65 protein-coding genes and 1 tRNA gene (1 of these 66 cut by a window edge) are annotated in these 57235 nt (G+C 44.8%); 58 read left to right on the top strand and 8 right to left on the bottom strand.

From position 1 onward, the window contains the following. Nucleotides 1-69: 69 nt before the first annotated feature. Nucleotides 70-1800, top strand: a complete 1731-nt coding sequence (locus SATMO3_RS19090) for a TIGR03960 family B12-binding radical SAM protein (RefSeq protein ID WP_371371322.1) — start codon at nucleotides 70-72, stop codon at nucleotides 1798-1800. 300 nt (nucleotides 1801-2100) lie between these two features. Here the strand turns inward: SATMO3_RS19090 and SATMO3_RS19085 are convergent, their stop codons facing one another. The 5 genes from SATMO3_RS19085 to SATMO3_RS19065 form a co-directional block, all read right to left on the bottom strand. Beyond that, on the bottom strand, nucleotides 2101-2769 hold the full coding sequence (locus SATMO3_RS19085) for a phenylalanine--tRNA ligase beta subunit-related protein (RefSeq protein ID WP_371371321.1): 669 nt from the start codon (nucleotides 2767-2769) through the stop codon (nucleotides 2101-2103). 235 nt (nucleotides 2770-3004) lie between these two features. Further along, nucleotides 3005-3196, bottom strand: coding sequence for a DUF4177 domain-containing protein (locus tag SATMO3_RS19080; protein WP_371371320.1), 192 nt, complete (start codon nucleotides 3194-3196; stop codon nucleotides 3005-3007). Between the two features lie 82 nt (nucleotides 3197-3278). Next, nucleotides 3279-3518, bottom strand: a complete 240-nt coding sequence (locus SATMO3_RS19075; RefSeq protein ID WP_371371319.1) for a hypothetical protein — start codon at nucleotides 3516-3518, stop codon at nucleotides 3279-3281. A 32-nt stretch (nucleotides 3519-3550) separates the two neighbouring features. Continuing rightward, a complete protein-coding gene (locus tag SATMO3_RS19070) occupies nucleotides 3551-4024 on the bottom strand; it encodes a DUF523 domain-containing protein (protein ID WP_371371318.1) in 474 nt (157 codons plus the stop codon). 293 nt (nucleotides 4025-4317) lie between these two features. Next, nucleotides 4318-4394, bottom strand: a tRNA-Pro gene (locus SATMO3_RS19065). A 154-nt stretch (nucleotides 4395-4548) separates the two neighbouring features. Between SATMO3_RS19065 and SATMO3_RS19060 the strand changes: the two genes are divergently transcribed. The 4 genes from SATMO3_RS19060 (at nucleotide 4549) to SATMO3_RS19045 (ending at nucleotide 7013) form a co-directional block, all read left to right on the top strand. After that, nucleotides 4549-5259, top strand: coding sequence for a C40 family peptidase (locus SATMO3_RS19060; protein ID WP_371371317.1), 711 nt, complete (start codon nucleotides 4549-4551; stop codon nucleotides 5257-5259). A gap of 132 nt (nucleotides 5260-5391) precedes the next feature. After that, nucleotides 5392-6003 carry a 16S rRNA (guanine(966)-N(2))-methyltransferase RsmD gene (gene rsmD, locus SATMO3_RS19055; protein ID WP_371381755.1) on the top strand — a complete coding sequence of 204 codons (612 nt, stop codon included), beginning with the start codon at nucleotides 5392-5394 and terminating at the stop codon, nucleotides 6001-6003. A 36-nt stretch (nucleotides 6004-6039) separates the two neighbouring features. After that, a complete protein-coding gene (coaD, locus tag SATMO3_RS19050) occupies nucleotides 6040-6525 on the top strand; it encodes a pantetheine-phosphate adenylyltransferase (protein ID WP_371371316.1) in 486 nt (161 codons plus the stop codon). Between the two features lie 29 nt (nucleotides 6526-6554). Then, nucleotides 6555-7013 (top strand): ATPase, encoded by a 459-nt coding sequence (locus SATMO3_RS19045; RefSeq protein ID WP_371371315.1) that lies wholly within the window; start codon nucleotides 6555-6557, stop codon nucleotides 7011-7013. A 15-nt stretch (nucleotides 7014-7028) separates the two neighbouring features. Here the strand turns inward: SATMO3_RS19045 and ylbJ are convergent, their stop codons facing one another. Further along, complete coding sequence (ylbJ, locus tag SATMO3_RS19040; protein ID WP_371371314.1) at nucleotides 7029-8279, bottom strand: sporulation integral membrane protein YlbJ; 1251 nt, start codon at nucleotides 8277-8279, stop codon at nucleotides 7029-7031. Between the two features lie 119 nt (nucleotides 8280-8398). Here ylbJ and SATMO3_RS19035 point away from each other — a divergent pair, with 119 nt between their 5' ends. After that, nucleotides 8399-9223 (top strand): patatin-like phospholipase family protein, encoded by an 825-nt coding sequence (locus SATMO3_RS19035; protein ID WP_371371313.1) that lies wholly within the window; start codon nucleotides 8399-8401, stop codon nucleotides 9221-9223. Here SATMO3_RS19035 and SATMO3_RS19030 read toward each other — a convergent pair. After that, nucleotides 9159-10415 (bottom strand): nucleotidyltransferase, encoded by a 1257-nt coding sequence (locus SATMO3_RS19030; RefSeq protein WP_371371312.1) that lies wholly within the window; start codon nucleotides 10413-10415, stop codon nucleotides 9159-9161. The genes SATMO3_RS19035 and SATMO3_RS19030 overlap by 65 nt on opposite strands. A gap of 182 nt (nucleotides 10416-10597) precedes the next feature. Here SATMO3_RS19030 and SATMO3_RS19025 point away from each other — a divergent pair, with 182 nt between their 5' ends. The 34 genes from SATMO3_RS19025 to SATMO3_RS18860 all read left to right on the top strand — a co-directional run bounded on the left by SATMO3_RS19025 (nucleotide 10598) and on the right by SATMO3_RS18860 (nucleotide 38931). Further along, nucleotides 10598-11800 (top strand): acetate/propionate family kinase, encoded by a 1203-nt coding sequence (locus SATMO3_RS19025; protein WP_371371311.1) that lies wholly within the window; start codon nucleotides 10598-10600, stop codon nucleotides 11798-11800. Between the two features lie 106 nt (nucleotides 11801-11906). Beyond that, entirely contained in the window at nucleotides 11907-12425 is a 519-nt protein-coding gene (locus SATMO3_RS19020; RefSeq protein WP_371371310.1) for a DUF177 domain-containing protein, read from the top strand. Between the two features lie 40 nt (nucleotides 12426-12465). Then, nucleotides 12466-12642, top strand: coding sequence for a 50S ribosomal protein L32 (gene rpmF, locus SATMO3_RS19015; RefSeq protein ID WP_371371309.1), 177 nt, complete (start codon nucleotides 12466-12468; stop codon nucleotides 12640-12642). Nucleotides 12643-12778: 136 nt separating this feature from the next. After that, complete coding sequence (fapR, locus tag SATMO3_RS19010; protein ID WP_371371308.1) at nucleotides 12779-13348, top strand: transcription factor FapR; 570 nt, start codon at nucleotides 12779-12781, stop codon at nucleotides 13346-13348. A gap of 54 nt (nucleotides 13349-13402) precedes the next feature. Further along, on the top strand, nucleotides 13403-14428 hold the full coding sequence (gene plsX / locus SATMO3_RS19005; protein WP_371371307.1) for a phosphate acyltransferase PlsX: 1026 nt from the start codon (nucleotides 13403-13405) through the stop codon (nucleotides 14426-14428). Then, nucleotides 14421-15434, top strand: coding sequence for a beta-ketoacyl-ACP synthase III (locus SATMO3_RS19000; RefSeq protein ID WP_371371306.1), 1014 nt, complete (start codon nucleotides 14421-14423; stop codon nucleotides 15432-15434). The genes plsX and SATMO3_RS19000 overlap by 8 nt, the downstream gene beginning before the upstream one ends. Nucleotides 15435-15486: 52 nt before the next feature. Continuing rightward, nucleotides 15487-16368: an enoyl-[acyl-carrier-protein] reductase FabK gene (gene fabK / locus SATMO3_RS18995; RefSeq protein ID WP_371371305.1), complete on the top strand. Its 882-nt coding sequence runs from the start codon at nucleotides 15487-15489 to the stop codon at nucleotides 16366-16368. A 32-nt stretch (nucleotides 16369-16400) separates the two neighbouring features. Next, complete coding sequence (gene fabD / locus SATMO3_RS18990; RefSeq protein WP_371371304.1) at nucleotides 16401-17345, top strand: ACP S-malonyltransferase; 945 nt, start codon at nucleotides 16401-16403, stop codon at nucleotides 17343-17345. Between the two features lies 1 nt (nucleotide 17346). Beyond that, nucleotides 17347-18090: a 3-oxoacyl-[acyl-carrier-protein] reductase gene (fabG, locus tag SATMO3_RS18985; RefSeq protein WP_371371303.1), complete on the top strand. Its 744-nt coding sequence runs from the start codon at nucleotides 17347-17349 to the stop codon at nucleotides 18088-18090. 53 nt (nucleotides 18091-18143) lie between these two features. After that, entirely contained in the window at nucleotides 18144-18380 is a 237-nt protein-coding gene (locus SATMO3_RS18980; RefSeq protein WP_371371302.1) for an acyl carrier protein, read from the top strand. 138 nt (nucleotides 18381-18518) lie between these two features. Beyond that, nucleotides 18519-19466 (top strand): NAD(P)H-dependent flavin oxidoreductase, encoded by a 948-nt coding sequence (locus SATMO3_RS18975; protein WP_371371301.1) that lies wholly within the window; start codon nucleotides 18519-18521, stop codon nucleotides 19464-19466. 14 nt (nucleotides 19467-19480) lie between these two features. Next, on the top strand, nucleotides 19481-20722 hold the full coding sequence (gene fabF / locus SATMO3_RS18970; protein ID WP_371371300.1) for a beta-ketoacyl-ACP synthase II: 1242 nt from the start codon (nucleotides 19481-19483) through the stop codon (nucleotides 20720-20722). 3 nt (nucleotides 20723-20725) lie between these two features. Continuing rightward, complete coding sequence (rnc, locus tag SATMO3_RS18965; protein WP_371371299.1) at nucleotides 20726-21460, top strand: ribonuclease III; 735 nt, start codon at nucleotides 20726-20728, stop codon at nucleotides 21458-21460. Nucleotides 21461-21508: 48 nt separating this feature from the next. Continuing rightward, nucleotides 21509-22567, top strand: a complete 1059-nt coding sequence (locus tag SATMO3_RS18960; protein ID WP_371371298.1) for an elongator complex protein 3 — start codon at nucleotides 21509-21511, stop codon at nucleotides 22565-22567. Nucleotides 22568-22651: 84 nt separating this feature from the next. Further along, complete coding sequence (locus tag SATMO3_RS18955) at nucleotides 22652-22912, top strand: stage V sporulation protein S (RefSeq protein WP_371371297.1); 261 nt, start codon at nucleotides 22652-22654, stop codon at nucleotides 22910-22912. A 270-nt stretch (nucleotides 22913-23182) separates the two neighbouring features. Then, nucleotides 23183-26740 carry a chromosome segregation protein SMC gene (gene smc, locus SATMO3_RS18950; RefSeq protein WP_371371296.1) on the top strand — a complete coding sequence of 1186 codons (3558 nt, stop codon included), beginning with the start codon at nucleotides 23183-23185 and terminating at the stop codon, nucleotides 26738-26740. A gap of 25 nt (nucleotides 26741-26765) precedes the next feature. Next, nucleotides 26766-27683: a signal recognition particle-docking protein FtsY gene (gene ftsY, locus SATMO3_RS18945; RefSeq protein ID WP_371371295.1), complete on the top strand. Its 918-nt coding sequence runs from the start codon at nucleotides 26766-26768 to the stop codon at nucleotides 27681-27683. Between the two features lie 81 nt (nucleotides 27684-27764). Next, entirely contained in the window at nucleotides 27765-28133 is a 369-nt protein-coding gene (ylxM, locus tag SATMO3_RS18940; protein WP_371371294.1) for a YlxM family DNA-binding protein, read from the top strand. 5 nt (nucleotides 28134-28138) lie between these two features. Further along, on the top strand, nucleotides 28139-29479 hold the full coding sequence (ffh, locus tag SATMO3_RS18935) for a signal recognition particle protein (RefSeq protein WP_371371293.1): 1341 nt from the start codon (nucleotides 28139-28141) through the stop codon (nucleotides 29477-29479). Nucleotides 29480-29524: 45 nt separating this feature from the next. Then, nucleotides 29525-29797, top strand: a complete 273-nt coding sequence (gene rpsP, locus SATMO3_RS18930; RefSeq protein ID WP_371371292.1) for a 30S ribosomal protein S16 — start codon at nucleotides 29525-29527, stop codon at nucleotides 29795-29797. 30 nt (nucleotides 29798-29827) lie between these two features. Then, nucleotides 29828-30055 carry a KH domain-containing protein gene (locus tag SATMO3_RS18925; protein WP_371371291.1) on the top strand — a complete coding sequence of 76 codons (228 nt, stop codon included), beginning with the start codon at nucleotides 29828-29830 and terminating at the stop codon, nucleotides 30053-30055. 38 nt (nucleotides 30056-30093) lie between these two features. Then, entirely contained in the window at nucleotides 30094-30510 is a 417-nt protein-coding gene (locus SATMO3_RS18920; protein WP_371371290.1) for a YlqD family protein, read from the top strand. Then, nucleotides 30494-31015, top strand: coding sequence for a ribosome maturation factor RimM (gene rimM, locus SATMO3_RS18915; RefSeq protein ID WP_371371289.1), 522 nt, complete (start codon nucleotides 30494-30496; stop codon nucleotides 31013-31015). Before SATMO3_RS18920 ends, rimM begins: the two co-directional genes overlap by 17 nt. An 11-nt stretch (nucleotides 31016-31026) precedes the next feature. Beyond that, nucleotides 31027-31773 (top strand): tRNA (guanosine(37)-N1)-methyltransferase TrmD, encoded by a 747-nt coding sequence (gene trmD / locus SATMO3_RS18910; protein ID WP_371371288.1) that lies wholly within the window; start codon nucleotides 31027-31029, stop codon nucleotides 31771-31773. A 2-nt stretch (nucleotides 31774-31775) separates the two neighbouring features. Continuing rightward, nucleotides 31776-32351 (top strand): RNA methyltransferase, encoded by a 576-nt coding sequence (locus SATMO3_RS18905; RefSeq protein WP_371371287.1) that lies wholly within the window; start codon nucleotides 31776-31778, stop codon nucleotides 32349-32351. 132 nt (nucleotides 32352-32483) lie between these two features. Then, nucleotides 32484-32825 (top strand): 50S ribosomal protein L19, encoded by a 342-nt coding sequence (gene rplS / locus SATMO3_RS18900; RefSeq protein ID WP_084575455.1) that lies wholly within the window; start codon nucleotides 32484-32486, stop codon nucleotides 32823-32825. An 84-nt stretch (nucleotides 32826-32909) separates the two neighbouring features. After that, nucleotides 32910-33437: a signal peptidase I gene (gene lepB / locus SATMO3_RS18895; RefSeq protein WP_371371286.1), complete on the top strand. Its 528-nt coding sequence runs from the start codon at nucleotides 32910-32912 to the stop codon at nucleotides 33435-33437. 43 nt (nucleotides 33438-33480) lie between these two features. Further along, complete coding sequence (ylqF, locus tag SATMO3_RS18890; RefSeq protein WP_371371285.1) at nucleotides 33481-34341, top strand: ribosome biogenesis GTPase YlqF; 861 nt, start codon at nucleotides 33481-33483, stop codon at nucleotides 34339-34341. Nucleotides 34342-34476: 135 nt separating this feature from the next. Further along, nucleotides 34477-35256: a ribonuclease HII gene (locus SATMO3_RS18885; protein ID WP_371371284.1), complete on the top strand. Its 780-nt coding sequence runs from the start codon at nucleotides 34477-34479 to the stop codon at nucleotides 35254-35256. Nucleotides 35257-35295: 39 nt separating this feature from the next. Then, nucleotides 35296-35586 (top strand): EscU/YscU/HrcU family type III secretion system export apparatus switch protein, encoded by a 291-nt coding sequence (locus tag SATMO3_RS18880; RefSeq protein ID WP_371371283.1) that lies wholly within the window; start codon nucleotides 35296-35298, stop codon nucleotides 35584-35586. 17 nt (nucleotides 35587-35603) lie between these two features. Further along, entirely contained in the window at nucleotides 35604-35960 is a 357-nt protein-coding gene (locus tag SATMO3_RS18875) for a YraN family protein (RefSeq protein WP_371371282.1), read from the top strand. A gap of 20 nt (nucleotides 35961-35980) precedes the next feature. Then, on the top strand, nucleotides 35981-37510 hold the full coding sequence (locus SATMO3_RS18870) for a YifB family Mg chelatase-like AAA ATPase (protein ID WP_371371281.1): 1530 nt from the start codon (nucleotides 35981-35983) through the stop codon (nucleotides 37508-37510). Nucleotides 37511-37593: 83 nt separating this feature from the next. Beyond that, the gene (locus tag SATMO3_RS18865) at nucleotides 37594-38148 is read left to right on the top strand and encodes a LemA family protein (RefSeq protein ID WP_371371280.1); all 555 of its coding nucleotides are present in this window, start codon (nucleotides 37594-37596) and stop codon (nucleotides 38146-38148) included. 21 nt (nucleotides 38149-38169) lie between these two features. Next, nucleotides 38170-38931 carry a YgcG family protein gene (locus SATMO3_RS18860; protein WP_371371279.1) on the top strand — a complete coding sequence of 254 codons (762 nt, stop codon included), beginning with the start codon at nucleotides 38170-38172 and terminating at the stop codon, nucleotides 38929-38931. A 60-nt stretch (nucleotides 38932-38991) separates the two neighbouring features. On the opposite strand, the gene SATMO3_RS18855 is transcribed toward SATMO3_RS18860, so the two are convergent. After that, entirely contained in the window at nucleotides 38992-40044 is a 1053-nt protein-coding gene (locus SATMO3_RS18855; protein ID WP_371371278.1) for a nicotinate phosphoribosyltransferase, read from the bottom strand. Between the two features lie 122 nt (nucleotides 40045-40166). Here SATMO3_RS18855 and folP point away from each other — a divergent pair, with 122 nt between their 5' ends. The 18 genes from folP to fliI all read left to right on the top strand — a co-directional run. After that, nucleotides 40167-41375, top strand: a complete 1209-nt coding sequence (gene folP / locus SATMO3_RS18850) for a dihydropteroate synthase (protein WP_371371277.1) — start codon at nucleotides 40167-40169, stop codon at nucleotides 41373-41375. Between the two features lie 7 nt (nucleotides 41376-41382). Next, nucleotides 41383-41751: a dihydroneopterin aldolase gene (folB, locus tag SATMO3_RS18845; protein ID WP_371371276.1), complete on the top strand. Its 369-nt coding sequence runs from the start codon at nucleotides 41383-41385 to the stop codon at nucleotides 41749-41751. Continuing rightward, on the top strand, nucleotides 41748-42269 hold the full coding sequence (folK, locus tag SATMO3_RS18840; protein ID WP_371371275.1) for a 2-amino-4-hydroxy-6-hydroxymethyldihydropteridine diphosphokinase: 522 nt from the start codon (nucleotides 41748-41750) through the stop codon (nucleotides 42267-42269). Before folB ends, folK begins: the two co-directional genes overlap by 4 nt. Then, nucleotides 42262-43389: a glycosyltransferase gene (locus SATMO3_RS18835; RefSeq protein ID WP_371371274.1), complete on the top strand. Its 1128-nt coding sequence runs from the start codon at nucleotides 42262-42264 to the stop codon at nucleotides 43387-43389. The genes folK and SATMO3_RS18835 overlap by 8 nt, the downstream gene beginning before the upstream one ends. 154 nt (nucleotides 43390-43543) lie before the next feature. After that, nucleotides 43544-44632 carry a DNA-processing protein DprA gene (dprA, locus tag SATMO3_RS18830; RefSeq protein ID WP_371371273.1) on the top strand — a complete coding sequence of 363 codons (1089 nt, stop codon included), beginning with the start codon at nucleotides 43544-43546 and terminating at the stop codon, nucleotides 44630-44632. After that, on the top strand, nucleotides 44629-46821 hold the full coding sequence (gene topA, locus SATMO3_RS18825; RefSeq protein WP_371371272.1) for a type I DNA topoisomerase: 2193 nt from the start codon (nucleotides 44629-44631) through the stop codon (nucleotides 46819-46821). The genes dprA and topA overlap by 4 nt, the downstream gene beginning before the upstream one ends. Next, on the top strand, nucleotides 46814-48109 hold the full coding sequence (gene trmFO, locus SATMO3_RS18820; RefSeq protein WP_371371271.1) for a methylenetetrahydrofolate--tRNA-(uracil(54)-C(5))-methyltransferase (FADH(2)-oxidizing) TrmFO: 1296 nt from the start codon (nucleotides 46814-46816) through the stop codon (nucleotides 48107-48109). Before topA ends, trmFO begins: the two co-directional genes overlap by 8 nt. 102 nt (nucleotides 48110-48211) lie before the next feature. Continuing rightward, nucleotides 48212-49156, top strand: a complete 945-nt coding sequence (gene xerC / locus SATMO3_RS18815; RefSeq protein WP_371371270.1) for a tyrosine recombinase XerC — start codon at nucleotides 48212-48214, stop codon at nucleotides 49154-49156. Between the two features lie 21 nt (nucleotides 49157-49177). Beyond that, nucleotides 49178-49708 carry an ATP-dependent protease subunit HslV gene (gene hslV / locus SATMO3_RS18810; protein ID WP_371371269.1) on the top strand — a complete coding sequence of 177 codons (531 nt, stop codon included), beginning with the start codon at nucleotides 49178-49180 and terminating at the stop codon, nucleotides 49706-49708. An 11-nt stretch (nucleotides 49709-49719) separates the two neighbouring features. Continuing rightward, entirely contained in the window at nucleotides 49720-51120 is a 1401-nt protein-coding gene (gene hslU, locus SATMO3_RS18805) for an ATP-dependent protease ATPase subunit HslU (protein ID WP_371371268.1), read from the top strand. A 34-nt stretch (nucleotides 51121-51154) separates the two neighbouring features. Beyond that, nucleotides 51155-51931: a GTP-sensing pleiotropic transcriptional regulator CodY gene (gene codY / locus SATMO3_RS18800; protein ID WP_371371267.1), complete on the top strand. Its 777-nt coding sequence runs from the start codon at nucleotides 51155-51157 to the stop codon at nucleotides 51929-51931. A 185-nt stretch (nucleotides 51932-52116) separates the two neighbouring features. Continuing rightward, entirely contained in the window at nucleotides 52117-52530 is a 414-nt protein-coding gene (flgB, locus tag SATMO3_RS18795) for a flagellar basal body rod protein FlgB (protein WP_371371266.1), read from the top strand. 2 nt (nucleotides 52531-52532) lie between these two features. Further along, on the top strand, nucleotides 52533-52967 hold the full coding sequence (gene flgC / locus SATMO3_RS18790; protein ID WP_371371265.1) for a flagellar basal body rod protein FlgC: 435 nt from the start codon (nucleotides 52533-52535) through the stop codon (nucleotides 52965-52967). A gap of 10 nt (nucleotides 52968-52977) precedes the next feature. Next, on the top strand, nucleotides 52978-53280 hold the full coding sequence (fliE, locus tag SATMO3_RS18785) for a flagellar hook-basal body complex protein FliE (protein WP_371371264.1): 303 nt from the start codon (nucleotides 52978-52980) through the stop codon (nucleotides 53278-53280). A 94-nt stretch (nucleotides 53281-53374) separates the two neighbouring features. Continuing rightward, nucleotides 53375-54931 carry a flagellar basal-body MS-ring/collar protein FliF gene (fliF, locus tag SATMO3_RS18780; RefSeq protein WP_371371263.1) on the top strand — a complete coding sequence of 519 codons (1557 nt, stop codon included), beginning with the start codon at nucleotides 53375-53377 and terminating at the stop codon, nucleotides 54929-54931. A gap of 16 nt (nucleotides 54932-54947) precedes the next feature. Further along, nucleotides 54948-55958: a flagellar motor switch protein FliG gene (gene fliG, locus SATMO3_RS18775; protein WP_371381754.1), complete on the top strand. Its 1011-nt coding sequence runs from the start codon at nucleotides 54948-54950 to the stop codon at nucleotides 55956-55958. After that, nucleotides 55951-56718, top strand: coding sequence for a FliH/SctL family protein (locus SATMO3_RS18770; protein WP_371371262.1), 768 nt, complete (start codon nucleotides 55951-55953; stop codon nucleotides 56716-56718). Before fliG ends, SATMO3_RS18770 begins: the two co-directional genes overlap by 8 nt. After that, nucleotides 56715-57235, top strand: partial view of a flagellar protein export ATPase FliI gene (gene fliI / locus SATMO3_RS18765; RefSeq protein WP_371371261.1) — the start only. It continues 796 nt past the right edge of the window; only the first 521 of its 1317 coding nucleotides appear in the window; the start codon lies at nucleotides 56715-56717; its stop codon lies off the right edge, out of view. The genes SATMO3_RS18770 and fliI overlap by 4 nt, the downstream gene beginning before the upstream one ends.

Here is a 57235-nt window from a genome sequence, read left to right as displayed (position 1 = left end):
AACATACTACTGTAATATAGACAAGCGGTATGTTACTGAAGACAACACCATAGGTGGAAGTGATGCAAAATGTCATGGCAACTGAAAGAGCGCCTAAAAAAAATAATAGCCACTGAACAGGGAACACTGTCCTTCGCGCCGGGATCCCGGCAGCCAATGGCGCTAGTGTATCCGAATACGTATCATGTCGGAATGTCGAATCTGGGAATGCATATTATTTATGAACAGATAAACAGCCGGGGGGATACTGCTTGTGAGCGACTGTTCCTACCCGATAAAAAGATATTTGACGAATATATACGAACCAATACACCTTTACTAAGTTTGGAAAACCAAATGCCACTCTATGAATTTCCGCTTATTGCCTTTGCTGTGTCGTTCGAAATGGATTATTTTAATCTTATCACGATACTCCTGGCTGGGAAGGTTCCGGTGCTGGCGGCAGAACGGAAAGAAAGCGACCCTTTAGTTATTATCGGCGGTCCTTGTGCAACCTTTAACCCTGAACCATTGGCCGACTTTGTTGATGCCTGTATTATTGGCGAAGGCGAAGAAGTGATTCATGAATTTCTGGACTGTTATTATGACGCCTTAGCTCAGGGACTGTCCCGAAAAGAACTGTTAATGCGGTTGGTGCAGCTGGACGGTGTATACGTTCCGCACTTTTATCAGCCTGTATATGATGACAGTGGCATCATTGCACGGTACGAGCAGGACGCAGGGGTGCCTAAACAAGTTAAACGGCGTTATATCAAAGATCTGGGGCACTATCCCGGACAAACGGTAATTGTTACGGCAGATACTGAGTTTAAGGATATGTATCTGATAGAAGTTGCCAGAGGGTGTGGCAGGCACTGTCGATTTTGTATGGCAGGCTACTGTTTTCGTAATCCGCGGGTACGTTCATTGGAACAAATATCCGCGGGTGTGAGCCAGGCAAAAAGGATGGGCGCAAAGGTCGGACTTATGGGCGCAGCTATCTCAGATTACCCGGAAATCAATAGGTTATGCAATTTAATATTGGAGCAAGGCTTGACTATGTCAGTTGCCTCGCTGCGAGCAGATTCGCTAACATCTTCGCTAGTGGAAGCTTTGGCTGCCAGCGGCCAAAGAACGATTACATTAGCTCCGGAAGCCGGCAGTGAACGGATGCGTAATATTATCAATAAGCAAATTAGCGATGAACACATTTTTAAGGCGATTGCCACTGCGACGGCGGCCGGGATTCGCCATGTTCGCCTGTATATTATGGTTGGTCTGCCGGGAGAGGGCGAACAAGATATTGAAGACATTATTGAAATGGCAAAAAACGTCAGGAATCATATGGATTCTCTTGGCAGCAAAGGTATACTGACTTTAAGTATTAACCCCTTTATTCCCAAGCCGTTTACTCCTTTTCAGTGGCTGCCGATGGCCTCGCAGGATACGGTATCGTCCAAGCTGAAATATATACAGACTGTGTTAAGGAAGTTGCGGGGCATAGAGGTTTTGATTGAACAACCCAAGGAGGCTTACATCCAAAGCGTACTGGCACGAGGTGATCGCCGCCTTGGCCGCGTATTGCTAACCTCTGTTGAACATGGTGGTGCACGCGGCTGGAAGCAAGCTATTAAAACACATGGTATTGATGAGGCCAGCTATCTGTATCGCGCTAGAGGCCATGATGAGATTTTGCCGTGGAGTAACTTGGATATGGGTTTTGCGATGTCGTATCTTTTAACTGAATTTTACCGGGCGCAGGCGGAGGAACGTACGCCACCCTGTAGTAGCGGATGTAAACGGTGTGGCGTCTGTCAATAATGTCAGATAAAAAATGTATAGCAAAAAGCAGAGCGCTTGCTCTGCTTTTTGCATTTGTATAATATAATGCAAAAATATAAAGGCGATGGTTCCAGGTAGTACGGCTTGCCGTACTACCTGGAACCATCGCCTTTATCCGAAGGGGTAATTTACAAAGTTCAGAGGGTCAATGCCGCTAAGAAGCGTTTGTAGATCTACCCCTGCAATATCATTATATTGCAAATATTATGTAAAGTATAGCGGGAATTTTAGGGAGGGTCCCAAGCTAGAGAGCCCGATATATAATTATTTTTCTAATAACTAATTTCTGAAGATTTGTTGCAGCTCAATCTTGGCCATTGCGCTGATACTCGCAACATAAGTGTATATATCGGATAAATGATCGGAGATCTCCTTTTGGGTAATACCCGGAGGTGCATAAATGAAAAAGGCAGCTTTTTGTGTGGAGGATTTTATTCTGGTTCGTAAGTCAGGTCCATAAATAATACTGGAAATAATTCCTTCATTGTCTTGCATAAACATATCTTCTTGTTTTAGCTGTTGTTCGCGTTCGTTAATGAGAGTATATTTTTCGCTACCCTTTGCAACATTTAGAGTTATGGGCATTTTTAGTGTTGTGTAATCGTGCCCCGCTGTGAGTAAACAATTTTTTAGTTCGGCCATAAACATGGCTTCAACAAGGCTGGCCTTATCTGGGATTTTTTTGCCTTTGAAAACAACTGACTCTATTTGTTGCTTGACATGATAAGTTTTTCCATAACGCTTGTAATAATCATTATACGCCTTAATTGGACTATAATCATTTAAATCTTTCTGGTCTGAAAACTTTGCACCTAGAATCTCTAGCAAAGCTTGTCTGTGAATAGCTAACGCTTTATTTTGTGCTGGGTTAAGTACATTATTTATGACCATGATACCAACACTTGCCTCGGGATATGCTTTTCTCCATGCATCTGTGACGTTTAACAAACTGGACATCTCCTTAAAACCAAATGGTATTTTCCGGCGGATTATATTAATGATAGCATAACAACTGATGCAATCACAGAACCACTTGATTATGAATTCTTGGGGGCCAGTTGAATCCAGTCCTGCTTGCGCATATCAGGGAATTTTAGCCACAGATGACTGTTCGCGGGGAGATAATCTATCTCGCTATAAAAGCATATCCACTATACTACCCGGCGCCTGCTGAATTTGCCGCCTATTTTTCCTTATAGAAGATTAGCATAATGATATCTTTATCAAGCACCAGAGTCTCGCCCGAGATATGTTTATCAAAAATCCATCCGGCCTGGGCCTGTTCATTCAGAATATCCTCAAGCTGTTCACCGTCAAGCCGTGAGGTTCCTAAAAACCCTTTTTTCTTTACCTCTATAACTTTATATTGACGCATATGGGATTCTCCTTTTTGCATAATTTCTTATTCCGTAAACCAGATGATGAATAAATAACTAGCTGCAGTTAAGCATACCCGCTTACCGCGTGAAGATACTATAAACCACCAAAGTCAACAACAGAACTATACAGGCAATATGTATCACTTGTTTCTGCGACAGTTCTGCCTGATTTATATCGTTATCACGGCGAAGTGCTTCGGCGAGCTTGTTATAATCAGGCGTATCATCCACTGGAATCCTAAATATTGGTTTGCCGCAATTCGGACATATTTGAGCATCCTCCGAGCATTCATGGCAACAATAAACACATGTAATCATAGGAGCTCCTTTCTCTGGGGAAAGACGTAAGCCTACGGGTGAAGCAGTTTTTGCAGCAGCTCTGGTGTAAGCTCTTCTTCGGAATATAAAGGGATACCCAGCTTATGCAGCTTTGCGGCTGTGACCCCCAGACCGGGTTTAGTTTTATGGCTGAAGGTACCATCATAAATTCTGAGGCTGCCACAGGATGGACTGCGTTGCTTTATTATAGCAGCAGTAATGTTATGCTCTATTGCAAGCTGAGCACTTTTTTCAGCACCGCAAATGAAATAGGCAGTAACATCCCTGCCATTTTGATCTAGGACTGTACTTTTCCCTTCCAGTACAGCATTGCCTGAACCTGACGTAATTTCGGCCGGGGGACGCGGGGTTGGCAACCCACCCATTACCTCCGGGCAAAAAACGATAATTTCAGCCTGATAAGCTTCCATAAGAAGAGTATTGCCATTGGAGCCGCCGTCGTATTTGGTGCGATGTCCGAGAAGACAAGCACTTACTAGTATCATTATATCACACCTTCTTATATGGACATAAACTAAGAGACAGGCGTATAATTTGCTCTGCTTGGTTGAGGTGAAGGGGGAGCTCGAAAATATATATAGGTAGGGGATAAATATTTTGCACATATATATAGGAAGGAAAATATAATATACTGAAATAAAATGCCCTCTTATTTTTAAATAAGAGGGTTATAAAATACTTTATTATATGTACTTTTAAATGAAATTATAAATTTACATTTTGTATCAACGTTGTTATTTTGCATAAGGCTCGGGATACCTTATACTGCTAAATTAACTGGTCGGGGCGACAGGATTCGAACCTGCGGCCTCTTAGTCCCGAACCAAGCGCGCTACCAAACTGCGCTACGCCCCGGCTCACATTTATTAAGTATACACATTCATAATGACATTGTCAACAGGAAACCACCGTAATTTTTGATAAGTTTTAAGAGGGGATTATGAGTCTTTAGTCCCGCAGGGATTTTTTAGTAAATGTCGAAATTAAAGGAGAAGTTAGTGTTGGAGGTATGTGTTTGAAAATAGCTAAATTAAATATAGGCTTGTTTGTTTTTACTTTTTATATCATATTTATGTTTAGTAATTCCGCGTTTGCGTCTGTTGAAACAATTACCCTCAGACAAGGAGACGTGAACGAGGCTGTTTATGCTCTGCAGAATGAGCTCAAAAAATATGGCTTTTACCAATACGATGTCGATGGTAAGTTTGGTCTGAACACTCGGTTAGCTGTTGTCCAGTTTCAACAGGCCGTTGGCATCGAGGAGGATGGTATTGTTGGCGCAAGTACCTGGCAGGCGCTGCGTAACTATTCAGGTAATAGTGATGTTAGCCGTGGACGGTATGACAGATCATATGGAGGGCAAATAGCTGCATTTGCTCAGAAATTTCTTGGTGTTCCCTATGTATGGGGTGGCTCGGCTGCTTCCGGATTCGATTGCTCCGGGTTCATTTATTATGTTTTTAGTAATCATGGCATTACATTGCCGAGAATGGCGGATGAACAGTATAATTTTGGCCGTCACGTTTCGGCGGCCGAGATTCAGCCTGGTGACTTAGTGTTTTATAGCACCTATACTCCCGGACCTTCACATGTGGGCATATATGTAGGGAATGGTCAGTTTATTCATGCAAGTTCCGCTGCTGGCGAAGTGACCCTGACAGCGATGTCAAAACCATACTATCAGGCAAGATTTTTAGGAGCTTTCCGAATTATTAGGTGAAATTGGGTGATAAAATAGCCGGTTTATTCCGGTTATTTTTGTTTGCCTGGCTGTAGGACGGGAATACTAAAAAAATAATAATTAAATTATTTTTTTACAAAAAGTGTTACGAGTGCGTAAATGTGCTAAAATATCTATGTTAACCTGAAAAAGCTACAATTTGAGGTAGATATGCGAATTATAACCGGAACTGCCAAAGGAATCAGGCTCAAGGCGCCCAGAGGATTGGATGTGCGTCCAACTGGTGACAGGGTAAAAGAATCTATGTTTAATATTCTTGCCAACCTCAAAGCATCTACTAATTCGGAAGTGATTTATGGTGCCAGAGTGTTGGATCTATTTGCTGGTACAGGTAATTTAGGTTTAGAAGCTCTTAGCCGAGGGGCGCATTATGCACTCTTTGTAGACCGCAGTCAGGTAAGTCTTGCCGTCATAAAAGACAATATCCACAGTGCAAGGTTAAATGCACTTGCTGAAGTACGCAGGGGCGACTCGCTTAAAACCTTGGACAGCCTGGCGGAGGCTGCACAAACCTTTAGACTTATATTTATCGATCCTCCTTATAATGAGGGTTTGGTTAATGCTGCGTTACTCAAACTCGACATGACTAGTATTGTTGAACCCGGCGGAGTAATTGTTGTTGAACATTCTAAACATGAGCCGGTAAACACGGACTGGAAGTATCTGCAGTCAATTCGTACCGAACATTATGGTGAAACATTTGTGACTTTTTTGATGCGTTAATGCGCGAACACTATTTGAGCAATAGGAGGCAGTAATATGCGGATTGGAGTTTGTCCAGGCAGTTTTGACCCTGTTACCAATGGGCATTTAGATATTTTTTTACGGGCCAGTAAAATGTTTGATCTATTAATTGTGGCTGTCTTTCATAATCCCAATAAGAAGCCTTTGTTTACAATGCAGGAACGAGTGGAAATGCTTAACGCAGCAACCAAGCATATACATAATATCAAGGTGGACAGCTTTTCCGGTTTGCTGAACGATTATGTGCGGCGGCAAAATAGTAGCTTTATTGTCAGGGGTTTACGGGCTTTAAGCGACTTTGAATACGAGTTCCAACGGGCACTGCTTATTAAGAAAATTGATCCAACGATGGAAACCATCTTTATGATGACCAGTAACGAGTATTCGTTTATCAGTTCGAGTGGCATTAAAGAATTGGCGAAATTTGGCGGGCCAATTACCGGTTTGGTGCCGGAATGCCTGGAAGAGAGCATCATTAAAAGAATTTTTGAGAAAAGTTAGATACGTGTGATTCGGGAAGGGAGAAAAGTATGAGTATTGAGAAACTATTAGATGAAATGGAGAATATGCTGGTTGAGGCAGCCCGGGTACCCTTTACCAATAAACGGGTTGTTGAGGAAGATGATTTGGCACGGTTTTTAGATGAGTTTCGGGAAAAGTTGCCCAGAGAACTGGAAGAAGCAAAACGGATTATTACCGAGCGTCAGCGAATTCTGGATGAGGCGCAACAAGAAGCGCAAAGTATTGTAGAGCAGGCTAAAGCGTATGTTATTAAGCTAACTGATGAGAATTTAATCAATAAGCAGGCCCAAGAACAGGCAAATGAACTTGTTGCGCAAGCTCGTAAAACTGCAAAAGATCTACAGGTTGACGCAGTAAGCTATGCGGATGAAGTGTTTAAACACGTTGCTGCTCACTTGGAAAAGACCCTTGAGGTAGTTCGTCAGGGACATCGTGACTTACAGCAAAATAGAAATAATCCCGGATAAAAGGAGCTTTGCTCCTTATCTTTTTACGTATCCGGATATACCTTTTGCCAAGTGGACGGCAAATGATAGTAGAAGCATAATACCTAACAATATTCCTATCTGGTAAGTAGCCTGCTCAAACCGAGTGAGCCATAAGCTCCACAAATTGCTGTGAGAAAGGCTCATAGATACCGGCATTACTAATAATGTTGTGATTGTCTGACCAGATCCAAGTAATAGTACGGTGATAATGGCAGCAAGAACAGCATGGAGCAGTCTGCCTACCATATATGGAGTCATGCGGATTCCGGATTCTATGACGATACTGGCAACCTGACCGTGTACAGATAAACCGCTCCAGGCGATAATGGCACTGGCAATGGCAACCTTTTGAATTAGCGGCGCATCGACTTGGCTGGCTGCCAATGTACCCAGATCAATTTCCAGTAATCCGCTAACCAACGCAGGGGCCAGGTTGGTACTGTAGCCAATCAGGCTAAGAGCGGAAGCAAAGAGGCTTATTAATATATCTGTTATACCAAAAACAGACATAATACGAATAAAAACTGAGAATACAATAATAAAGCCACCGATAAGCATGATGGTATTCATGGATGATTTTACGGCATCACCAAGCAGTTGTCCTGTTGAACGCTTATCTTCCTGGCGGGCATTATACAAAGCTCGAAATGCGCGCAGGAGGATATTACCATTCGGCGCAGGCCGGTCTGAAGAATAACTGTCTCTGTTGCGACCATGGAATCTGAAAGCCACGCCAACAAGAAAACTGGATATATAGTGAGCTAGTGCTATGGTAGCTCCTAATTCAGGCATGCCAAACATACCCACAGCTACCGCGCCAAACATAAATAAAGGGTCGGCCGTGTTTGTGAAAGACAACAGACGCTCCGCCTCGACTGCCGAGCATAATTGATTTTTACGAAATTTGCAGGTTATTACCGCGTCCATCGGATAGCCGGAGGCAAGCCCCATTGACATCGCAAAAGCTCCAACCCCAGGCACATTAAAAATGGGGCGCATCAGGGGTTCGAGCAAAACGCCGATAAAATGAACAACACCAAGCCCCATTAGTATTTCTGATAAAATAAAAAAAGGCAGTAATGAGGGAAAAACAACATTCCACCACAAATTTAAGCCCATGATAGCTGAATCGAATGCATCTTTCGGATATGTTACCATTGCTATAGTAATAAATACAGTGCATAAAGCCATAAAATATGCCAGTAAACGTGAGCGATAACGTCTGCCACTGCCCCAAATCCGCATATATTTATCTCCTCCTCCAAGCGGTGCGGTTTGATAATATATATATTGGAAGGGGAGAGGTAATATAACTAAAATGAGGTTCAAATACTACTTAGATAGTTGTGCAGGGAGGAATAACTGTGCTGCCTAAAGTTGGTTTGGCCCTAGGGTCAGGCGGTCTGAGAGGTATTGCCCATATCGGGGTGCTAAGAGTATTGGAAAGGCATAATATATCCGTCGACTTTATTGCCGGTTGCAGCATTGGCAGTCTGATTGGCGCGTTATACGCTGCAGGTCTTGATCCGGAGACCATATTAAAGCTGGCGAAAAATTTAAAGAGGCGCCACTGGCTGGATTTCGTAATTCCGCAAATGGGGATTATCTCCGGGGAGAAAGCGCTCGCGACCATTCGCTTGTTAACGGGGCAGCGAAACTTCGCCGAGCTAAAAATACCCTTGGCTATAGTAGCCACCGAACTACACAGCGGCCAGGAAGTTATATTTACAGAAGGGGATATTGCCAGTGCAGTGAGAGCCAGTATTTCGGTACCTGGCGTGTTTATTCCCTTTCCTATACAGGATAAGCTTTTTGTCGACGGGGCGGTGGTAAACCCAACCCCGATTGATACTGCGCGTAATATGGGGGCCGATATTGTTATTGCGGTAGACTTGGCCCATGCTGGTACGGTAGGCAGTATTAGCAATATGTTTGATGTAATCATACAGTCCATAGATATCATGGAGCGAGAACTGTGTAAGCATCGCCAGCACCACTGCGATGTTCTCATTCAGCCTGATGTAAATAAGTTTTCACCAAGTTCTTTCGACACAATGGATGAGTGCGTTCTGGCCGGTGAGGTTGCGGCCGAAGCCGTCATTCCTGAACTAAAAGAACTTTTAGCTAACCCGAAATGTAGTGAGGAGAAACAAGGAAGTCTTGATTGCCTGAACGCCAAGCGCAATTAGGAAAGCCTAGAACGTATACGTTAGTCGCAGCCACATCGTAGGCTAGCATGGACTGCAGAGCAGACAATCCATGTTGTTTTTGCTGCTTTGAGGTGAGGAAATGCGATGTTTTTGTTATAACCGGAATGGTTGCCTGTTTATCAATTTCTTTTAATAGAATACGGCCATTGTTGTTAAAAGCCAGTACGCGGGCGTATAGGGGGCCAGTCTGGTCAAAGCGGGCAATAGTAGTCTTGTTTGTTCCCAGCAGTGCATGAATAATAATTCGCTGAAGACGAGTCAGTGTATAGCGTTTACTTTTTATATACATTAATAACTCTTGAATGGTAGCCGCTTTAAAAGCGGCTTCACTTATTTTATGATGAAGTCCTTCGCTAACGTCGGGCAAGACTGCTATTTCCTCCAGGCACATTGTCCGTAGCCTGGCAAGAATAACTGTACTAAAAGATTCTGCTGCTACGGGCGCTTTGCCGGCCGAGATCAAATCATTCATTTGCCGGGCGCAGGCGGGAGGGACAGCCTGCCAGGCTGCACTGGCGGGGGCCAAGACGCCATTATTGATAATGGCTGTCCTAATAGCGGTGGCGCTGGCGATGGAAGATGTAATCAATTTGTCATGATAATTGGCTTCCAATCGTTTGATGGCCAACGGTATAAGCTGAGGTGCGTGATGGCTGATAGCCCGGAGGTATTCAACAGCTAACACATTATTGGGGGATTTAAGCAGGTTTGACTCTGCCTTAAAACTTGCTGATAATACTGTCGACAGGCTGGCTGCATAGGTTTTTCCGTTTTTCATTTCCTGTCGCAAGGATTCAATCACCGTATTTTGGTTTAGGGCGTCTGCAAAATTTTTAAGCAATTGAACCTCAGGCGTTTCTGCACCAAAGCAAACGTGGCTGACAATACCTAACCGCTCTAAAAGCTGGATGCCGCCGGTCGCAAAATATTGGGCACTACGCACAGCAAACACTGCCGGCAGTTCAATTACCAAATCAACGCCGGCTCTAACCGCCAAGCTGGCGCGTGACCACTTATCGGTAATTGACGGTTCGCCTCTTTGTAAAAAGTTGCCGCTCATAACAGCAATGCTATACGTCGAGCCTGACAGGCGCTTAGCCTCATTTAAATGCTGTAAATGACCATTGTGGAAGGGATTGTATTCAACAATCATGCCTACTGCGTTTATCATTTTTATTTCACCCAATATAATTGTATACTAATTCGTCAATTTGTGAAATTTTTTATTAAATAATTTTCCCAGATGAAGGGAAAATAAGTCAGGTGTCGAAAACATAAAAACTGTTGGGTTTATAAAAACATATTGGATTAGTGGTTTGACCGTACATACCCCAAAATAAGGAGGATTTTGTTGTGAAAGTATTAGTTGTCAATTGTGGGAGTTCTTCAATTAAGTACCAACTGGTAAACATGAACGATGAATCAGTGCTGGCAAAAGGCCTGGTAGAACGCATTGGTCTTGACGGCTCGGTTTTGACGCACCAGCCGGAAGGTAAAGACAAAGTGGTTATCAATGCTGATATTAATAACCACAGCATTGGTATTAAACTCGTTATTGAAGCTTTGACTGATGCTAAGCACGGTGTTATTGCCAGTATGAAGGAAATCGCCGCGGTAGGCCACCGGGTTGTGCATGGTGGCGAGAAATTTGCTGACTCAGTTTTGATCACTCCAGCTGTTATGAAGGCTCTTGAAGAGTGTATTGAAATGGCTCCGTTACATAACCCGCCTAACATTATGGGGATTAATGCCTGCTCCGATATTATCCCCGGAGTTCCGCAGGTAGCCGTTTTCGATACTGCCTTCCATCAAACTATGCCCAAGCATGCCTTCCTGTACGCTCTGCCGTATGAAGCATATGAAAAATATGGTGTTAGACGTTACGGGTTCCATGGAACCTCACATAAATATGTTTCCCAACAAGTCGCTGAACTTATGGGGGAACATATGACTAACCTCCGGATAATCACTTGTCATTTGGGAAATGGTGCCAGTATCGCCGCCGTTAAGCACGGCAAATGTATCGATACCAGCATGGGCTTTACCCCGCTCGAAGGTCTTGTTATGGGCACCCGCTCCGGCGGCATTGATCCTGCTATCATTCCGTTCCTGATGAAGAAAGAAAATATGACTGCTGATCAGGTTGATAACTATCTCAACAAAAAATCCGGTGTACTTGGCGTTTCCGGTGTATCAAGCGATTTCCGTGATATTGAAGATGCAGCTAATTCCGGTAATGAACGTTCTGAACTGGCACTGGAGATGTTTGCTTACAGAGTTCGTAAATTTATCGGTTCTTATGTTGCTGCTATGGGTGGCGTTGATGCTATCGTCTTTACTGCAGGTCTTGGCGAGAACTCCATCTCTATGCGTGATAAAATCTGCAATGGTCTCGAATTCTTAGGTACTAGAATTGATCCTGTCAAAAATAATATTCGTGGCAAAGCCCAGGAAATTAGCGTTGAAGGTGCTAAAGTTAAACTTTTTGTCGTTCCCACCAACGAAGAACTCGTTATTGCGCGGGATACAAAAGCAATTTGCGGCAATCTTGCATAACTGTCATACAACCTTCGCATGATAGGCAGGGGACGCTTGTTCCCTGCTTTCATATTTCTTGACAAACTTTCGGCGTGTCGATATAATAGATGAAGGTTGGTGGAAAATGATGAAAATTAACATAGCGCCGCTTAGAAAGGACCTTGGGCGTACCCAGACATTTTCTTTCAAGACTTCGGCCGGTCAGCTTGGCCTTGACGGACAAGACGACGTTTGGTCTGGAAGTATTTTGGTTGAAGGCGGGGTTACAAACAAAGGAACTATCTACGAAGTAAACGGAATAATCAATGCTACTATGAGTCAGAACTGCAGCCGGTGTCTCGAAGCTATGAGCATTACGCTTGCTATACCCTTCGCTGAGGAATATAGAGAAGTTGATTCTGTGGATTTTAATGAATCTTCTGAACCGGAATTCAACTATTTTAATAGTGATGAGATTAATATTACTGATTTAGTTCGCGAGAATATTCTGTTGGCCGAGCCACTTAAACCGGTGTGCAGTGAAAACTGTCGCGGGTTATGTCCTGAATGCGGCGCCAACCTAAACATAAACACCTGCGGCTGCAACCCGTGTAAAACTGATCCAAGACTTGCTGTTTTAGAAAAACTTCTGTCTAAGGACTAATGTTTGACGGTGGCCAATTTTGTTAAGGAGGTGGAAACAAATGGCAGTACCTAAGCGTAAAATGTCCAAAGCCCGTCGCGATAAACGTCGTGCTAACTGGAAACTTACTATTCCTGGTTTGGTTGAATGCCCTCAATGTCACGAAAAGAAAATGCCTCATCGTGTGTGTCCTGACTGCGGTCATTATAATGGTAAAGTTGTGGTTCAAGCAGAATAAAAAAATAAGTAGTGAGCAAGATAAAAGGCAATTAATTTTATCTTGCTCACTTTTTTGCTTGCATAATTGGTAGTAACTAGCTATAATTAATACTATCAATTGGTAATATAACTTGCTGATAAAACTAGGTGATGTTATGGCGCGAGTTCAAAAAAAAATACGCCAGGCACAGTTAAAAGAAAAGTTGGTAAGTACACCTTTTCTTACCGATGAGGAACTGGCGGCCTGTTTAAATGTTAGTGTCCAGACGATAAGGCTTGACCGGCTGGAGCTTGGTATACCTGAACTGCGGGAACGTACTAAGCAAATGGCCGAAGAAGCCCAAAACAAACTCAAGACAATTGCCAGCGCAGATATCGTGGGTGAATTGATTGATCTTGAATTGGGGAAGTCGGGTATATCGTTAATGGCGGTAACCACAGATATGGTTTTTGAGAAAACTAAGGTTGCCCGCGGACACTATATTTTTGCCCAGGCTAATTCTTTGGCTTTGGCTATTATTGATGCCCCTATGGCTGTAACCGGGGTTGCTAATGTCAAATATAAAATAGCTGTGCATGAAGGTGAAAAACTGGTAGCTAAAGCCGAAATCATAAAAAAAAGAGGCAATAAATATTTTATTTGGGTAAAGACTAGGAATGATAGTCAGGAAGTATTTCGTGCCAAATTTATTATGGTGTCACTTGAGTCAGAATTACATAAATAACTAGGACTTTGAATAAGCATTGATTCTGTCGCTTTCGTGAAAGGGAGATAATGAATGAAGGTTGCCATTGATACTATGGGCGGAGATTATGCCCCGGGCGAGATTGTATTAGGTGCATTACAGGCTGCCAAAGAGTATGAAGCAGAAGGCATGGAAATTGTTTTAGTCGGTGACCAGGCTCAGATTACGCAAGCTCTTGACAGTCATGGCAACTGGAAAGATTTAAATATTACGGTACATCATGCCGGCGAAATTATTGATATGCACGAATCTCCGGGTTCTGCCGTTAGGAAGAAAAAGGATGCTTCGGTTGTTGTAGCCACCGCCCTGGTAAAACAGGGGATCTGTGATGTAGTAATTTCTGCTGGGAGTACCGGTGCAGCCGTTGCCGCAGCTTTGTTTGGTTTAGGTAGAATTAATGGCATCGAGCGTCCGGCTATTGCCACGCCGATGCCTAATCTAACGGGCACAACTGTCCTTTTGGATTCAGGCGCAAACATTGACAGTAAACCTAAGCATCTGGTGCAAAATGCTATAATGGGTTCGATCTATGCTGAATATGTGCTGAACATTCCCAAGCCACGGGTAGGGCTTTTAAATATTGGTGAAGAAGAAAGCAAGGGTAATGAACAGGTTTTATCCACATATCCGCTGCTGCAGCAGCTTAATACTGTAAATTTTATAGGTAATGTCGAAGGACGTGATATTCCTAAAGGAACAGTGGATGTTGTTGTTTGCGACGGTTTCGTGGGAAATATCGTTCTCAAGTTTGGTGAAGGATTAGCCAGCGCTATTTTGCAGCTTGTTAAGGATGCTATTAAATCAAGCGGATTCTGGGCGAAAATGGCATCTATGCTGGTGCTGCCGGCTTTACGCGGCTTGAAGAAGAAACTTGATTACGCCGAATACGGTGGTGCGCCGCTGTTAGGCGTAAACGGGGGTTTCATTATCTGTCATGGCAGTTCCCGCGCAATAGCAATAAAAAACGCTATTAGAGTTGCCAAGGAATTCACCGAGCAGGATGTTGTTGCCCACATTCGCGAAAACATTGCCAAAGAGGGGGTTGTGACCAATGAATAACCATAAAGCGGTAGGCATTATTGGAATTGGAACTTATGTGCCAGAGAAAATAATGACTAATAAAGATTTGGAAAAAATAGTTGAGACTTCGGATGAGTGGATTGTCGACCGGACAGGGATCCGTGAACGGAGGATTGCCGCGCCCGAAATGGCAACTTCTGATTTGGCCAGCCGTGCAGCTCTCAAGGCACTTGAAGATGCCGGTGTTGCTGCTGAGGAAATTGATCTTATTATAGTTGCTACAGCAACACCGGATATGTTTTTTCCTTCAGTAGCCTGCCTGGTGCAGGCCAATATCAAAGCCGCCAATGCTGCCGCTTTTGATTTGGCGGCCGGTTGTTCCGGATTTGTTTACGGCATGATAACCGGTAGTCAGTTTATCCAAGCAGGATTGTATAAGAAAGTGCTCGTGATTGGTGCTGAAACCCTTTCCCGGATACTGGACTGGACTGACCGTAATACCTGCGTTTTATTCGGCGACGGTGCCGGTGCGGCTGTTCTTGGAGAGACCACACCCGGTTATGGCATTTTAGGATCACAGCTGGGGGCAGATGGTGCCGGCGGTGACTTGTTAAAACTTCCTGCCGGCGGCTCGCGCAATCCGTCGACAGCGGAAACAGTTTCGCAAAGAATGCATTTCGTTCATATGAACGGCAATGAAGTCTTTAAATTTGCGGTGAAAGTCATGGGTGAGGCTGCTGTAAAAGCTCTCGACCATGCCGGCCTAAGTGCGTCAGATGTGGATTGTTTAGTTCCTCACCAGGCAAATATTCGTATAATACAATCAGCTGCCAAGCGTCTGAAACTACCAATGGAAAAAGTAATGATCAACGTTGATAAATATGGCAACACGTCGGCTGCATCTATTCCGATTGCCCTTGAAGAAGCCGTTCATGGCGGAAAGATCAAAGAAGGCGATATTGTTGTACTTGTTGGCTTTGGTGCCGGGTTGACTTGGGCGTCAGCTGTAATAAAATGGGGCAAGGGGGCCGACACTATTGCTTAATAGCAAGCTTTGCCAGCTTTTACATATTAAATACCCCATCCTTCAAGGAGGGATGGCTTGGGTAGCTACAGCAGAATTAGCCGCAGCCGTTTCTAATGTAGGGGGTTTAGGTCTCATTGGGGCCGGGCATATGCCGCCTGATGCATTAAAAGCGGAGATTAGAAAGGCAAAGGGTTTGACAGATAAACCATTTGGTGTAAATATAATGCTTATGTCTCCTTTTGTAAAAGAGGTTATGCAAGTAGTAATTGACGAGCGCGTAGCTGTTGTTACGACTGGCGCGGGAAATCCGGGAGAGTATATCCCGGCTCTGAAGGAAATTGGGACGAAAGTTATTCCGGTAGTGGCCTCTGTTGCCTTAGCGAAGAGGTTAGAACGTGTTGGGATTGATGCAATTATTGCCGAAGGTATGGAAAGTGGCGGTCATGTCGGCGAAGTAACAACAATGGCATTGGTGCCGCAAGTTGCTGATGCCGTAAATGTGCCGGTAATTGCCGCAGGCGGCATTGCTGACGCTCGCGGTGTTGTGGCAGCAATGGCGTTAGGCGCTGAAGGCGTTCAAATAGGAACATTGTTTGCCGCGTCCACAGAATGCACGGCGCATCCCAATTATAAGGCGGCCATTGTCAAAGCTAAAGAGCGTTCGACCGTAGTGACAGGCGCCATAACCGGCCATCCGGTAAGAGTCATTGCGAATAAATTAACCCGCGATTTTGCCGAAATGGAAAAGCGCGGCGCGCCTACCGAGGAACTCGACCGTTTGGGGGCTGGTAAGCTCAGAGCGGCAGTTCGTGAAGGCGATATCGAATATGGTTCGGTAATGGTTGGCCAGGTAGCCGGTATGATTAACTCCGTGCGGCCGGTAGATGAAATTATGCAGAGTATAATACAGGATGTACCTAAAGTAATTAATAAACTGACCAAGAACATATAAAGGCAAAAAGGAATTCACAGGGAGGGAAATAAATGGGTAAACTAGCATTTGTTTTTCCAGGTCAGGGTTCGCAAGCGGTTGGTATGGGCAAGGAGCTATTCGAGAAATACGACACTGTAAAGGCCATATTCAAAGCTGCTGATGAAGCCCTTGGTTTCTCTATTTCCGATATGTGCTTTAACGGACCGGAAGATGAACTTAAGAAGACATATAATACGCAACCGGCTATTTTAACTGTTAGCATAGCGTGCCATGAGGTGCTAAAGCAGCATGGCGTTACACCTGATATTGTTGCCGGCCATAGTCTGGGTGAATATTCAGCCTTAGTTGCCGCCGGGGCATTATCTTTTACTGATGCTGTTCAACTAGTGAGAAAACGTGGCCAGTTTATGCAGGAAGCCGTTCCCCTGGGAGAAGGCAGTATGGCAGCAATCCTGGGCTTGGACCGTGACAAGGTTATCGATATTTGCCGTCAGGTAGAGGCTGAAGTCGGTTCTGTGCAGGCAGTTAATTTTAATTGTCCCGGCCAGATTGTAATTGCCGGCAAGACGGCTGCGGTCGAAAAAGCTAACGAACTATTAAAGGCGGCAGGCGCCAAACGGGCGGTATCACTGCCGGTAAGCGCTCCTTTTCACAGTACTTTGCTGCAGCCTGCTGCCCGAAAGCTGGCTGTAGAACTGGATAAAGTAGGTGTTCATGACGCCCGGATGCCGGTTGTCTTTAATGTTAACGGCCAGATTACTACTCAAGGAGCGGCTATCAAAGAATTACTGGTTAAACAGGCAGCAAGCCCTGTTCTCTGGGAAGACTGTGTCGCCCAAATCGCGAGCTTTGGGGCAACGACCTTTGTTGAAGTTGGACCTGGCAAGGTGCTGACAGGCTTCACCAAGAAGATTGCTAAAGATGTCGAAACTTTGAACATAGAAGATATGACTTCTTTGGAAAAAGTCCTTGATTATTTCAAGGAGGTTCGCTAAAATGCATTTAGATGGACAAGTGGCAATCGTTACCGGTGCATCCAGGGGGATTGGCCGGGCGGTGGCAATAGCCTTAGCCAAAGTGGGTGCCAAGGTTGTAGTCAATTATGCGGGTAATGCCCAGGCTGCTGAAGAAGTACGCCAAGCTATTGTTGACAATGGCGGGCAGGCAATCACAGTTAAGGCCGATATCGCCAGCGCCGAAGCTGTGGATGCACTGGTTAAGCAGACTATAGAAGCGTTTGGCAAGATTGATATTTTGGTTAATAATGCCGGTATAACCCGTGATGCGCTTTTGATGCGTATGAAAGATGAAGACTGGGATGCTGTAATGAATACCAATCTTAAAGGTATATACTACTGCACCAAAGCGGTATCCAAGATTATGATGAAACAAAGAAGCGGCAAAATTATTAACATGACCTCGGTTGTAGGTATTATGGGAAATGCCGGGCAGGCAAATTACGCCGCCGCTAAAGCGGGTGTTATTGGCTTTACTAAATCGATGGCGAGAGAATTGGCTTCTCGCGGTATTACGGTAAACGCTATTGCTCCTGGTTTTATTGCCACTGATATGACGCATGGTTTGTCCGAGCAGGTAAAAGCCGATTTAGCAGCCAAAATCCCTTTGAATCGTTTAGGGGCTGCTGAAGACGTTGCCGCCGCTGTCGTATTTTTGGCAGCAGATTCTGCAAATTATATTACCGGACAGACTTTAAATGTTGACGGTGGTATGGTAATGTAATATATGGTTTAATATATTCCTTAAAAATCCCTTGGAAGGAGGTGAATACCATCATGACAACTTTTGACAAGGTTAAAGAAATTGTTGTTGAACAGCTCGGCGTTGATGAAGCTGATGTTGCAATAAACTCTACTTTCATTGACGATCTCGGCGCTGATTCACTGGATATTGTTGAACTGATTATGGCCTTTGAAGAGGAATTCAGCATCGAGATTCCGGATGAAGTAGCTGAAAAAATCAAAACAGTTAAAGACGCTGTGGAGTACATAGACAAGGAAAAACAAGCGTAAAATGTTTTGCCAGCATCGTAATGGATGACATTACCTGTACAACGAAGAAAGTCCCGTGGAAACTTTTTTCGCGGGACTTTCTAAGGGTAATGCGTGGAAGCAGCCAAGGGTATGGTTATTGATTGGAGGAGTTGTTACTTGAAACTTCCGGAGCTTAAAATTGGCCGACATGTTGCTAAGATTCCAATTATCCAAGGGGGCATGGCTATAAGACTTTCCACTGCCCGTTTGGCGGCAGCAGTGGCTGAAGCTGGCGGCATTGGACTTATTGCAGCGTCAGGTATGGCTTTTGACGAGTTGCGGCATGAAATTCGGCTTGCCCGCAGCTTGACTAAAGGAATAATTGGTATAAATATAATGGTAGCGGCAAGAGAATTCGCTCGCTATGTTGATACTGCCATTGACGAAGGGATTGATTTGGTAGTTGCAGGAGCCGGATTTTCACGCGATGTATTTCCAATGGGGAAAAAGTCTGGTACTCCAATCGTACCGATTATCTCAACAGCTAAAGGGGCTAAAATTTCGGAAAAGCTAGGCGCCGCCGCAATTATTGTCGAAGGCAAGGAAGCAGGCGGGCATCTCGGTACTGATCAATCTGTGCAAGAACTTTTACCAGAAATTAAAAAATCCGTTAGCATTCCCGTTATTGCTGCCGGTGGTATAATATCCGGACGGGATATTGTTGAAGTAATTAAACTTGGGGCTGATGGTGTCCAAATGGGTACAAGGTTTGCCGCAAGTATTGAATCAAATGCAGCCCCAGCCTTAAAAGAGTTTTATTTAAAAGCAAAGCCCGAAGATGTGGTGTTGATCAATAGCCCGGTAGGATTACCAGGGCGGGCTATTAAAAACCCTTATGCAAAGAAAATTATTGAATGTACCGTCGACGGTCCGCAAACTTGTGTAGCTTGTTTAAAACACTGTGCGCAGAATTTCTGCATAATTAATGCATTGATTCGGGCGCAGCAAGGTGATGTTGATACCGGACTGGTATTTACCGGCGAGTATATCCATAAGATAGATGAAATATTACCTGTTAAAGAAATTTTTGCACGGCTTCTTAAAGAAGCTGAAGAAATAAACTAGCGAGGTGACCTCTTTTGAAAAAACGAGTCGTAATTACAGGTTTGGGTGCAGTTACTCCTGTCGGTATAGGCATTGACGCTTTTTGGCAATCCTTAATTAACGGGAAATCCGGAATTGACCGTATAACTCGCTTTGATCCAAGTGAATATTCTACCCAGATTGCCGGCGAAGTCAAAGATTTTGATGCCACTCAATATATTGATAAAAAAGAAGCAAAGCGCATGGACAGATGCACGCAATTTGCCATTGCCGCCGCCAAAATGGCGTTTCAGGATTCGGGAATTGATTTTGATAAAGAAGATCGCAGCCGTATAGGTACTTTGATTGGGACTGGTATTGGCGGTATGGATACACTGCACGATCAGTACAAGACCCTGTTTGATAAAGGCCCTGGCAGGATTAGTCCTTTTTTTGTGCCAATGATGATTGCTAACATGCCGGCAGGCCAAACTTCCATTACTTTTGGCTTGCAGGGACCATGCAGCTGTGTTGTTACTGCCTGCGCAACAGGTACGAATGCCATTGGCGATGCCTTTAAGATCATTCAACGCGGCGATGCCGATATTATGGTTGCCGGCGGTACCGAAGCTGCTATCTCGCCTTCGGCCGTAGCCGGATTTTGCGCGATGAAAGCCATGTCTACCCGTAATGATGAGCCGCAAAAGGCCTCACGTCCCTTTGACAAAGCCCGTGATGGCTTTGTTATGGGCGAAGGCGCCGGTATTGTTGTTATGGAAACATTAGAGCATGCTTTAGCCCGTGGCGCAAAAATCTATGCTGAGGTAGTTGGTTACGGTTCTAATGCCGATGCCTACCATATTACTGCTCCTGCTCCCGAAGGAGCCCAGGCAGCGAAATGTATGGCTATGGCTTTAAAAGACGCCGGGATGGAACCTAATGAAGTAGATTATATTAACGCCCATGGAACTTCAACACCGCTTAATGATAAAAATGAAACAATGGCTATTAAAGCGCTGTTTGGCGATCATGCCAAAAAGCTTAAAGTAAGCTCCACTAAGTCGATGACAGGACATTTGTTAGGGGCGGCAGGCGGTATCGAAGCAATTGCCGCAGTGCTGGCAATTGCTAAAAGTGTCATCCCACCGACGATCAACTTGGAGAATCAAGACGAAGAATTTGACCTGGATTATGTTCCCAACAAGGCGCAGGAGCAAGTTGTCAATGCAGCACTTTCGAATTCGTTTGGCTTCGGCGGCCATAATGCAACCATTCTGGTGAAAAAATATCAGGCGTAAGCCATGAGAGAAGTTAAAGGATCGCTGGATAGTGCTCGCCTGCAGACATTAGCCGAGTTGTGCCGCACTTTAGGCGTAACATTCAGCGATTATAAACTGCTGCATCAGGCCTTGATACATACCTCCTACGCCAATGAGACAAAGGGGACAAATGTCAGGCATAATGAGCGCCTTGAATTTTTAGGCGATGCTGTATTGGATCTGATTATCAGTTCCTACCTGTTTAGTCAATGTCCTCACCTGCCGGAAGGCGAACTTACCAAGGCCAGGGCTCAGGTGGTGTGTGAACAGACCTTGGCTAAGCGGGCTTTGGAACTGGGGATTGGCGAGTACCTTTTGCTGGGAAAAGGAGAGGCGTTGTCTGGCGGCCGGGAAAGAATATCAATTCTTGCCGATGCTTTTGAAGCAATTATTGGTGCTGTTTATCTCGATGCGGGATTCAAAAGCGCTGCAAAATATGTATTAAATCAACTTAAAGCCGAACTTAAGCTGGTAGAACGTGGCGACTATCTAAAAGATTATAAAACATGGCTACAGGAAATCGTGCAGAAAAATAATGACAGTAAAATTGCTTATGAAGTTATTAGCGAGCGCGGTCCCGATCATGATAAGTCTTTCGAGGTAGCTGTTTTCGTTAACGTGGAACGCATGGGTTCTGGCTGGGGAAAAAGTAAAAAAGAAGCTGAACAGCAGGCCGCAAAGCAGGCGCTGGTTAAGCTTGGAACAATAACCCAATAAAGTAAAGCAGGGCGGCCTTTTGGTCGTCCTTTCTGTATAGGTGGCAACATGAAGCATTATATTATTCCAATATTTATTCCGCATTTAGGATGTTTACATCAATGTATATTTTGTAATCAAAAAAGAATTACCGGTAGAGAAACGCCGGTGACTGCAGAGCAAGTAACTGCACAAATTGAGGAAAGACTGAAGGCTGTTCACCGGGATCGGTGGATAGAAGTGGCCTTTTTTGGCGGTAGTTTCACTGCTTTGCCGGCAGCTGTACAGCGTGATCTGCTGTCGCCGGCTCACCTGGCTCTTGAACAAGGGCGAATTCATGCTATTCGTCTATCCACCCGGCCTGACTGTATTAACGGCAGTATCATTGCTAATCTTAAAAAGCATGGCGTAAGTATTGTGGAATTAGGAGTGCAATCTCTGGATGATAATGTGCTTCTTAAGGCATGCCGTGGTCACAACAGCCAGGACGTTATCGAGGCGACCCGGCTGCTAAAAAAGTCCAAAATACAGTGCGGGTTGCAGCTTATGCCTGGTTTGCCAGGCGAGGATTGGATAAGTCTACTGGCAACGGTACGCAAAATGATTGAGCTGCGTCCTGATTTTGTCAGGATTTATCCAACAATAGTCATTAAAGATACAGTATTAGCAGAGCAGTATAGTCAGGGGACTTATCAGCCCTTAACACTATCTGCGGCAGTGGCCCGTTCGGCTTATATGAAATTGGTTTTTGAGCAAGCAGGAATTGCTGTTATCCGGACCGGCTTACAAGCAACTGAAGAATTAGACAGTAAGGCAAGTGTTATCGCGGGACCTTATCATCCTGCTTTCGGAGAACTTGTGGACTCGCATATTTTTTATCTAATGCTGGCAGCATTTTTAGAGCAGGATGTTATAGGCCGGAGAACTGAGATAGGCATTCGGTATAACCCTAAGGATGCTTCCAAAATACGGGGTCAATACAACAGTAATATAAAGCGGCTTGTTCAGCGGTATAAGCTGACTGCATTTAATCTATCCCCGGATTCTGCTGTAAAAAACGGGAGTATCTTGCTTACCTTGAAGGGAGATAATTACCTATTGAATAAAAATATGATAAATCGTATTTAAAAATCATGTAAAAGAAGGAATTTTTAGGAAATACGCAGAATACCTTTTAGCATAGGCCCTGAATTCAAAGGAGGAGAGCGAAAAATGGAAGTGCTGAAAGTATCTGCACAATCAAACCCCAAATCCGTAGCAGGCGCTCTGGCGGCAGTTTTGCGGGAGAGAGGTTCCGCAGAAGTGCAGGCAGTAGGTGCAGGGGCGGTTAATCAGGCTATCAAGGCTATTGCGATTTCACGTGGTTTTGTCGCTCCCAATGGCATTGATTTGGTTACCATACCGGCTTTTGCGGAGATTGCTATTGACGGGGAAGAGCGAACCGCCATTAGATTCATCGTTGAGCCTCGTTGATGCAACTTAGTTTGATGTGAAAAAGCCTGTAGGCATATGCTGCGGGCTTTTTTATATTTATACAATCGAAGTATTTTCCAGTAATAAAGTAGACTTAGCTTCAGAAGGGGTTAACTCCATCTGAAGCTAAGTCGTCAGATAACTAGGATGGCTAAACTTATAGGTGGCTAATAAGTGTGAATTGCTAAGTCTTATCTTATATTACTTGTATTACTGTACGCTGCATGGTAAAATTTTGAGTGACTTAAATATACAGTAAGGGTGATTGGTATGCTGTTACGCAGACTTGAGGCATATGGCTTTAAATCTTTTGCCGAAAAAACTGAAGTTGAATTTGGGCGAGGTATAACAGCAATTGTCGGGCCGAACGGCAGCGGCAAGAGCAATATATCAGACGCTATTCGGTGGGCACTGGGCGAGCAAAGTCTGCGTACGTTAAGAGGCACAAAAATGGATGATGTTATTTTTGCTGGCAGTGTAAATCGCAGACCGTTGGGCGTAGCCGAAGTATCTCTGGTGTTTGATAACAGTGACGGACAATTGCCAATTGACTTTAACGAAGTGACAATCACCCGTCGCGTATTTAGATCCGGGGAAAGTGAATATAGTATTAACAGAACCCCCTGCCGGTTAAAGGATATTCATGATATGCTGTCCGATACTGGCTTGGGACGCGAGTCGATGACGGTAATCGGGCAGAATAAAGTTGACGAGATATTAAGCAGTAAACCGGAAGAGCGACGGCTTTTATTTGAAGAAGCTGCGGGAATAATCAAATACAAACAGCGCAAGCGGGATGCATTACGTAAGCTGGAAGATACCGAACAAAATCTAACCAGGGTTCAGGATATCACTGCCGAGCTGGAACGGCAGCTAGGCCCTTTGGCGGAAAGCGCCGCCCGTACTGCTGAGTTTAACCGCTTAAATCAGGAATTAACTACTTGTCAGGCAACCTTACTTTTAGAACGGTTAGAAAAAGCGGAAAAGCTGGTGGAAAGTGCCAGTCTGGAGCAAAGTCATGCGACCGACCGCAGCATTGCAGTTAATACACGGATAGTGGCTGTCGAGAATGAAAAAGATGTTCTGACCATCAATATTGCTCAGGCCGAAGAGCAAATTGCCGGCACCGATATTCGCTTGCAGGAAGCTACTAATGAGATTGAGCAAGCTGACAGCCGGCGGGGAGTTCTTTCTGAGCGGATTGAACAAGGCCGCAAAGCTGAGGCGCGCTTCAATGATGAGGTAGCCCGGCTGGAAGCCGACCAACAGGCGGCTAAACAGAAAGTTAATGAATTGCATAAAGCGTTAGCGGACAAACAATTCCAAGTTGCCGAGGCTCAAGAATTTATCACGACGAAAAATGATCATAATGAGCAGTTGTTGGGAAATATCGGACAGATAGAGCAACAGATTGATTCCGGGAAAGAACAATCCTTTGATCATCTGCAGGGAATAGTTAACGAACGTAATAATCTCCGCATGCTTGAGCGTGATTTGACTGCATTTGCAGCCAAGGAGGCCAGTCTCGCCAAAGAACATAATGATTATGTTATGCAGCATGCTGATCTGGATACCAAACAGAAATTGCTCATTAATGAGTCTGAAGCCGTCATCGTTCAACAACAAGAACTGGAACAGAAAATTAAGGATGTTCGGGAAAGATCCGGTAAACTGGCAAGTGAACTTAAAGAAGTAACCAATAAGGAGCAACAGCTGGCAAATCAGCTAAATGAGACTTCTGCCCGATGCAATGTTTTAACAAGCATGCAAGCGGAGTTAGAAGGTTTCAGTAAGGCTATTAAAGGTATTTTACGGCACCAAAGCTCCTGGCGTGCCGGTGTCTGTGGTGTAGTTGCCCAGTTATTGACAGTGCCGGACAATTATATCCACGCAATAGAAGTCGCTTTAGGGGGAGCACAGCAGCATATTGTAACAGATACAGATCAGACTGCCAAACAAGCCATCCATTTTTTAAAAACACATAATATGGGGCGGGCAACTTTTCTGCCGTTAAATACTATAAAAGTTACCAGACCGAGAGAAGCCGAGATTCTGGCCGCCAATCAGCCGGGAGCTATTGGCTTTGCCGCTGATGTTATTGGCGTCGATGAACGCTATCGTTCTGTAGTAAACTATCTGTTAGGCCGGGTTATAATTGCAAAAACTGTGGATGATGCTCTTAGGATTGCCCGTGCCAATGGTTTTTCCGTTAAGATAGTTACGCTTGACGGTGAACTTATTAATCCCGGTGGATCGCTAACCGGTGGCAGTATGGGGCGTAAGGAGAATAGTTTTATTGCCAGAAACAACGAAATTAATTCCCTGCAGGGCCGCTTGAATGATTTGAAAGTGCGGCAGAGTACGTTAGCGCAGGAAAACAGGGCTCTTGCGAGAGCAATGGAAGAGAGTACCTCTCAAATCGTTACGCATGAAGCAAATCATAAAGATTTGGAAGTCCGCCGGGTTGAACTTGCCATGCTTATTGATAAAGTCATGGCTGACGGCGCCCGTTGTGAAAAGGCAATTAGCACTATCCAGGCTGAATCTGCGGAATGTCAAAACGAAGCTTGTGCCTGCCAGGCGCTGATTGAAAAGGCTAAAGAGATAATTCTCTCTTTGGAGAGTCAGGAACTTGATCATAAATCAAAAGTCGCTAATTGGCAAAGCAACCTGCAAGAGTTGAAAACACAGCAGCAGACTGTAGGCGATGATTTGACAAATGCTAAGATTAAGCTAGGGGCAATTCAACAAGAATTAATATCTATCCGGTTATCCTGCGAACAATATGAGCAGACCTTGTCAGCTGTTGAGGCGCATCTTTCCCGTATCACCTGCGAAGTAACGAAGACCCGGACTGAGATCGGACAAGCTCAAAATGAACTGACCCAATTGTTGGAACGTAAAGAAAACTTACTTACGGACAAACATACTTTAACGGAAGCTCGCCAGGAATACTATGCCGCTAAGCTGACATTGCTAACCGAGGTACAGAAATATGACAAAGAAATGAAAGAACTGAGGCGTCAACACGCAGATTTGCAGGCTAAGCTTCACGAACTGGATTTGATGATAACCAAGTATAGTTACGAGGCCGCTAATTGTGTTGAACAGATAACCGGACAGCTTGCTATGTCAATCGAAGCGGCGCGTAGTTTAAAGCGACCTGAGAGTATTGACCAATTGGTAAAAGCGGTAGCCAAACTAGAACAGCAGGTGACGGCGCTTGGACCTGTTAATCCGGCAGCTATTGATGAATATAACCGGGTGCAGGAGCGGTATAATTTTTTACAGGAACAGACCAGTGATCTCGTGCAGGCGAAAGACTACCTGACCTCTGTAATTCACGAGGTCGATCTTACCATGTCGCGCCAGTTTAACACCGCATTTAAAGCAATAAATCAGTACTTTAGCGATGTCTTTGTCCGCTTGTTTGGTGGCGGCAAGGCCGAGCTTGTCCTCATTGAGCCAGGAAACGTTCTTGGTACGGGAATAGACATCATCGTGCAGCCGCCGGGGAAAAGACTGCAAAATCTGGCGCTGTTATCCGGGGGTGAGCGTGCACTGACTGTGATTGCTCTCTTATTTGCAATATTGACCTACCGGCCTGCGCCTTTTTGTGTTGTCGATGAAATTGATGCCGCGCTGGATGAGGCCAATGTGACGCGGTTCAGCGAGTTTTTGCGTGATTATGCTAAAGGAACTCAGTTTATTGTTGTAACTCATCGCAAAGGAACTATGGAAGCCGCCGGTGTCTTACATGGCATAACCATGGAAGAGTCAGGAATATCCAGGCTGGTTTCGGTAAAATTTATGGACAAAGCCGGCTAAATATGTAGAGGTTGGGGGAAATCATATGGGTTTTTTTGATAAGTTAAAAGCTGGTCTGGAAAAGACCAGAAAAAGTTTCACGGAAAAGATTGAGCAGCTAGTTATAGGTTACGCTACAATTGATGACGAATTTCTCGATGATTTGGAAGCCGTACTTTTGTCGGCAGATGTTGGTGTTGCCACAACTGGCAAATTAATGGCGGAAATCAGAAAAGGCATTAAGGAAAAGACTATCAATTCACCGGATGATTTAAAACCCTTCTTACAAGAAAAAATCAGCGCTATGCTGATAGGCCAAGCTCAGACAGAAGCTCTGGTACATGAGCCGCCAACAGTCATGTTGATTGTTGGTGTGAATGGTGCGGGAAAGACAACCACTATCGGTAAATTGGCCAATTATTATCACGAAGCTGGAAAAAAGGTGCTTGTTGCCGCCGCTGATACCTTCAGGGCTGCTGCTATTGACCAGCTCGAAATCTGGGGTCAGCGAACCGGCACCGAAGTAATTAAGCATGCGGAAGGGTCTGATCCGGCGGCTGTAGCATTTGATGCTGTTCAGGCTGCCAAAGCCCGCAAGGCAGATATGGTTATAATTGATACTGCCGGTAGGCTGCACACCAAGTCAAACCTGATGGAAGAACTGAAAAAGATTAACAGGGTAATTGCCAAAGAGATACCGGATGCGCCGCATGAGACTTTGCTGGTCTTAGATGCTACCACCGGCCAAAACGCTATAAATCAGGCAAAATTATTTGGCGAAGCTGTCAAGCTGTCTGGGGTAGTATTGACGAAACTGGACGGGACAGCCAAGGGCGGCGTTGTAATCGCCATTAAGAATGAGCTGGACCTGCCTGTTAAATGGATAGGTGTGGGGGAAGGCGTCAACGATCTTAGGCCGTTTGCCGCCGATGAGTTTGCGACAGCTTTATTTACCGACAAGTAATTATACTTGACAGGTTGTTCTCTTTTCGTTATAATTCAGGTGTAAAGGATATTTCCTTGTCACATTAAGCAGGTGTCATTAATGGATCACATGTTAAATAAAGTGTTGAGAGTAGGACAATTATACGATTTTTACAGCGCTCTCTTAACGGAAAAACAGCGTGACTGTCTTAATATGCATTATTTGCAGGACTTATCACTGGCGGAAATCGCCGAGGAGTTTGGCGTATCCCGTCAGGCTGTGCATGATATTTTGCGGCGCGCAGAACAAACACTGGCTGAATATGAGGAAAAGCTGGGTCTTGCTGCCAGATACAGCGATGAGCGCAGGCTGATTACCGAAGTTGTCGCCAGTCTGGAAAACCTGCCGTCCAGCGTCCGGCAAATACCTGAACTAAGTGAAGCTTTAGTTAAGTTAAGTTCTTTGTTAGAAGACACCCGGGAGGTGTGACATAGATGGTTTTTGAAAGTTTGGCCGATAAACTGCAACAGACTTTTAAAAAGTTGCGCGGCAGAGGCAAACTATCGGAAAGTGATGTTGCCGAGGCTCTCAAAGAGGTACGGATGGCTCTCTTGGAAGCCGACGTAAACTTCAAAGTAGTAAAAGATTTGGTGGCAAAAATCAAAGAGCGGGCGGTAGGCCAGGAAGTTCTGGAGAGTCTGACGCCTGCTCAGCATGTTATAAAAATAGTTAATGAAGAGCTTACCAATCTCATGGGAGGAACGCAAAGCCGTATTGCTATCGCCTCCCGGCCGCCGACCGTCATAATGCTGGTTGGCCTCCAAGGCGCAGGTAAGACAACAACTGCCGGTAAACTGGCGCATCTTTTAAAGCGCCAAGGTAAACGGCCGCTGATGGTGGCTGCCGATATCTACCGGCCGGCCGCGATCAAACAATTGGAAGTTTTGGGCGAAAAGCTTGAAATACCGGTATTTACCATGGGACAGGAAAACCCGGTCAATATTGCTAAGAAAGCTGTTGACCAGGCATTGATGATGGCCCGGGATATCGTGATCATTGATACTGCCGGACGACTGCACATCAATGAAGAACTGATGAATGAGCTGAAGTCCATCAAGCAGACTGTCAGGCCGCATGAGATCTTGCTCGTTGTTGATGCGATGACCGGACAGGATGCCGTTAATGTGGCTGAGACATTTAACAATGATCTTGGCATTGATGGTGTTATCCTGACTAAACTTGACGGTGATGCCCGCGGCGGCGCTGCGCTCTCTATCAAGGCGGTTACCGGCCAACCCATTAAGTTCGCCGGCATGGGCGAAAAACTCGATGCTTTGGAGCCATTTCATCCTGACCGCATGGCATCACGCATCCTCGGTATGGGTGATGTACTCAGTTTAATAGAAAAGGCTGAATCGGCCATAAATCTTGAAAAGGCCCAGGAAATGCAGAAAAAACTCCGGAAAGAGGAGTTTACCCTGGATGACTTCCTGGAGCAAATTGAGCAGGTTCGCAAACTGGGACCACTTGACCAAATATTAGGCATGCTGCCGGGCATGGGAAAGATCAAGCAACTGCAGGGAATGGATTTTGACGATAAAGAGGTTAAACATATTATTGCCATTATCCGCTCGATGACCGCCAAGGAACGACGCGATCCCGCCATTATTAACGGTAGCCGCCGTAAGCGTATTGCTCTGGGGAGCGGTACAAGGGTTCAGGATGTTAACCGGCTACTTAAGCAATTTGGCGAAGCTAAGAAAATGATGAAACGTATCCAGGAAATGCAAAAGAGCGGCAAGAAACCGAATTTTAAGCTTCCTTTTATGCGTTGATCATCCATCTATATAAATGATATTCTGTGAAGGAGGTGACTTATTATGGCAGTTAAAATCCGTTTAAAGCGTATGGGCGCTAAAAAACGTCCTTTCTACCGTGTAGTAGTGGCCGATTCCCGTTCGCCGCGGGATGGACGCTTTATTGAAAATCTGGGTCATTATGATTCCACTACTGAACCGGCAGTTATCAAGATTGACGAAGAAAAAGCCATTGAGTGGCTGCAAAAAGGTGCTCAACCTACTGATACTGTTAAGAATTTGTTCAGCAAAACCGGCATCCTGAAAAAATGGGATGAAGTAAAGCGCTCCAAATAAAGAAGCGTAGAAACGAGGCGTGATAACTACATGAAAGAATTAGTCGAAGTTATCGCCAAAGCGTTAGTCAAAAACCCGGAACAAGTCAATGTTAGCGAGACATCCGATAATTCGGGTACAGTGTATGAACTGCATGTGGCCCCGGAAGATATGGGGAAGATTATCGGCAAGCAGGGGCGTATTGCCAAAGCGATTCGCACTGTGGTTAAGGCTGCCGCCACCCGGGAAAACAAACGAGTAATGGTGGAAATAATATAATTAAAACTGTTAATCTCAAAACCGAAGGGGTGGAATGAATGGCCAGTATCGAAAACTTGACAATTAAGTGTCCGGTAACCGTTAAAGCCAAAGTAACCGAGGAGCTCAAAGCGCACTTGGCGGCTGAAATTCAAGAAGCTATTAAAAAGGCCGATGTTGAACTCCAGCAAATCGAATTTCATGCTAAACGCATGATGACTGAGCAGGCTAAACAAGATGCTCAGGGACTTATTGCCTTGCGTCAGCAGATTGATGCTGAGCGGCAGAAGCGACTTGATTTTAAAAATCATATGCTGGAAAAACTTAAGGAAACAGCTCAATTGGAAATTGGTGCGGAAATCGTTCAAGGTACTATGGACAGAGTTGTTACCGTGAACGTCGGTGATGATCTTCATAAGATCATGGCAACTGAGATTTTGCTGGAAGACGGCAAAATCATTGCTTTCCGTAATTAATATGTCTGACAATGATTTGATTACTATTGGTAAAATTGTTGCCCCGCACGGTGTGCGGGGTGACGTTCGTATTTTGCCGCTTACCGATTTTCCGGACCGATTCGACGACCTTAAAGCAGCATATGTTGATGATGTAGGCCAGCTGAAACTGGAGTCAGCCAGGCAGCATAAAAAAATGATTTTACTTAAATTTTCCGGGTTTAATACCATGAATGATGCTGAACGCCTGCGTGGTAAACTAATAAAGATCGGGCGGCAGGATTTGGTTAAGCTGCCGGCAGGCCAGTACTATATTTTCGATATTATTGGTCTTGCTGTTGTCACTGAAGACGGGGAACACCTGGGATGTATAACCGATGTGCTGCAACCGGGGAGTAACGATGTATATGTTGTTGAACAACAAGGCAAGCAGGATTTATTAATCCCGGCTATTAAAGAAGTAGTAAAAAAAATCGACATCGCCGGCAAGCAAATAATAGTTAAACTCCAGGAAGAAATAGACTAACTGAGGCTGTTATGCGAATTGATATTATTTCGTTGTTTCCCGAGATGTTTACAGGTCCCTTAGGACACAGCATTTTAAAGCGTGCTCAGGACAGTGGGCTGCTTGCTGTTCATGTAACCAATCCCCGGGATTTTGCTTATGATAAACATCGTATTGTTGATGATTATCCTTTTGGCGGCGGTTCCGGTATGGTTATGAAGCCGGAACCGATATTCCGCGCTGTTGAAAACGTAGTAAATGCAGTCGCTTCAGCAAACAGGCGCATCGTGCTGATGTGTCCGGGAGGACAGCCCTTTGACCAGGCTAAGGCCAGGGAACTGGCCGGCTATGAACAACTAATACTCGTCTGCGGTCACTATGAGGGGATTGATGATCGTATACAACAATATGTTATTGATGAGGCTGTTTCGATCGGTGACTATGTACTTACCGGCGGCGAATTGCCAGCCATGGTGATTACAGATGCTGTAGCCAGAATGCTGCCGGGAGTGCTTGGCGCAGACGATGGCGCGCAGCATGATTCTTTTTATAACGGACTCCTGGAATACCCGCAGTATACCAGACCGCGTGAATTTAACGGCTGGGAAGTACCGGAAATACTCTTATCTGGGGATCATGCCAAAATTGAAAGGTGGCGGCGGAAAGAATCATTGCGGATAACGCTAGCCCGCAGGCCGGATCTATTGGACAATATTGAGCTTACTCCCCAGGACCATAAACTTTTGCAAGAAATAAAGTCTGAACAGGCCGGAGGCTGAATATGGCATTGCCTGTATATTTAGGTTTGGTACATTATCCGATTTACAATAAAAATAATGAGATAGTAACTACCGCCATTACGAATTTTGATATCCATGATATTGCCCGTACAGCCAGGACATATGATGTACTGAAATATTTCATTATTCACCCGCATGATGCTCAGAAAGCATTGGCGGCAGAAATTATCAGTTACTGGCAGGATGGTTACGGTGGGCAATATAATCCCGACCGCAAAGAAGCGTTAAGCATTGTGGAAGTTATTCCCGATATTGCAGCGGCCATTAACTATGTTACCGACCGGGAGGGGATTCCTCCGCTGGTAGTTACTACTGATGCCCGCAAATATGCAAATACTGTTTCTTACAGGGCGCTGCAACGGGAGCTGGAAAAAAAGGAAAGACCTTGTCTGCTTTTGTTTGGCACTGGCTGGGGAATGGAGAATTCGGTAATGAAGCAGTTTGGCTATATATTAGAACCTATTTATGGACCGGGAACGTATAACCACTTGCCTGTCCGGGCGGCGGTTGCCATCATTCTTGACCGTTTGCTAGGTGAACATTGGTGGGTAGACTAAGTTCTGATTTTTTTCCAGTTGATTAGTGTATTGTTAGTTGAGTTGCCGGGTAATATGTGATATAATATCTTTTGTGTAATACGGACGGTCCTCTGCATATGGTATGAACGTCTGATATAAGGAGGAAGTTAAATGAATATTATTCAAATTTTGGAACAAGAGCAGCTGCGGCAGGATATTCCGTCCTTCAAGCCAGGCGACACTGTACGTGTTCACGTAAAAGTTGTTGAGGGTAGCCGTGAACGTATTCAGGTTTTTGAAGGCGTAGTAATTAATCGCCAGGGCGGCGGTGTACGTGAAACCTTTACGGTAAGACGCGTTTCCTATAATGTGGGCGTTGAGCGTACCTTCCCGGTTCATTCTCCACGTATTGAAAAAATCGAAGTAATGCGCCGCGGTATTGTTCGCAGAGCCAAGCTCTACTATCTGCGTAATCTTACCGGTAAAGCAGCTCGTATCAAAGAAAAACGCTAAAGCGAAGTGTTCAGGGACTGATTTCAGTCCCTTTTCTTCATATCTCCCGATGGGTGAATCACCTATTTTGAAAGGAGGAAAACTGTGAATAGTACCAAGCTGGGGGAAGAGGTAAAAGACTGGATAATATCTATTCTCATAGCTATAGTATTGGCTTTTTTTATCCGGTATTTTATTGTGGAACTTTATATGGTCGAAGGACCGTCCATGCGGCCAACGTTAGTTAACGGCGAGCGGCTGGTTGTTAATAAATTCATTTACAGGTTTAAAGCGCCTGAACGGGGAGAAGTATTAGTATTTCGTTATCCCCGGGACCCCAGCCGTGATTTTATTAAACGGGTAATCGGGGTTGCCGGTGACACTGTAGAGATAAAAGACGGCCGGGTTTTTCTTAATGGCCAGCTTTTGAATGAACCTTATATTCTGGAACGTACCCGGGGTTCCTATCCTTTGGTTACAATTCCGGAAGGGCATATATATGTAATGGGCGATAACCGCAATAATTCGGAAGACAGCCGTTTCAAAGATGTTGGCTTTGTCCCGCTGGAACTCATCAAAGGTAAAGCAATTACTGTTTTTTGGCCGCTTGACCACATAAAAACATTGCCATAACAATACACTATAGTATCTGTTTCTTAGTAAGGAGTGTGATTCAATGCACATTCACTGGTTTCCTGGTCACATGGCCAAAGCCCAGCGTATGATTCGTGAGCAACTAAGCCTTATTGATGTCGTGATTGAATTGTTAGATGCACGTATTCCGGTAAGCAGTGCCAATCCCATTATCGCCGAGCTGATTGGCTCCAAGCCCCGGGTAGTGGCCCTTAACAAGGCTGATTTAGCGGAAGCGGGGCGTACGGGTGAATGGATTCGTCATTTCCGCAGTCAGGGTTTAACAACCGTTAGTTTAGACGCTGCCAGCGGGAAGGGGACGAAAGAATTAGTTAGCAAAGTAGAACAAGAAGCCAGCGAAAAAATTGCTAAACTGACGGCAAAAGGCATAAAAGGCCGGGCTGTAAGAGCAATGATCTTAGGTATTCCCAATGTAGGCAAATCTTCCCTGATCAACAGGCTGTTAGGTACTGCAACCGCTAAGACGGGCGACAGGCCTGGTGTGACGCGTGGACAGCAGTGGTTAAAGGTAGGCAAAAACCTTGAACTGTTAGATACTCCCGGCGTATTATGGCCCAAAATGGATGATCAGGAAGTCGCTTTTAAACTGGCTGTTACCGGCGCGATCAAAGACGATATATACGATATGGAAAAAGTGATTCTCAGGCTTTTGGAAATATTGCAAGAAAACTACAGTGAGCGCCTGCGTGAGCGATACAAATTGCTGCAGGCAGAGCTGCCGGAAGATACCGCCGAGCTATTGGCGCTTATTGGCGCCAAACGCGGCTGCCTGAGAAGCGGCGGCGCCGTTGATGAAGAAAAAGCCCGTCGGATTATTCTTACTGATTTTCGTTCCGGCAAACTAGGGCAATTTACCCTTGATAATTCCAATATGGGTGAATGATTTTGCTGTAATATAAATGGGATGTTTGAGAACGGCTAATATTTATTGGCCGTTCTTTTATTATTGGTTTATACCGGCAGGATTTACAGCGTTTTATCAAGAATAGTAAATCCATATACTTTTGGAGGTTTACATGTGGATACAGCTCGGATGACAGTTGCGCAGATTACGGCGCTATTATCGCAACAGGATATTTCCTTACATATAATTAACAAGTTAAAACAGGATGCACGCCTTTCCGTACAACGTATAGTAGATAAATGGGAGGCGCGGCAGCAGAAGGCTCAAAAGGAAAATGAGCGAGTTTTGGCCTTGTATAAGTATGAACGTTTATTGCAAAAGCAGGACTACAATTTAGTTGCCGGTATCGACGAAGCCGGCCGGGGACCATTAGCCGGTCCTGTCGTTATCGGTGCCGTTATCTTGCCGCCGGATTGCTATTTGCCAGGATTGAACGATTCCAAAAAACTTACGGCTGCACAACGGGAAAAGCTATATCAGGAGATCCTGGCGGTTGCCATAGCTGTCAGCCGCTCTATTGTAAGTGTGGAGACTATTGATAATCTTAATATTTATCACGCCACTATAGCTGGTATGTACCAAGCGATTGAGGGATTGACACCAGCGCCGCAGGCAGTACTGATTGACGCTGTGCCTCTGCCAAGGCTTACCGTTCCGTCTGAATCAATAATCAGTGGTGATCAAATCAGCGCTTCCATTGCAGCCGCTTCTATTATTGCTAAAGTTGAACGGGATCGAATAATGAATGAACTTGATTGTAAGTACCCCGTGTATGGGTTTCAACGTCATAAAGGGTATGGTACGGAAGAGCATATGAATGCCCTTCTCAAGTATGGGCCATGTGAATACCATCGCCGCAGTTTTGCGCCGGTTAAAGCCGCAGAACAACAATAAATGCAGCTGTATATATGCTTGCCCTGAGGAGATGATATATTGCCAGAACCGGAACGTAACAATATTACGCAGGCTGTTGCTCTTCAATATGATGAACAGGATAATAAAGCACCGAAAGTTGTGGCCAAAGGGACAGGCCTGGTTGCCGGTAATATACTAAGCTCAGCTAAAGAACACGGAATACCCGTATATCAGAATAAAACCCTTACGGCGATGCTGCTGGCTGTGGAACTTGACAGGGAGATACCGCCGGAATTATACCAGGCGGTTGCGGAAGTATTGGCGTATATTTATCGCCTGGACCAGCAAATCGGCAAGCGATTTATCTAAAGTGTCGAGGGAAGAGTATGAACCATATTGATATCGGTGACAGTGGCGAACAGTTAGCTGTACGATACCTGAATAATCTGGGGTATAAGATTCTGGCGACGAAATATCGGGCTAAGGTTGGCGAAATTGATATTATAGCCAAAGACAAGGAGTTTCTGGTTTTTGTAGAGGTTAAGACCAGACGTTCGGTTGCCTATGGGTTTCCTGCCGAGGCTGTTACTTTACGCAAGCAGCAGAAAATAATCAATGCTGCACTCTGTTTTCTCAGCCAGCGCGGGCTTAACGATACTGCTTGCCGGTTCGATATTCTGGAAGTCTATCTATTGCGGGATGAATTGCGTTGTAATCATATAATAAATGCGTTTGGCAACTAATTTTACTGTGGGGGTAACCAGTGTTTGCACAAACTTTTGGCTCTACGACTTTAGGCTTAAACGGTGTGCTGATAACAGTTGAAGTAGATATTGCCAACGGCATTCCCGGTCTTGATATTGTCGGTTTGCCAGATACAGCAGTACGCGAATCACGCGAACGCGTCCGGGCCGCAATAAAAAACAGCGGGTATGAATTTCCCGGCCGGCGGATAACAGTCAATCTGGCACCGGCTGATATCAAAAAAGACAGTTCAGGACTAGATTTGCCGATTGCCATCGGCATATTGGCGGCAAGCGGGCAGGTAATCCCGGTCAGTTGCCGCAACCAGGTGTTCGCCGGTGAACTATCACTGGAAGGCAGGCTGCGGGCTGTTTCCGGGATATTATCAATGGCCGTCAACTGCCAGGATAAAAACATACCGGAAATGATGGTAGCCCCGGAGAATGCACAAGAAGCGCTGCTGGCCGGACAACTGACCGTGTATGCACCTGAAGCGCTATGTGAGATTGTCGCTCATCTTACCGGTGAGAAGGCATTGGAACCGGTAACTTCTTTGCCTTCGGTGAGCCCAACCGGTGATGCCGCGCTTGATTTCGCCGATGTGCAAGGGCAGATTGTTGCTAAAAGGGCTCTAGAGATTGCTGCTGCCGGCTTTCACAATGTTATGATGATTGGCCCGCCCGGTTCAGGTAAATCGATGCTGGCAAAAAGAATTCCTACCATACTGCCGGCGATGACGCCTCAGGAAGCTTTAGAAGTAACTAAGATTTACAGTGTTGCCGGGATGCTCAAAGATAATATCGGTTTGGTTACCGAAAGACCGTTTCGCAGCCCTCATCATACGATATCTATGGCTGGGTTGATAGGCGGCGGGACTGTTCCCAGACCTGGTGAAGTTACATTAAGTCATAATGGCGTCCTTTTTCTGGACGAACTGCCTGAATTTCCCCGGGCGGTGCTGGAAGTATTGCGCCAGCCTCTCGAAGACGGTGAAGTTACTATATCACGGGTTAATGCCACATTATCTTTTCCGGCTAAGCTAATGCTTGTCGCAGCCCTTAATCCGTGTTTCTGCGGATTTAGCTCGGATCCGCTTAGGGAGTGCTCGTGTACTCCGGCCGATATTCGTCGTTATCAGAAAAAAATCTCGGGTCCACTGCTGGATAGACTTGATCTGACCATTCATGTATCGCGCTTGGAATACACTGATTTGGTAAAAGACATACAACAGGAATCTTCGGCAGATATTCGCCAAAGAGTGGAAAAGGCAAGAGCTATTCAGCAGCAGCGTCTCAAACATTACGGACTTCATGCCAACGCACAAATGCAGCATAAGCATATTAAAGCCTTATGTCAGCTAACCTCTGATGCAGTTAGTCTTTTAAAACAGGCCTTTACACGTATGAATCTAAGCGCCCGTGGCTATGACAGAATAATAAAAGTGGCGCAGACAATTGCCGATCTTAGTGGTTCGAATAAAATAGAAGCAGTACATATTGCGGAAGCAGTCCAGTTCCGCAGTGGCCTTCAAAATATTTCCAGGAAATAATTACCTTATGATTAAAGATATATTTAACTCTGCTAGATATAATAACTAAGAAGGATCTTCTAAAATGCAAAGGAGGTTTTTACATGAATAAGTCAGTATGGATAATTATCGCTATAGTAGGCGCTCTGTTGGTAAGCGCCATGTTTAGCTACAACACACTGGTTAGTATGAATGAAAACGTCACCGGGAAATGGAGTCAGATTGAAAATCAGCTACAGCGCCGGGCCGATTTAATTCCTAATTTGGTTAATACTGTAAAGGGGTACGCCGCTCATGAACAACAGGCTATTCAGGCGGTTGCCGACGCCCGGGCCAAGCTAGCTGGCGCACAAGGGCCGGTCAATAAGGCTCAGGCTGATGCGGAATTAAATTCAGCCCTCAGCCGGCTCTTGATGGTGGCAGAGAACTATCCGAATCTAAAAGCTGACGCTAATTTCCGGGCCCTTATGGACGAGCTTAGCGGCACTGAGAACCGTATTGCCGTTGCCCGTAAAGATTATAATGATGCAGTACAGGTCTATAACGTAAAAATACGGTCTTTGCCCACAAGTTTATTCGCAGGGATGATGGGGTTTGGTCCGAAAGAATACTTTAAGGCGGAAGAAGACGCCAAAGCGGTTCCCCAAGTTAAATTTTAAGGCCCAGCGAGAGGATAATATATGATTAAAAGGCTGACTTGGCTGTTTTTAGCCCTGTACGTACTCCTGTCAACTGTTGCCTGGGCTCAGCCGCAAATTCCGTCTACGCCTACGCAGAGCATATATGTTCAAGACCTTGCCGGTGTTTTAGATTCTGAAACCAAAAATAAAATTAACAGTTTAGGCAGTAAGCTGGCAGCCAAATCAAAAGCACAAGTTGTTGTCTTGACAGTAAAATCCCTGGAAGGCGTCCCTATAGAAGACTATGCCTTAGCTGTTCTCAGAAAATGGGGAATAGGGGATAAAGAACTCAATAATGGCGTGCTAATGCTGGTTTCGGTCAATGACCGGCAGTCGCGGATCGAAGTAAGTTATGGCTTGGAAGGCGCGCTGAATGACGCCAAAACCGGAGCAATCCAGGACAGCTATATGCATCCGCACTTTGCCGCCGGTGATTATAATAAGGGAATCTGGAATGGTTATCAGGCAGTGGTAAGTGTTGCCGCAAAGGAATATAACCTTGATATCAGTACTGACGCCAAAGCAGCTAAAGTTCATGCTGCTGCCAGTCAATCATGGTGGGATACTTTGCCTTGGTGGGCCCAGTTGGCATTCGCGGCCGGCGCTTTGGCGCTGCTGATTTTTGATTGGGTATTTCTCGGCGGCAGTATTACGTACCTGATTCTTTCACTGCTTAGGATCCGTGGTGGCGGCGGTGGTGGAGGTGGCGGCGGCTACGGTGGCGGTTCCGGCGGCGGCGGCGGTTCAAGCCGCAAATGGTGAGTTAAAACAATATTTAAAAGGCTGAGGATAACTTTGCAAAAGTTTTTCCTCAGCCTTTTTCTATTCTACCAGTTCCAGCCGGGGGTTTGGACGATAACTGCGGCCCACTTTGGAACAAGGCTTTCCATTTGTCATGACGATATCTGCCGTAAAGTTAATATTGTCATTGAACAAACTACTGCCTACAGCGTAGATATCAGCAGGCACACTGGCCGCTTCAAACTGGCGAATGCGATCAGCAGTAAAACCACCAGACACCATTATTTTTACATGCCTAAATCCCTCTTCATCCAGTGCCTTGCGAACATTTAGCACCAGTTGCTGGCACACGCCGGTAGGTTTGAAGGTTCCCATATGTGGCAACACTGACACGTCGACAAGGGTATCGGCGGTATCCAGACGAACGGCCCACAGTTTATCTTTCATTTCTCTGGCTACTGCCAGAGCCGTACCAACGCAATCATTTGTGAAATCTACCAGGGCGACCCGGTTTAATTGGGGATCTATATGCATATCAAAAGCATTGGACGCACGAAGGGTATCGCCGCCATAAGCCGCAATTAAAGCATGAGGAATGGTGCCAAGGGCCTCGGCTCCCCAAAGTGTTCCGTTGGCAGGGGTGGAAACACCAGCTACACCTCCGATGTGGGCAGCATAGCCATCAGACGCCTGGACTGCATAATGGTCAAACCGGGAAGGAAAAAACAGTACCGGTTTACCGTTGGCAGCTTCGACTGCTTTGTGTACATTAGTAGCTATTTTGGTCTGACGGGATAAGGAACCCAGATATACTGTTTCCAAATGAGAAAAGTTGGCTAAATCTCCCTCGATTGTCATCACCGTTTCCCACGGTTCAATCCGATCCCCGTCGTACAAGGCGTGTAGCCTTAAACTATCAGGGTTATGAGCGCATTTTTTGATAATGGCTATAGCCTCGTCAAGGCCGCAGACAACAGCATGCTGCCGTTGAAAAACCTGTATGACTACTGTTGGACGGTGCTCATCCTTAATGAGAATTTCCCGGGTTCGCATGAAATAGCTGTCACTATAAAAGCCACTTTTTATTTGCTCAACAGGCAGATTAAACAATTCAGGCGATAGGCGTTGCTTCATAATAGTGCCTCCTAAAATATAGCAAACAAACGTAATTTTCTAAAATTTGCATAATAATCTTTATTCTACATAATTTTATGATACAATAAAACTATATTTTGCTGCAATAGGGGAGGACTCGAATGCCATATAATATGCGGATAATTGAGATAAATAGCCAGGAACAGGCCCGGAAGGAACTGCTAAGGGTCAATTGTGACCCTGGTGGAGTAGCGATTATGTCTGGTAAAGCCGTGTATAAGACGATAAAAGTGGAAAATGTATTAAGTAAAGCCGCGCTAATTTTGAAACAAACCTTTCTTTCCAAAGGTGGGGAAGCATCTGTTTCCCGCGGGACAGCCGATTTTAGTGATCAATATACCGACGTATTGTTAAGCGGCAGTTTAAAACATTTTAAACAAAGCATTCCCCAGCTTAAAGTGCAGCCTTGGGGATTAAAAAAAATAGCAGAAGAATTAGAAGCTATTATTGCCGCTACCGAGGCCTTTCCGCAGCGGACCTATCAGCTCGGGCGGCATAGTTTGTCAATATCTCCGGAAAAGACGCTGGTTATGGGGATTTTAAATTTTACCCCTGATTCTTTTTCCGACGGTGGGAAATTTAATGATCTTGACGCCGCTCTAAAGCATGCCGAGCAAATGATTCGTGATGGCGCAGATATTATTGATATAGGGGCCGAGTCCACCAGACCTTATGGGTCAGAAACTATTTCGGCCGAGGAGGAAATGGACAGGCTTATGCCTGTATTGGAAAAAGTTCTTGCTGTTTCCAGTGTGCCTGTTTCCATTGATACTTATAAAAGTTCAGTTGCCCGGGAGGCGCTTAAGGCAGGCGCACATATCATCAATGATATATGGGGCCTGCAGTTTGACCCTGATATGGCAAAAGTAGTTGCCGAATTTAATGCGCCTGTTGTAATTATGCATAATCAGGAAGGAACAGAGTACCAGCGGGACATAATGTCGCATATTCTTGAATTTTTACGTCAAAGCGTAGAGATTGGTAAAGCTGCCGGTATCGACATCAATAATTTTATTATTGATCCGGGGGTTGGGTTTGGTAAAAAACCTGCCGATAATTTAGTTGTAATGGCCCGTCTGGACGAGCTTAAATCAATGGGAATGCCGGTGCTATTAGGTACTTCCCGGAAACGGTTTATCGGCGAAATATTAGATGCACCACCAGAGGACCGGGTGGAAGGGACAGCAGCCACTGTGGCCTTAGGTATTACCAAGGGGGCCAATATAGTTCGTGTTCATGATGTCAAGGAGATAGCACGTATTACTCGCATGACAGATGCCATGATTAATGCTAAATATCATAGGAGGTAATACAGTTATGAGTCATCGAGTCTCAATAAAGAATATGGTGTTTTACGGTTTTCACGGAGTATATGAATTTGAACGGGAACTTGGACAAAGATTTTATGTTGATATCGATATGAAAGCAAATCTGGAACAAGCGGGAAAAAGTGACCGTCTTGAGGAAACAGTGGATTATGTAGCTGTTTATAACCAGACCAAGGATATTATCGAGCACCAGCGGTTTCAGCTTCTGGAAGCTTTATCCTACCATATTGCCGGTGAGGTCTTACGTTTACATCCACTGGTGCAGGAAGTTGTGGTCAGGGTACGCAAACCCTCGGTGCCTATTGCAGCAGCGCTTGATTATGTGGAAGTGGAAGCTGTTCGGAGCCGTGAACAATGATTGCTTTAGGTCTAGGATCGAATATAGGCAATGCTAATACCAGGGAAGATAACATTGCTACAGCCATTCATCTTTTGAACAGTCATCCGCGCATCTCGGTCGAAAAAACATCTTCACTTTATGAGACAGAACCGGTGGGATTAAAAGAGCAGCCAAGTTTTATTAATGCAGTGATAGCCATAAAAACGGAATTATCGCCATTAGAATTGCTGGCTGTTTGTCTTGAAGTGGAAAAGAAAATGGGACGTGTACGGGAGGTTCGCTGGGGTCCGCGCAATATTGACATTGATCTTTTGGTTTATCATGACGTAGAAATGGTTGGGGAGGTGCTTGAATTACCTCATCCCCGCATATCTGAACGGAATTTTGTGTTAATTCCACTGGCTGAAATTGCAGATAATTCCCCAATCTATAAAGGGAAAACAGCTGCTGAGCTCTTGGCTGTTACCCTGGACGACAGCCAGGTTACCATATATGGAACGCTTGAAGCAGCAAGGCAGGGGACCATGATTGGCTAGCAATAAAGTATTGTTTATCAGTGCACCTATCGGCTCCGGGCATATCCGAGCAGCGCAGGCCGTCAGCCACATGCTTAAAATGACGCACCCAACTTGCCAGAGTGAGATATGTAATGTTTTTGATTTTTTAAATCCGGTTATAGGTCAGACCATTCTTAAGACGTATCTAAAGATACTGAATATCTTTCCGCAGGCATATGGCTCAATGTATAACTGGGGGAATCAAAGCCATCTGGCTTTATTCGGCAGAGAATTGATCAGTAAGTTTCTTGCCGGACAAATGGTTGATTATATCAATAAATTTCAGCCGTCAGTTATCGTATGTACGCATGCCACGCCGGCCGGTCTGGTGGCCTGGAGCAAGAAAAAAGGCCTGCTGGCAGTTCCGGCGGTAGCCGTTATTACTGACTTTGTCGCCCATCGCTTATGGATCTACCCGGAATTGGATCGTTATTTTGTTGCGCATGAAGGTATGATTGAATATTTGAGCAAGCAGGGGATAGCCCGCCAGTTTTTATCTGTTACGGGTATACCGGTAAACTATGACTTCAGTCAGCCCGGCGACAGAATGGCAATACTAAAATGGCTTAAGCTGGATGGAAATAAAAAGACCATTCTGCTTATGGGCGGTGGTGGCGGCCTTTTACCCATGGAAGAAATACTACAGGCATGTATGGCCAGTGACAGGCCGATGCAGTTTATTGCCATAGCCGGTAACAATAGCAAACTCTATCAATCACTCTCACGGCTTGCTTTAACAGCAAGGCATCCTGTCAGAGTGTTGGGCTTTATTGATAATATTCGCGAAGTTATGGGTGTTGCCGATTTGTTAATATCAAAGCCTGGCGGTATGAGCTCATCGGAAGCCTTGGCTATAGGAGTGCCACTGATAATTTATCGGCCTATTCCAGGGCAGGAAGAAGCCAATACCCGTTACTTATTAGAAAAAAGAGCAGCTCTCAGAGCAGATTCTTTAAACGAATTAATGACTGTTTTGGGAAATTTGCTGGCGGAAGGCTGTAAAGAGCTTAGAGACTTGCGTTATCAAGCTACCAGCATTGGACGTCCTAATGCAGCAAAAAATATAGCCGAATCTTTAGTTAATAACTATTTTTTTTAGCGAAAAACTAAAATATTGTAAAAAATATTAAATTTGGGACTTGTGGCTCTTGACCTTTTGATTTTGTCCCAGGTATAATTGCTAGTATTATGATTCACCAAATATACTATATGCTATCGGCGTCTCAATGCTAGCTAAATGTGGAGGAACTGACATGGAACAATTTTACTTGGCCGCCTTGCAAATGGTGCCAGGTATCGGCAGTTCGCGCATTAAGGCCATGGTTGATTATTTTGGTGGCGCCCGGCAGGCTTGGTTAGCTGACCGGGGCGATTTATTTTTATCCAAGTGCCTTGATAACAATGTTTGTAATAATTTACTTGCTCAGCGGGACAAGATAGATATACATAAACTTGCTGAATCCTTTTTAAAAAAGAGAATATCTTTATGCACTTTGGCAGAAGATACCTACCCAGACTTATTGCGTAATACCTTTAACCCGCCTTACATATTGTATTATCGGGGAACACTGCCGGCTGACAACAAACTAATTGCCATTGTCGGCTCTCGGCAAGCTACAGCGTACGGTAAAAATGCCGCTGGTATGCTGTCCTCGGCGTTAGCCGAGGCAGGGATTGGGATTATAAGCGGTGCAGCCAGAGGAATCGATACTGCCGCTCATCAGGGAGCGTTGGAGCATGGTTATACAATCGCTGTACTTGGTTCAGGAGTAGATGTTGCCTATCCGCCGGAAAACGCTAAATTATTGGCAAGCATTGCTGAAAATGGCGCTGTTATATCCGAATACACTCCTGGAACACTGGCTCATCCCGCACATTTCCCGGCCCGTAACCGCATTATAAGTGGCTTGTCGCAAGGGGTTATTGTTGTCGAAGCCGCCGAGAAAAGCGGTGCTTTGATAACTGCAGATTTTGCGCTAGAAGCAGGCAGAGACGTATTTGCAGTACCAGGAGGTATTTTCGCCATCTTCAGTAAAGGAACCAATCGTCTCATAAAACAAGGTGCAAAACTGGTGGATAGTGCCAAGGATGTTTTGGAAGAATATGGCTGGGAGACTGCGTTGTCTGCCCAAATGGCGCCCCCGGAGCTTTCTGCTGAAGAGCAGGCAGTATACAGCACGTTGAACTACACTGACCCAATTGGAATTGAAGAAATCGTTATAAAGTCGAATGTACTACCGGCAAAAGCCGCATATATATTATTGCAACTTTCATTACGGGGTTTGACGGTCGAGCATAGCGCAGGGCGTTATACTTGCGCCGCTAGGGAGGGAATTAAGTGAACAAAGCTCTAGTTGTGGTAGAATCCCCGGCCAAAGCCAAGACAATAGAAAAGTTTCTTGGAAAAAACTATACTGTTAAAGCTTCTATGGGACATTTACGCGATTTGCCTAAGAGCCAGTTTGGCGTCGATATTGAAAATAATTTTGCCCCGAAGTATATTAATATCAGGGGCAAAGGCGACCTTATAAAAAGTCTGAAAGAAGCAGCCAAAAACGCCACCACTGTCTATCTGGCGACTGACCCTGACCGTGAAGGTGAAGCCATTGCCTGGCATTTGGCTCATATCCTCAATATTCCCGAAGACACTACTTGTCGGATTGAATTTAATGAAATTACCAAGCCTGCTATTCAGCAGGCAGTAAAAAAGCCACGGCCAATCAATTTACCCCGGGTTTATGCGCAGCAGGCCAGAAGAATTCTTGATCGGATTGTAGGCTACAAACTCAGTCCGCTATTATGGCGCAAGGTACGCAAAGGGCTTAGTGCCGGCAGAGTTCAGTCGGTAGCTGTCCGGCTCATTTGCGACAGGGAAAAAGAAATTCAGGCCTTTGTGCCGGAAGAATACTGGTCGATTTTTGCTAAATTAAAAGAAAAAAGTAATTCTAAGATTTTTGAAGCCGAAGCAATCGCTGTTGACGGGGAGAAGCTGGCTGTTACCAACGAAACACAAGCGGATTCGGTTGTAAAAGAGTTAAATAAAGCTGACTATATTGTAAGCGACGTAAAGAAGCGGGAAAGAAAGCGTAATCCTTATCCGCCCTTTATTACCAGCAGTTTGCAGCAGGAAGCAGCGCGCAAATTAGGTTTTACCTCCCGGAAAACCATGATGGTTGCGCAGCAGCTTTATGAAGGTCTGGACATTGGCCGGGCTGGCCAGGTCGGTCTGATTACTTATATGCGTACTGATTCAACCAGGGTGGCTGAAACTGCGCAGCAGGAAGCCAGGAATTTTATCGAACAGAAATTTGGCAAGGACTATTTGCCGGCAAAGATACCTGTTTATGCCAATAAGAAATCACAGGATGCCCACGAAGCCATCCGACCAACCACGCTGGACTTGCCGCCTGATACGATAGGTACAGGTCTAAGCAAGGATCAGTTAAAACTCTATACGCTTATCTGGGAACGGTTTATTGCCAGTCAGATGACACCTGCTGTTTATGATACCCTGACTGTTGAAATTACCGCCGGGCGCTACAAATTGAAAGCTACCGGTTCGCAGCTAAAATTCGCCGGATTTTTATCCGCCTTTAGCGGTTCGATTGGTAAAGGAAAAGAGTTGGAACAAAGTGCTGACAGTGATTTGGATAGAGAGACCACCCTTCCGGAATTAAAAGTCGGACAGAAACTGCTACTCTCCCAAATTGATCCTAAACAGCACTTTACCGAGCCTCCTCCCCGTTACACTGAGGCATCGCTTGTTAAAGTCCTGGAAGAAAAGGGTATCGGACGCCCCAGTACTTATGCACCAACCATTGAGACAATTGTCGAACGAGGGTATGTCGAACGTATTGATAAGAAATTTTATCCTACCGAACTAGGCATTGTAGTACTCGATCTTCTCAAACAATATTTTGAGAGAATTATTGATGTTGAGTTTACCGCCGGGATGGAAGATAAATTGGACGATATAGCTGAGGGTGATGCGTCTTGGCTAAAAGTTTTAGAGCAATTTTATGATCCTTTTGCCAAAGAACTAAGTTTTGCCGAAGAAGCCATCGGGCATGTGGAACTACCGGTGGAGGTTTCTGATATTCCCTGCGAGAATTGTGGCCGGATGATGGTAATAAAACAAGGACGATACGGCAACTTTTTGGCATGTCCCGGTTTCCCTGCCTGCCGGAATACTAAACCCATCCTAAAAGACATTGGTGTGAATTGCCCAAAATGCGGTGGTGCTATCGTTGAGCGCCAGACAAAGCGGCGGCGAATATTTTATGGCTGTGAGCATTATCCGGAATGTGATTTTAACAGCTGGGATTTGCCGCTGAAAGAGAATTGCCCGGTATGCGGTGCCTATATGGTTCGGCATAAGTACAAAAATGGCGGCTTTGTTAGTATATGCAGCAATGAAACATGCCTGTCCCGACAATCGTCTGAGGCTAAAGAAAAAACTAGCCAAGACAGCAAGGAAAAGACAGCAACTGCCAAAAAAACATCTGCGAACCGGAGGAAAAAGCGTGGCTAATGTTACCGTATTAGGTGCCGGCCTGGCAGGCAGTGAAGCTGCCTGGCAACTGGCTGAGGTCGGCATAGATGTAGAATTGTATGAAATGCGCCCGCAGGCCATGACACCTGCCCATCATTCTGGCCTGTTCGCAGAATTAGTATGCAGCAACTCGCTTAGGGCTGCTGCCATTGAGAATGCCGTAGGGTTGCTCAAAGAAGAGATGCGGACCCTGAACTCCCTGATTATGAAAGCGGCGGATGCTACCTGTGTCCCGGCCGGAGGGGCTCTTGCCGTAGACCGGGAACATTTTAGCCGGATGATTACCGACGTTCTTAGTAACCACCCCCGAATAAACATTATAAACGCTGAGGTCACGGAAATACCTGACGTTCGTCCCTTGGTAATTGCTACCGGTCCGCTTACTTCACCCATCTTGTCTCGGGACATTGGCAAACTTACCGGGAATGAATATCTATACTTTTATGATGCTGCTGCACCTATTGTGACGGCAGACTCACTGAATATGGAAATAATTTATCGTGCTTCCCGTTATGGGAAGGGTGATGATGATTATTTAAACTGTCCAATGACGAAAGAACAATATGAACAATTCTGGCATGAACTCACTCATGCTGAAACAGCGCCGGTTAAAGAGTTCGAAAACATGGTTGTCTTTGAAGGTTGTATGCCAATAGAGACTATGGCTGCCAGAGGTATTGGTACTATGCGTTTTGGTCCAATGAAACCTGTGGGTTTGCGTCATCCTGAGACCGGCGAAATACCCTATGCGGTTGTTCAACTTCGTCAGGACAACTTTGCGGCAACACTCTATAACATTGTCGGTTTCCAGACACATCTTAAATGGCCCGAACAACAGCGGGTCTTGCGGATGATTCCCGGGCTTGAAAAAGCGGAATTTATCCGTTATGGGGTGATGCACCGCAATACGTTTATCAATTCTCCCAAAATACTTCTGCCGACATTGCAAATGCGAGAAGAACCGCATGTCTTCTTTGCCGGACAAATTACCGGTGTGGAAGGATATGTTGAATCGGCGGCGAGCGGGCTGATTGCCGGTATCAATGCTGCAAGGCTTGTGCAAGGTTTAGAACCTAAAGTTTTCCCTGCTGCAACAGCTCATGGAGCTCTTTGCCGTTATATCACTCAAGCCGATCCAACTCACTTTCAGCCAATGAATATTAATTTTGGCCTGTTACCGCCACTCGAGAAAAAAATAAAAGATAAAAAGTTAAAGAACAGGGCAATTGCAGACCGGGCATTAACGGTGTTGGGACAATTTATTTGAATAATATGACAATATTGTTGCGGAATTTTCCGAGGTGTGTTAGTATTATAGTAATTTCCGCAAGCCCTCGGTTATATATCCTTGTCGGAGAGAATGATAAGTATGTCTGATAATAAACAATTGCAATCACCCGACGAACTTCTGGACCAGTTTATGTTCTATTTAAAACTTGAAAAAAATGCATCTCAACATACTATTCATAGCTACCAGCGGGATATTCTGCATTTTGCGGAATTTATGTCCAGTCAAGGCAGCAATGAGATACTGTTAGATCACATTACTCCACTTGTAATCCGTAGCTATCTGGCTTTTCTAAAATCGCAGCAGTACGCCAAGGCGACCATTATGCGACGAATTGCGGCGCTTAGGTCGTTTTTCCGGTTTTTATGCCGGGAAAATATTTTAAAGGAAAATCCGTGCAATGCGGTCAGAACGCCAAAATTGGATAAAAAGCTGCCCGTATTTCTTGATGCAAATGAAATCAATGAATTAATTATTTTACCGGATGACAGGCCACTTGGTCTTAGAGATAAGGCCGTACTGGAATTGTTATATGCGACAGGGGTTCGCGTAAGTGAACTTGTCGGTATTACTCTGCAGGATGTTGATTTTTCCGGCCGTACTATTATCGTTACCGGTAAAGGTGCAAAACAGCGAATTGTGCTGATGGGGCAGGTTGCTGCCGAAATGCTGAAAAGTTATCTTTATAATGTACGTCCTCAGCTTTGTGCCGCATCCGGGCAGTATGGGCGGCAAACAGAAATAGAACATAGTCAGCTTTTTGTAAATAAGCGGGGAGGGCCGCTAACTGACCGTAGCGTGCGACGGATTGTTGAAAAGTATGTTGAAGAGATGGCGCTTAAGAAAAATGTCAGCCCACATACCATCCGTCATACGTTTGCAACCCATTTGTTAGACAATGGTGCTGATCTCAGGTCAGTACAAGAGCTTTTAGGCCATGTCAATCTGTCAACTACTCAACTCTATACACATGTAACTACTGAAAGACTTAAGGCTAATTACAGAAAATCCCACCCGCGCGCCTAAATTTCCTTGGAGGTGATGATCATGTTCCATGCTACCACTATTGTTGCCGTTCGCCATCAGGGAAAGACAGCTATTGCTGGTGACGGACAGGTCACTTTTGGCCAAAACACAGTAATGAAGCACAATGCCAAAAAAGTCCGACGCCTTTACCATGGCAAGGTATTGGCGGGATTTGCCGGCTCTGTGGCTGATGCGTTTACCTTATTCGCAAAGTTTGAAGGAAAATTGGAAGAGTTTAACGGGAATATGATGAGGGCAGCAGTTGAACTTGCAAAAGAATGGCGACTGGATAGAGTTTTACGAAGATTAGAGGCACTGCTCATTGTTATTGATGCCGAACACCTACTTATTATATCCGGTAATGGTGAAGTTATTGAGCCTGATGACGGCGTCACCGCCATTGGCTCAGGCGGACCCTATGCATTGGCAGCTGCCAGGGCTTTGGTGCAGCATTCAACTTTAAATGCGGCGGACATTGCCCGTACAGCACTCGAGATTGCCGCTGATATTTGCGTTTACACTAATAACCATATTACCGTAGAAGAATTATAGTTTAAGGGGGGATGTTTTTGCTGGAACTTACACCAAAGGAAATTGTAAATGAACTGAACAAATACATAATTGGTCAGCAACAGGCTAAAAGATCAGTGGCAGTTGCCCTTAGGAATCGCTGGCGCAGCAAGCGTCTGCCTGAAGACCTTAAGGAAGAGATTATTCCTAAAAACATTCTGATGATTGGTCCTACCGGAGTTGGCAAAACTGAAATTGCCCGCCGTTTAGCGAAACTTGTCAACGCTCCTTTTGTCAAAGTAGAGGCAACTAAATTTACCGAAATTGGTTATGTCGGCCGTGATGTAGAATCTATGGTTCGTGATCTGGTGGAAACATCAATTAGAATGGTAAAACAGCAAAAAATGCTTGAAGTAAACGACAAAGCCAAAGAATTAGCCAATGAACGAATTCTTGACCACTTTGTTCCTCCGGCCAAAAAGGAGAATTCCCGCAATCCATTTGAAATGCTATTTTCCGGCGGTTTGGGAGCTAACCAGGAGAAGCCGCCAGAACCTGAAGAGCCGCCTGTATCCAGCACAGGACGCGAATGGTGGCGCAAGCGTCTTATGAACGGTGAACTTGAAGAGGAATTACTTGAAATCACGGTAGAGGACAACGGTCAGCCGGTGATGGGAATGTTTGCCGGAACAGGCATTGAAGAAATGGGCATGAATATACAAGATATGCTCGGCAGTTTAATGCCTAAAAAGCAAAAGAAACGGAAAGTAACAGTAGCTAATGCCAGGAAAATATATATTCAGGAAGAAGCCCAGAAACTAATTGATATGGATGAGGTTACGACCGATGCAATTAAACTGGCTGAGAATTATGGGATTATCTTTCTTGATGAAATAGATAAGATAGCTGGCAGGGGGAACAGCTCAGGGCCCGATGTTTCCCGCGAGGGAGTTCAGCGTGATATACTGCCGATTGTGGAAGGATCTACAATTGTTACCAAATATGGTTCTGTAAGAACTGACCATATTTTGTTCATCGCCGCTGGCGCTTTTCATGTATCTAAGCCTTCCGATTTAATTCCTGAACTGCAAGGGCGTTTTCCGATCAGAGTGGAATTGACAAATCTCTCCAAAGACGATTTCCGCCAAATACTCACTGAGCCGGCTAATGCTCTTATAAAGCAGTATATCGGTTTATTGGAAACTGAAGATATAAAAATAGAGTTTACTGAGGATGCTATTGATGAACTTGCCGATATTGCCTGCAAGGTAAATATCCAAACAGAAAATATCGGTGCCCGTCGACTGCACACTATTTTAGAAAAGCTTTTGGAAGATTTAGCTTTTGATGCGCCGGATGTTTCAGAACGGCAGGTTACTATTAATCGTGAGTACGTAAAATCAAAGCTGGATCATATTGTTGTCAATCAAGATTTGAGCCATTACATCTTATAGTTAATTTGCTTATATTATGAAAGGTGGTAATATTGTGTCATCATTATTAGAACGCACTCGCGAAATTAACAAGTTGCTGCAAAAATCCGAAAACGTGGAATACGGTGAGGTCTCGTCTGTATTGAGCAGTGTTATGGCAGCCAATGTCTACATTGTCAGTAAAGATGGTACTGTCTTAGGCTTCGCTTTGCTGGATGATTTCGAATGTGAACTTATGCGGGACAGAGTGCTCAAAATGGGGAAATTCCCCGAGCGGTATGTTAATTGGCTGGGCAAAATTGATCAGACATCGCCAAACCTACGACTGGAGGGCGGTCTTTGCACATTTAGCGAAGGGACCACTTGCCTGTTTAACGATAAGTTTACGAGCATTGTGCCGATCCATGGAGTTGGCGAACGCATTGGTACTCTTATTGTGGCTAAATTCAGTACGGAATTTGGCGATGATGATCTAATCCTAGCAGAATACGGAGCCACTGTTGTTGGTATGGAAATGCTGAGAGAACGCACTGAAAAAATTGAGGAAGAAGCCAGAAAAAAAGCTACTGTTCAAGTTGCCTTAGGAACCCTTTCGTATTCTGAATTAGAGGCGGTCATGCATATACTGAGTGAACTAGAGGGAAATGAAGGATTGCTGGTTGCCAGTAAAATTGCCGATCGTGTCGGTATTACCCGTTCCGTAATTGTTAATGCTTTACGTAAATTTGAAAGTGCTGGTGTCATCGAATCAAAATCATTGGGTATGAAAGGGACTTATATAAAAGTACTCAATGAGCGGTTGTTAGAAGAGTTAAAAAAATTAAAAAAATAGAAATTGATGTTAAAAATCCAGCTGTTTTTAAAACAGCTGGATTTTTATTATTCACCAAATCTTAACCTTTTTCGCGGTTTATTTTAAAGGATTTTCATTTACTTTGTAGAACTATGCATAAGGTTACATATATCAGTCTCATTGAATTTATCAACCTAACTTAAATTGTACAGGAGGTCGGACGAGTGCTCAACTCAATTTTAAATTCAACACAGGTATCCATATTAGAAAAGGCTTTGAGTGCAGCCTCGCTACGTCATAAAGTTATCAGCAACAATATTGCCAATGTAAATACGCCTAAATTCAAAAAAAGTGAAGTTAGTTTTGAGGATCAGCTGGCAGCGGCAATGGATGCCAAGACGGCACCAATTGCCAGGACTCACGAACGACATTTACCGACAAAATCCGCGGGAATCAATGTTGAGCCGACTGTAAACACAATTAATACTACCTCTTTTCGAAGTGATGGCAGCAATGTGGATATTGATAGTGAAATGGCTGGTCTGGCGAAAAATTCAATTTATTATGATGCAGTTGCACAACAGATCAGCAAATATTTTGCCAATATAAAATCGGCAATTAATGGAGGGAAAAGTTAACTATGGGAATGTTTCGAGCCATTGATGCTGCTGCTTCCGGAATGACGGCGGAAAGACTGCGCATGGACGTTATCTCTAATAATATTGCTAATGTCAATACCACCCGCACCGCGGAAGGCGGGCCTTACCGCCGTCAATTGGTGGTGTTTGAACCGCGCTCAGAACAAACCTCTTTCAGTCAAATGCTGTCGCGTGAAATGGAGGCGGGTGATGGTGTAAGGGTGACCGGCATTATTAAAGATAATGCGCCCCTGAAGTTAATGTACGATCCGAACCATCCGGATGCTAACAGAGACGGTTATGTAGAAATGCCAAATGTAAATATCGTTAGTGAAATGGTAGATATGATTACGGCTTCTAGAGCCTATGAGGCAAATGTGACAGCTGTTAATGCGGCAAAAAGCATGGCCTTAAAGGCTTTAGATATCGGAAAGTAGGGAGAAATAAATGCGGATTGAAGCACTGAAATTAGCGCCGGTCAAAGGAAGCTTAGCGGAAACGCCAATACTAGATAAGTCCGTACAACCGGAAAAATCGTTCGGCGAATTTTTGCAAGAAGCTCTGGACAATGTTAATAAACTGCAGAATGACTCAAAACAAGCATCATTAAATTTGGCTGCCGGCAAAATTGAGGATGTAGCTGAAGTAACAATAGCTTCTGAAAAAGCTGCTATTGCCTTGCAACTTACCATGCAGGTGCGCAATAAGGTCGTAGATGCTTATCAGGAAGTCATGAGAATGCAGGTTTAGATATAAGCAGAATTTGATCGTACTAGTTCTGTATTGTAAGCCAATTTAGTATATTACATAATATTTATTTTTCCGAAACTGAAAGGGTGGAGACATGGCTGACCTGAAAGAACAGTCTCTGCGCCTTTGGCAACAAATGAATAATAAACATAAGTACATTATTATCGGCACAGCTGTATTTATATTTCTTGCTATTCTTGTTTGGAGTTATTGGTGGGGCGGCCGCCCTGATAATGTGCCTTTGTTTACTACTCTTGAAGCCGAAGACGCAGGCAAGGTTACTGCAAAACTAAAAGAGATGAAGGTCCCCTATGAAGTACAAACTGGCAGTAACGGTACTGTCATTTTAGTTCCGTCTAAAGATGTGCATAAACTTAGACTGGATTTAGCAAGTCAAGGATTGCCGCGTGGAAGCAAGGGGTTTGAAATTTTTGAACAGAATAAGTTTGGCACAACAGAGTTTCAAAATAAAGTGCAACTACTGCAGGCCATTCAGGGAGAGCTTACCCGAACCATTGAACAGATGGGAGAAGTAGAAAAGGCCAGAGTCCATATTGTTATGTCGGAAGACAGTCTCTATAAAAAGACCGAAAAACCGGCAACGGCTTCTATTATGTTAAAACTCCGCCCGCAAGCTGAATTAACTCAGCAGCAAGTGAAAGGCATTGTCAACCTGGTAGCGCATAGTGTGCAAGGTTTAAAACCCGAAAACATCACTGTTGTCGATAACCTTGCCCGAGTGTTGAATGATCAGTCGGAAGCGCCGCCGCTTGCTGGCGCTACATCCCTCACGCAATTTGAAATGACAAAGAAAGTTCAGGAAGACCTGCAAAAAAATGTGCAGTCTTTACTTGACCAGACATTGGGAATAGGTAAAGCGGCAGCTAGGGTTAATGTCGAACTCAATTTTGACCAGCGTACTATGGACCGTCAGACTTTTGAACCAGTTGTCGATGATAAAGGTATTATTCGCAGCTCACAGGAAACCAGTGAAAATTATCAGGGAAACTCTGCTGCGGCTCCCGGTGGTGTTCCCGGAACAACGTCTAACATCCCGGGTTATGTCGCCAGTAATAATAATACCCAATCTAACTATGAGAAAAAAGAAGCTATCCGCAATTATGAAATAAATGAGACTAAGGAAAAAGTAGTGAGCACTCCGGGCTCTATCAGGCGGCTGACTGTTGCAGTACTGGTGGATTCCTCCATACCCCGGGCGCAACAGGACGGTCTTACCAGAACCGTAGCTTCCGCAATCGGTATTAATCCGACGCGGGGTGATACAATTGCCGTTGAACCCATTCAGTTCAATACAGAACTTCTAGACAAGCAACGTCAAGAAGAAGAGGCGTACGCCAGACAGCTGCAACAGGCGTTTTGGCTGAAAGTAGGATTGGTTGTTGCTGTTATCCTTGCGGTACTCTATTATTTCTATAGAAGATACGCGCGCCGGCGTGAAGAAGAAGAGATCGCCGCGGCTCTTGCGCTTGAGCCTCAACCTTTAATGGATATAGAGGCGGAAGCTGAACAAGAAGAATTAAGTGCTCAGGAAAAAGAACGTTCAGACCAGCGAGAAACAGTTGAAAAGTTTGCCAAATCACGACCCGAAGATGTAGCGCAAATTTTGAAAGTTTGGCTAGAGGAAGAATGACAGGAGGTGTAGGGCCATATACCAGTCAAATGAATTGACAGGAAAACAAAAAGCGGCAATTTTGCTAATTGCGCTTGGGCCTGACATCTCAGCCCAGGTGTTGAAACACATGCGGGAAGATGAAATTGAAAAGCTAACCCTGGAGATTGCCAATCAGCGTAAATTGTCGCAAGAGCAAAAAGATAAGGTGTTAGCCGAATTTCACCAGATGTGTTTGGCTAAAGAGTATATTTCTAACGGCGGTTTGGATTACGCCCGTGAAGTTTTGGAAAAAGCGCTGGGATCTGAGAAAGCAGTATCGATTATCAACCGTTTGACGACAAGTTTGCAGATCCGTCCTTTCGATTTTGCCCGGAAAACGGATCCGAGCCAGTTGCTCAACTTTATTCAAAATGAGCATCCACAGACCATTGCCTTGATTATGGCCTATCTTCAGCCGGAACAATCTGCAGCCATTGTATCTGCATTGCCGCCTGAACGCCAGGTAGATGTTGCCCGGCGGATTGCCACGATGGATCGCACTTCACCGGATGTCATCCGTGATGTCGAAAGAATACTGGAACGTAAATTATCATCACTAGTGACACAGGACTTCACTGCCGCCGGTGGTGTTGACTCCATTGTAGAAATCCTTAATCGTGTTGACCGGACTACAGAAAGAACAATCATTGAGAATATGGAAGTGCAAAATCCTGAGTTGGCCGAAGAAATCAAAAAGCGCATGTTTGTATTTGAAGATATTGTTCTTCTCGACGACAGATCACTGCAGCTTGTACTCAGAGAAATTGATAATAAAGACCTGGCATTGGCCTTAAAAGCAACATCAGGTGAAGTAGCCAATAAGATTTACAAAAATATTTCAAAACGTGCCGCCGAGATGTTGCGCGAAGAAATTGAGTATATGGGTCCTGTCCGCATACGCGATGTTGAAGAGTCCCAACAAAAAATTGTTAATAATATCCGTCGCCTCGAAGAGTCAGGTGAAATCGTCGTTTCACGTGGTAAAGGAGACGAGATAATTGTCTAAAATTATTAAAAGCGTTTTCTTTGAAAAAAATCGACCGATAATCATTAAAGCCCGGCCTGTAATAACTCCTGAGTCTATACCGGAGAAGCCTGTACAGCCTGAAGTGCCGCCGATTGATTTAGCAGCTGTAAAACGTGAAGCCGACGCTATTGTGGCTAAAGCCCAGTCTGCCGCAGCGGAGTGTTTGACAGAAGCTGAATGCAAGGCGCAGGAAATGGCACGTCAAACCTTTGAGGAAAGTCACAAAAAGGGTTATGAGGAAGGAACCTCACAAGGTTACGAAGCCGGATTTAATGAAGGCCAGCAGAAAGCGCTTGCTGATATGCAGCAATCTATGCAATTATCTTTAGAAAAAGCAGAAGGTATTATAAAGACAGCCGAACATGAGGCCAGTCAAATGATTCTGGACTCAGAACGCCAAATAGTAGAGATCTCGCTTGCTGTTGCCAGTAAGGTGCTGGCAAGAGAGCTCGAAGAGAATCCAACTGCTATATTACCTATTGTTAAAGAGGCGCTGGCAAAGGTTCGGGATCAGGATCAAATTGTGATCCGGGTAAATCCGGAAGATTATGAAATGGTTTTGATGGCTAAACGTGATTTGCAGTTGATGGTGGGCAGAGAAAATGCCGTTGGCGTGTCTGTCGATCATACTGTGGCACAGGGTGGTTGTGTGATAGATACAGCATTAGGCACTGTCGACGCCAGATTGGATACAAAACTGGAATTAGTCCATAGGGCTATTCAGGAAATAATGCCATGAGTAGAACAATTGATACTGCAAACTATCTGGCAACTATACATAATACAGATACTTTAAAATTGAATGGCCGCATAACACAAATTATCGGCCTTGTGATTGAATCACAAGGACCGCACGTAAACTTAGGCGAACTATGTTACATTCAACCGCGCAACCTGAGTGAACCTATTCCTGCCGAGGTTGTTGGCTTCAGAGAGAACCGGGTATTATTAATGCCTGTAGGTGAAATGCAGGGTATAGGCCCTGGTTGTGAAGTAATATCTGCTCACAGAATGCTCAAAGTGAGTGTGGGCAGGCAACTGTTGGGGAGAGTTTTAGACGGTCTTGGCAATCCGATTGACGGCAAAGGACCACTTATCAGCAATACACAGTATTCGCTTAATATGACGCCGCCGCCGCCGCTGACCCGTCGCCGTATTTCAGAAAAGTTAGGTGTAGGCGTTCGGGCTGTTGACGGCTTGCTTACACTTGGTCGCGGTCAACGGGTGGGAATTATGGCCGGCAGCGGTGTCGGTAA

The organism is Sporomusa aerivorans (assembly GCF_041428895.1).
GTDB lineage: Bacteria > Bacillota > Negativicutes > Sporomusales > Sporomusaceae > Sporomusa > Sporomusa aerivorans.
The sequence above is the reverse complement of the archived record's forward strand: the minus strand, read 5'-3'. Positions and strand labels throughout refer to the sequence as shown.

Bases quoted from the DNA above. Each gene is read 5' to 3' on its own strand.
- SATMO3_RS19090 (WP_371371322.1), top strand. From the start codon at position 70: ATGTCATGGCAACTGAAAGAGCGCCTAAAAAAAATAATAGCCACTGAA.
- SATMO3_RS19080 (WP_371371320.1), bottom strand. From the start codon at position 3,196: ATGCGTCAATATAAAGTTATAGAGGTAAAGAAAAAAGGGTTTTTAGGA.
- SATMO3_RS19075 (WP_371371319.1), bottom strand. From the start codon at position 3,518: ATGATTACATGTGTTTATTGTTGCCATGAATGCTCGGAGGATGCTCAA.
- SATMO3_RS19070 (WP_371371318.1), bottom strand. From the start codon at position 4,024: ATGATACTAGTAAGTGCTTGTCTTCTCGGACATCGCACCAAATACGAC.
- SATMO3_RS19060 (WP_371371317.1), top strand. From the start codon at position 4,549: ATGTGTTTGAAAATAGCTAAATTAAATATAGGCTTGTTTGTTTTTACT.
- coaD (WP_371371316.1), top strand. From the start codon at position 6,040: ATGCGGATTGGAGTTTGTCCAGGCAGTTTTGACCCTGTTACCAATGGG.
- SATMO3_RS19045 (WP_371371315.1), top strand. From the start codon at position 6,555: ATGAGTATTGAGAAACTATTAGATGAAATGGAGAATATGCTGGTTGAG.
- ylbJ (WP_371371314.1), bottom strand. From the start codon at position 8,279: ATGCGGATTTGGGGCAGTGGCAGACGTTATCGCTCACGTTTACTGGCA.
- SATMO3_RS19030 (WP_371371312.1), bottom strand. From the start codon at position 10,415: ATGATAAACGCAGTAGGCATGATTGTTGAATACAATCCCTTCCACAAT.
- SATMO3_RS19020 (WP_371371310.1), top strand. From the start codon at position 11,907: ATGATGAAAATTAACATAGCGCCGCTTAGAAAGGACCTTGGGCGTACC.
- rpmF (WP_371371309.1), top strand. From the start codon at position 12,466: ATGGCAGTACCTAAGCGTAAAATGTCCAAAGCCCGTCGCGATAAACGT.
- fapR (WP_371371308.1), top strand. From the start codon at position 12,779: ATGGCGCGAGTTCAAAAAAAAATACGCCAGGCACAGTTAAAAGAAAAG.
- plsX (WP_371371307.1), top strand. From the start codon at position 13,403: ATGAAGGTTGCCATTGATACTATGGGCGGAGATTATGCCCCGGGCGAG.
- SATMO3_RS19000 (WP_371371306.1), top strand. From the start codon at position 14,421: ATGAATAACCATAAAGCGGTAGGCATTATTGGAATTGGAACTTATGTG.
- fabK (WP_371371305.1), top strand. From the start codon at position 15,487: ATGGCTTGGGTAGCTACAGCAGAATTAGCCGCAGCCGTTTCTAATGTA.
- fabD (WP_371371304.1), top strand. From the start codon at position 16,401: ATGGGTAAACTAGCATTTGTTTTTCCAGGTCAGGGTTCGCAAGCGGTT.
- fabG (WP_371371303.1), top strand. From the start codon at position 17,347: ATGCATTTAGATGGACAAGTGGCAATCGTTACCGGTGCATCCAGGGGG.
- SATMO3_RS18980 (WP_371371302.1), top strand. From the start codon at position 18,144: ATGACAACTTTTGACAAGGTTAAAGAAATTGTTGTTGAACAGCTCGGC.
- rnc (WP_371371299.1), top strand. From the start codon at position 20,726: ATGAGAGAAGTTAAAGGATCGCTGGATAGTGCTCGCCTGCAGACATTA.
- SATMO3_RS18960 (WP_371371298.1), top strand. From the start codon at position 21,509: ATGAAGCATTATATTATTCCAATATTTATTCCGCATTTAGGATGTTTA.
- SATMO3_RS18955 (WP_371371297.1), top strand. From the start codon at position 22,652: ATGGAAGTGCTGAAAGTATCTGCACAATCAAACCCCAAATCCGTAGCA.
- smc (WP_371371296.1), top strand. From the start codon at position 23,183: ATGCTGTTACGCAGACTTGAGGCATATGGCTTTAAATCTTTTGCCGAA.
- ftsY (WP_371371295.1), top strand. From the start codon at position 26,766: ATGGGTTTTTTTGATAAGTTAAAAGCTGGTCTGGAAAAGACCAGAAAA.
- ylxM (WP_371371294.1), top strand. From the start codon at position 27,765: ATGGATCACATGTTAAATAAAGTGTTGAGAGTAGGACAATTATACGAT.
- ffh (WP_371371293.1), top strand. From the start codon at position 28,139: ATGGTTTTTGAAAGTTTGGCCGATAAACTGCAACAGACTTTTAAAAAG.
- rpsP (WP_371371292.1), top strand. From the start codon at position 29,525: ATGGCAGTTAAAATCCGTTTAAAGCGTATGGGCGCTAAAAAACGTCCT.
- SATMO3_RS18925 (WP_371371291.1), top strand. From the start codon at position 29,828: ATGAAAGAATTAGTCGAAGTTATCGCCAAAGCGTTAGTCAAAAACCCG.
- SATMO3_RS18920 (WP_371371290.1), top strand. From the start codon at position 30,094: ATGGCCAGTATCGAAAACTTGACAATTAAGTGTCCGGTAACCGTTAAA.
- trmD (WP_371371288.1), top strand. From the start codon at position 31,027: ATGCGAATTGATATTATTTCGTTGTTTCCCGAGATGTTTACAGGTCCC.
- SATMO3_RS18905 (WP_371371287.1), top strand. From the start codon at position 31,776: ATGGCATTGCCTGTATATTTAGGTTTGGTACATTATCCGATTTACAAT.
- rplS (WP_084575455.1), top strand. From the start codon at position 32,484: ATGAATATTATTCAAATTTTGGAACAAGAGCAGCTGCGGCAGGATATT.
- ylqF (WP_371371285.1), top strand. From the start codon at position 33,481: ATGCACATTCACTGGTTTCCTGGTCACATGGCCAAAGCCCAGCGTATG.
- SATMO3_RS18875 (WP_371371282.1), top strand. From the start codon at position 35,604: ATGAACCATATTGATATCGGTGACAGTGGCGAACAGTTAGCTGTACGA.
- SATMO3_RS18865 (WP_371371280.1), top strand. From the start codon at position 37,594: ATGAATAAGTCAGTATGGATAATTATCGCTATAGTAGGCGCTCTGTTG.
- SATMO3_RS18860 (WP_371371279.1), top strand. From the start codon at position 38,170: ATGATTAAAAGGCTGACTTGGCTGTTTTTAGCCCTGTACGTACTCCTG.
- SATMO3_RS18855 (WP_371371278.1), bottom strand. From the start codon at position 40,044: ATGAAGCAACGCCTATCGCCTGAATTGTTTAATCTGCCTGTTGAGCAA.
- folP (WP_371371277.1), top strand. From the start codon at position 40,167: ATGCCATATAATATGCGGATAATTGAGATAAATAGCCAGGAACAGGCC.
- folB (WP_371371276.1), top strand. From the start codon at position 41,383: ATGAGTCATCGAGTCTCAATAAAGAATATGGTGTTTTACGGTTTTCAC.
- folK (WP_371371275.1), top strand. From the start codon at position 41,748: ATGATTGCTTTAGGTCTAGGATCGAATATAGGCAATGCTAATACCAGG.
- dprA (WP_371371273.1), top strand. From the start codon at position 43,544: ATGGAACAATTTTACTTGGCCGCCTTGCAAATGGTGCCAGGTATCGGC.
- xerC (WP_371371270.1), top strand. From the start codon at position 48,212: ATGTCTGATAATAAACAATTGCAATCACCCGACGAACTTCTGGACCAG.
- hslV (WP_371371269.1), top strand. From the start codon at position 49,178: ATGTTCCATGCTACCACTATTGTTGCCGTTCGCCATCAGGGAAAGACA.
- hslU (WP_371371268.1), top strand. From the start codon at position 49,720: ATGTTTTTGCTGGAACTTACACCAAAGGAAATTGTAAATGAACTGAAC.
- flgC (WP_371371265.1), top strand. From the start codon at position 52,533: ATGGGAATGTTTCGAGCCATTGATGCTGCTGCTTCCGGAATGACGGCG.
- fliE (WP_371371264.1), top strand. From the start codon at position 52,978: ATGCGGATTGAAGCACTGAAATTAGCGCCGGTCAAAGGAAGCTTAGCG.
- fliF (WP_371371263.1), top strand. From the start codon at position 53,375: ATGGCTGACCTGAAAGAACAGTCTCTGCGCCTTTGGCAACAAATGAAT.